Origin of the sequence: Streptomyces sp. NPDC002888, from assembly GCF_042888465.1 — a bacterium.
Lineage (GTDB): Bacteria > Actinomycetota > Actinomycetes > Streptomycetales > Streptomycetaceae > Streptomyces.
The window spans coordinates 1-57,671 of the sequence record NZ_JBIAPU010000043.1 but is presented as its reverse complement, the minus strand read 5'-3'; the positions used below and the strand labels follow the sequence as shown (position 1 = coordinate 57,671).

The 57,671-nt window shown below is 69.5% G+C and carries 43 protein-coding genes and 3 pseudogenes (1 of these 46 running past the window's edge); 34 read left to right on the top strand and 12 right to left on the bottom strand.

The window, feature by feature from the left end:
* Nucleotides 1-648 carry the 5' end (the start) of a Helicase associated domain protein gene (locus ACFYWX_RS44225; RefSeq protein ID WP_389431041.1) on the bottom strand. Its footprint begins 1,791 nt before the window's first position, so only the first 648 of its 2,439 coding nucleotides appear in the window; its start codon is at nucleotides 646-648; its stop codon lies off the left edge, out of view.
* Between the two features lie 163 nt (nucleotides 649-811).
* On the opposite strand from ACFYWX_RS44225, the gene tap reads away from it, so the two are divergent.
* Nucleotides 812-3,037 carry a telomere-associated protein Tap gene (gene tap / locus ACFYWX_RS44220; RefSeq protein ID WP_389431040.1) on the top strand — a complete coding sequence of 742 codons (2,226 nt, stop codon included), beginning with the start codon at nucleotides 812-814 and terminating at the stop codon, nucleotides 3,035-3,037.
* Between the two features lie 15 nt (nucleotides 3,038-3,052).
* Entirely contained in the window at nucleotides 3,053-3,610 is a 558-nt protein-coding gene (gene tpg, locus ACFYWX_RS44215; protein ID WP_389431039.1) for a telomere-protecting terminal protein Tpg, read from the top strand.
* A 118-nt stretch (nucleotides 3,611-3,728) separates the two neighbouring features.
* Here tpg and ACFYWX_RS44210 read toward each other — a convergent pair whose 3' ends face one another.
* Together ACFYWX_RS44210 and ACFYWX_RS44205 are read right to left on the bottom strand one after the other, a co-directional pair.
* Nucleotides 3,729-6,905: an AAA family ATPase gene (locus ACFYWX_RS44210; RefSeq protein ID WP_389431038.1), complete on the bottom strand. Its 3,177-nt coding sequence runs from the start codon at nucleotides 6,903-6,905 to the stop codon at nucleotides 3,729-3,731.
* Nucleotides 6,902-8,224, bottom strand: coding sequence for an exonuclease SbcCD subunit D (locus ACFYWX_RS44205; protein WP_389431036.1), 1,323 nt, complete (start codon nucleotides 8,222-8,224; stop codon nucleotides 6,902-6,904). The genes ACFYWX_RS44210 and ACFYWX_RS44205 overlap by 4 nt, the downstream gene beginning before the upstream one ends.
* A gap of 133 nt (nucleotides 8,225-8,357) precedes the next feature.
* Between ACFYWX_RS44205 and ACFYWX_RS44200 the strand changes: the two genes are divergently transcribed.
* From ACFYWX_RS44200 to ACFYWX_RS44165, 8 genes are all read left to right on the top strand, one after another.
* On the top strand, nucleotides 8,358-9,200 hold the full coding sequence (locus ACFYWX_RS44200) for a hypothetical protein (protein ID WP_389431035.1): 843 nt from the start codon (nucleotides 8,358-8,360) through the stop codon (nucleotides 9,198-9,200).
* Between the two features lie 46 nt (nucleotides 9,201-9,246).
* The gene (locus ACFYWX_RS44195) at nucleotides 9,247-10,389 is read left to right on the top strand and encodes a hypothetical protein (protein ID WP_389431034.1); all 1,143 of its coding nucleotides are present in this window, start codon (nucleotides 9,247-9,249) and stop codon (nucleotides 10,387-10,389) included.
* A 2-nt stretch (nucleotides 10,390-10,391) separates the two neighbouring features.
* Nucleotides 10,392-11,897: a hypothetical protein gene (locus ACFYWX_RS44190; RefSeq protein ID WP_389431062.1), complete on the top strand. Its 1,506-nt coding sequence runs from the start codon at nucleotides 10,392-10,394 to the stop codon at nucleotides 11,895-11,897.
* A complete protein-coding gene (locus ACFYWX_RS44185; protein WP_389431033.1) occupies nucleotides 11,887-13,233 on the top strand; it encodes an AAA domain-containing protein in 1,347 nt (448 codons plus the stop codon). The genes ACFYWX_RS44190 and ACFYWX_RS44185 overlap by 11 nt, the downstream gene beginning before the upstream one ends.
* 148 nt (nucleotides 13,234-13,381) lie before the next feature.
* Nucleotides 13,382-14,851, top strand: a complete 1,470-nt coding sequence (locus ACFYWX_RS44180; RefSeq protein ID WP_389431031.1) for a DUF3375 domain-containing protein — start codon at nucleotides 13,382-13,384, stop codon at nucleotides 14,849-14,851.
* On the top strand, nucleotides 14,848-15,435 hold the full coding sequence (locus tag ACFYWX_RS44175; protein ID WP_389431030.1) for a DUF4194 domain-containing protein: 588 nt from the start codon (nucleotides 14,848-14,850) through the stop codon (nucleotides 15,433-15,435). The genes ACFYWX_RS44180 and ACFYWX_RS44175 overlap by 4 nt, the downstream gene beginning before the upstream one ends.
* Entirely contained in the window at nucleotides 15,432-18,875 is a 3,444-nt protein-coding gene (locus ACFYWX_RS44170; protein ID WP_389431029.1) for an ATP-binding protein, read from the top strand. The genes ACFYWX_RS44175 and ACFYWX_RS44170 overlap by 4 nt, the downstream gene beginning before the upstream one ends.
* Nucleotides 18,872-20,056 (top strand): Wadjet anti-phage system protein JetD domain-containing protein, encoded by a 1,185-nt coding sequence (locus ACFYWX_RS44165; RefSeq protein WP_389431028.1) that lies wholly within the window; start codon nucleotides 18,872-18,874, stop codon nucleotides 20,054-20,056. Before ACFYWX_RS44170 ends, ACFYWX_RS44165 begins: the two co-directional genes overlap by 4 nt.
* A 264-nt stretch (nucleotides 20,057-20,320) precedes the next feature.
* On the opposite strand, the pseudogene ACFYWX_RS44160 reads toward ACFYWX_RS44165, so the two are convergent.
* Nucleotides 20,321-20,433: pseudogene (locus ACFYWX_RS44160) on the bottom strand (IS5/IS1182 family transposase); the annotation flags it as partial.
* A gap of 1,249 nt (nucleotides 20,434-21,682) precedes the next feature.
* Here ACFYWX_RS44160 and ACFYWX_RS44155 point away from each other — a divergent pair.
* From ACFYWX_RS44155 to ACFYWX_RS44120, 8 genes are all read left to right on the top strand, one after another.
* On the top strand, nucleotides 21,683-21,946 hold the full coding sequence (locus tag ACFYWX_RS44155; protein WP_389431027.1) for a helix-turn-helix transcriptional regulator: 264 nt from the start codon (nucleotides 21,683-21,685) through the stop codon (nucleotides 21,944-21,946).
* A gap of 158 nt (nucleotides 21,947-22,104) precedes the next feature.
* Entirely contained in the window at nucleotides 22,105-22,992 is an 888-nt protein-coding gene (locus tag ACFYWX_RS44150) for a DUF6083 domain-containing protein (RefSeq protein ID WP_389431026.1), read from the top strand.
* The gene (locus ACFYWX_RS44145) at nucleotides 22,989-23,567 is read left to right on the top strand and encodes a hypothetical protein (protein ID WP_389431024.1); all 579 of its coding nucleotides are present in this window, start codon (nucleotides 22,989-22,991) and stop codon (nucleotides 23,565-23,567) included. Before ACFYWX_RS44150 ends, ACFYWX_RS44145 begins: the two co-directional genes overlap by 4 nt.
* Nucleotides 23,551-25,020 (top strand): UvrD-helicase domain-containing protein, encoded by a 1,470-nt coding sequence (locus ACFYWX_RS44140; RefSeq protein ID WP_389431022.1) that lies wholly within the window; start codon nucleotides 23,551-23,553, stop codon nucleotides 25,018-25,020. Before ACFYWX_RS44145 ends, ACFYWX_RS44140 begins: the two co-directional genes overlap by 17 nt.
* A 27-nt stretch (nucleotides 25,021-25,047) precedes the next feature.
* On the top strand, nucleotides 25,048-25,365 hold the full coding sequence (locus tag ACFYWX_RS44135; protein ID WP_389431021.1) for a hypothetical protein: 318 nt from the start codon (nucleotides 25,048-25,050) through the stop codon (nucleotides 25,363-25,365).
* Nucleotides 25,366-25,517: 152 nt separating this feature from the next.
* Complete coding sequence (locus ACFYWX_RS44130; protein WP_389431019.1) at nucleotides 25,518-26,297, top strand: TnsA-like heteromeric transposase endonuclease subunit; 780 nt, start codon at nucleotides 25,518-25,520, stop codon at nucleotides 26,295-26,297.
* Nucleotides 26,294-28,816: an integrase gene (locus ACFYWX_RS44125; RefSeq protein WP_389431018.1), complete on the top strand. Its 2,523-nt coding sequence runs from the start codon at nucleotides 26,294-26,296 to the stop codon at nucleotides 28,814-28,816. The genes ACFYWX_RS44130 and ACFYWX_RS44125 overlap by 4 nt, the downstream gene beginning before the upstream one ends.
* A gap of 77 nt (nucleotides 28,817-28,893) precedes the next feature.
* Nucleotides 28,894-29,952: a hypothetical protein gene (locus tag ACFYWX_RS44120; protein WP_389431017.1), complete on the top strand. Its 1,059-nt coding sequence runs from the start codon at nucleotides 28,894-28,896 to the stop codon at nucleotides 29,950-29,952.
* 108 nt (nucleotides 29,953-30,060) lie between these two features.
* Here ACFYWX_RS44120 and ACFYWX_RS44115 read toward each other — a convergent pair whose 3' ends face one another.
* Nucleotides 30,061-32,385, bottom strand: coding sequence for a Helicase associated domain protein (locus ACFYWX_RS44115; RefSeq protein WP_389431016.1), 2,325 nt, complete (start codon nucleotides 32,383-32,385; stop codon nucleotides 30,061-30,063).
* 214 nt (nucleotides 32,386-32,599) lie between these two features.
* Between ACFYWX_RS44115 and ACFYWX_RS44110 the strand changes: the two genes are divergently transcribed.
* The gene (locus ACFYWX_RS44110; RefSeq protein WP_389431015.1) at nucleotides 32,600-33,739 is read left to right on the top strand and encodes a hypothetical protein; all 1,140 of its coding nucleotides are present in this window, start codon (nucleotides 32,600-32,602) and stop codon (nucleotides 33,737-33,739) included.
* 82 nt (nucleotides 33,740-33,821) lie between these two features.
* Here the strand turns inward: ACFYWX_RS44110 and ACFYWX_RS44105 are convergent, their stop codons facing one another.
* Nucleotides 33,822-36,587, bottom strand: a complete 2,766-nt coding sequence (locus tag ACFYWX_RS44105; protein ID WP_389431013.1) for a Helicase associated domain protein — start codon at nucleotides 36,585-36,587, stop codon at nucleotides 33,822-33,824.
* A 179-nt stretch (nucleotides 36,588-36,766) separates the two neighbouring features.
* Between ACFYWX_RS44105 and ACFYWX_RS44100 the strand changes: the two genes are divergently transcribed.
* The gene (locus ACFYWX_RS44100) at nucleotides 36,767-36,928 is read left to right on the top strand and encodes a nucleotidyl transferase AbiEii/AbiGii toxin family protein (RefSeq protein ID WP_389431011.1); all 162 of its coding nucleotides are present in this window, start codon (nucleotides 36,767-36,769) and stop codon (nucleotides 36,926-36,928) included.
* 486 nt (nucleotides 36,929-37,414) lie between these two features.
* Here ACFYWX_RS44100 and ACFYWX_RS44095 read toward each other — a convergent pair whose 3' ends face one another.
* Nucleotides 37,415-38,134, bottom strand: coding sequence for an IS6 family transposase (locus ACFYWX_RS44095; protein ID WP_389431009.1), 720 nt, complete (start codon nucleotides 38,132-38,134; stop codon nucleotides 37,415-37,417).
* Between the two features lie 143 nt (nucleotides 38,135-38,277).
* Between ACFYWX_RS44095 and ACFYWX_RS44090 the strand changes: the two genes are divergently transcribed.
* Nucleotides 38,278-39,657, top strand: coding sequence for an IS1380 family transposase (locus ACFYWX_RS44090; RefSeq protein WP_389431007.1), 1,380 nt, complete (start codon nucleotides 38,278-38,280; stop codon nucleotides 39,655-39,657).
* A gap of 792 nt (nucleotides 39,658-40,449) precedes the next feature.
* Nucleotides 40,450-41,655: a choice-of-anchor C family protein gene (locus ACFYWX_RS44085; RefSeq protein WP_389431006.1), complete on the top strand. Its 1,206-nt coding sequence runs from the start codon at nucleotides 40,450-40,452 to the stop codon at nucleotides 41,653-41,655.
* A 208-nt stretch (nucleotides 41,656-41,863) separates the two neighbouring features.
* On the opposite strand, the gene ACFYWX_RS44080 is transcribed toward ACFYWX_RS44085, so the two are convergent.
* A complete protein-coding gene (locus ACFYWX_RS44080) occupies nucleotides 41,864-42,427 on the bottom strand; it encodes an SMI1/KNR4 family protein (protein WP_389431005.1) in 564 nt (187 codons plus the stop codon).
* Between the two features lie 749 nt (nucleotides 42,428-43,176).
* Between ACFYWX_RS44080 and ACFYWX_RS44075 the strand changes: the two genes are divergently transcribed.
* A complete protein-coding gene (locus ACFYWX_RS44075; protein WP_389431004.1) occupies nucleotides 43,177-44,013 on the top strand; it encodes a hypothetical protein in 837 nt (278 codons plus the stop codon).
* A gap of 239 nt (nucleotides 44,014-44,252) precedes the next feature.
* Here the strand turns inward: ACFYWX_RS44075 and ACFYWX_RS44070 are convergent.
* Nucleotides 44,253-44,342 (bottom strand): annotated as a pseudogene (locus tag ACFYWX_RS44070) (FAD-binding protein); the annotation flags it as partial.
* A 39-nt stretch (nucleotides 44,343-44,381) separates the two neighbouring features.
* Entirely contained in the window at nucleotides 44,382-45,005 is a 624-nt protein-coding gene (locus tag ACFYWX_RS44065; protein WP_389431002.1) for a TetR/AcrR family transcriptional regulator, read from the bottom strand.
* Nucleotides 45,006-45,153: 148 nt separating this feature from the next.
* On the opposite strand from ACFYWX_RS44065, the gene ACFYWX_RS44060 reads away from it, so the two are divergent.
* From ACFYWX_RS44060 to ACFYWX_RS44045, 4 genes are all read left to right on the top strand, one after another.
* Nucleotides 45,154-46,149 (top strand): NADP-dependent oxidoreductase, encoded by a 996-nt coding sequence (locus ACFYWX_RS44060; RefSeq protein ID WP_389431001.1) that lies wholly within the window; start codon nucleotides 45,154-45,156, stop codon nucleotides 46,147-46,149.
* Nucleotides 46,150-46,205: 56 nt separating this feature from the next.
* Entirely contained in the window at nucleotides 46,206-47,072 is an 867-nt protein-coding gene (locus ACFYWX_RS44055; RefSeq protein WP_389430999.1) for an alpha/beta fold hydrolase, read from the top strand.
* 33 nt (nucleotides 47,073-47,105) lie between these two features.
* On the top strand, nucleotides 47,106-47,912 hold the full coding sequence (locus ACFYWX_RS44050) for a strictosidine synthase (protein WP_389430998.1): 807 nt from the start codon (nucleotides 47,106-47,108) through the stop codon (nucleotides 47,910-47,912).
* A 120-nt stretch (nucleotides 47,913-48,032) separates the two neighbouring features.
* The gene (locus tag ACFYWX_RS44045) at nucleotides 48,033-48,866 is read left to right on the top strand and encodes an enoyl-CoA hydratase/isomerase family protein (RefSeq protein ID WP_389430997.1); all 834 of its coding nucleotides are present in this window, start codon (nucleotides 48,033-48,035) and stop codon (nucleotides 48,864-48,866) included.
* A 543-nt stretch (nucleotides 48,867-49,409) separates the two neighbouring features.
* On the opposite strand, the gene ACFYWX_RS44040 is transcribed toward ACFYWX_RS44045, so the two are convergent.
* A complete protein-coding gene (locus ACFYWX_RS44040) occupies nucleotides 49,410-50,123 on the bottom strand; it encodes an SDR family oxidoreductase (protein ID WP_389430995.1) in 714 nt (237 codons plus the stop codon).
* 168 nt (nucleotides 50,124-50,291) lie between these two features.
* On the opposite strand from ACFYWX_RS44040, the gene ACFYWX_RS44035 reads away from it, so the two are divergent.
* Complete coding sequence (locus tag ACFYWX_RS44035; protein ID WP_389430994.1) at nucleotides 50,292-50,894, top strand: TetR/AcrR family transcriptional regulator; 603 nt, start codon at nucleotides 50,292-50,294, stop codon at nucleotides 50,892-50,894.
* A 189-nt stretch (nucleotides 50,895-51,083) separates the two neighbouring features.
* On the opposite strand, the gene ACFYWX_RS44030 is transcribed toward ACFYWX_RS44035, so the two are convergent.
* Nucleotides 51,084-51,680, bottom strand: coding sequence for a TetR/AcrR family transcriptional regulator (locus ACFYWX_RS44030; protein WP_389430992.1), 597 nt, complete (start codon nucleotides 51,678-51,680; stop codon nucleotides 51,084-51,086).
* 259 nt (nucleotides 51,681-51,939) lie between these two features.
* On the opposite strand from ACFYWX_RS44030, the gene ACFYWX_RS44025 reads away from it, so the two are divergent.
* The 6 genes and pseudogenes from ACFYWX_RS44025 to ACFYWX_RS44000 all read left to right on the top strand — a co-directional run bounded on the left by ACFYWX_RS44025 (nucleotide 51,940) and on the right by ACFYWX_RS44000 (nucleotide 57,419).
* Nucleotides 51,940-52,731, top strand: coding sequence for an SDR family NAD(P)-dependent oxidoreductase (locus ACFYWX_RS44025; protein WP_389430991.1), 792 nt, complete (start codon nucleotides 51,940-51,942; stop codon nucleotides 52,729-52,731).
* 318 nt (nucleotides 52,732-53,049) lie between these two features.
* Nucleotides 53,050-54,114 (top strand): alkene reductase, encoded by a 1,065-nt coding sequence (locus tag ACFYWX_RS44020; RefSeq protein ID WP_389430989.1) that lies wholly within the window; start codon nucleotides 53,050-53,052, stop codon nucleotides 54,112-54,114.
* Between the two features lie 153 nt (nucleotides 54,115-54,267).
* The gene (locus tag ACFYWX_RS44015) at nucleotides 54,268-54,687 is read left to right on the top strand and encodes an ester cyclase (RefSeq protein ID WP_389430987.1); all 420 of its coding nucleotides are present in this window, start codon (nucleotides 54,268-54,270) and stop codon (nucleotides 54,685-54,687) included.
* Nucleotides 54,688-55,195: 508 nt separating this feature from the next.
* Nucleotides 55,196-55,406 (top strand): annotated as a pseudogene (locus ACFYWX_RS44010) (SDR family NAD(P)-dependent oxidoreductase); the annotation flags it as partial.
* A 184-nt stretch (nucleotides 55,407-55,590) separates the two neighbouring features.
* Nucleotides 55,591-56,406: an oxidoreductase gene (locus ACFYWX_RS44005; protein WP_389430986.1), complete on the top strand. Its 816-nt coding sequence runs from the start codon at nucleotides 55,591-55,593 to the stop codon at nucleotides 56,404-56,406.
* A gap of 422 nt (nucleotides 56,407-56,828) precedes the next feature.
* Nucleotides 56,829-57,419 (top strand): TetR/AcrR family transcriptional regulator, encoded by a 591-nt coding sequence (locus ACFYWX_RS44000; protein ID WP_389431060.1) that lies wholly within the window; start codon nucleotides 56,829-56,831, stop codon nucleotides 57,417-57,419.
* The last annotated feature ends 252 nt before the right edge of the window (nucleotides 57,420-57,671 follow it).

The window sequence follows — 57,671 nt, the reverse complement described above, 5'->3', positions numbered from 1 at the left end:
GGTGGTGTCGGCGGACTCCGCCAGTTCAGGGGCGGCGAAGATGCGGGGGGTTGCGGTCATGTAGAGGCGGCGGTCCGTGCGGATGCGCTGCGCGTCGTTGACGATCGCCCACTTCTTGTCGGCCCGTCCGGCGATGCGGTGTGCCTCGTCCATGACCGCGAGGTCGAACGGCGGGACCGCATACCCCGTGCACTGGGTCTGTTCGATCTTGTCCAGGGAGTCGTAGGTACAGATCACCGTCAACGCCGGGATCTGGTCCTCGTCCTCGCCCACCACCGACATCAGCCCGCCCAGCGCGTACGGGTCGGTGCTCGACATGACGCGGGCGGCGACCAGGTCGTCGCGGCCGCTGGTGTCCAGGGAGGAGACGATCACCATGTGCTCGCTGTGTCCGTCCCGCCGCCAGGCCAGCGCCGTCTGGGCCGCCAGGTCCAGGGTGGGGACCACGAACAGCACCAGCCGCGCGCCGAGTTCGTCCGCCGTACGGATCGACACCAGGGTCTTGCCGGTCCCCGTCGCCGACACGAACAGCCCCCGTGTCCCCACGCGCCGCAGATGCCGTGCCAGCCGCATGACGGCCTCGGTCTGGTCGGGAAAGAGCCGCGCGCGCCCGGGGCAGCCGGGGCGCGACAGTTCCACCACAGTCATGACAGCTCTTCTCCGAGTCACTGATTCCGGGAGGAACAGTCCAGGTTGGGTGACGGGACTTTATCACCCCTACCACCGTCCGTACGTTAAATGTACTCGATCCATACGCCATTAGTACGCCATAAGGTCGTTTCAGTGTAGGGTGAGGGGCGGAGGTCCCTTCATGTCCGAGTTGTTCGACGCGGTTGACGCGCTGGTCGCGTCCCGCTCCCCGCTGCCGCCGCCGGCCGAGCGCAGGCGGCTGCGCCAAGCACACGCGCTCACCCTGGACGAGGTGGCCTCTGCCCTGGGCGTGCGGCGGGCGACCGTGGGCGGCTGGGAGTCGGGCAAGGCCGAGCCCCGGCCCCCGGAGCGGGAGGCGTACGCGCGCCTGCTCCAGCAGCTCGCCAAGCTCTACCCCGCCCCCGGGAGCGCTGGCGCCCCGCAGGAGGACACGGACACCGCAACGCCCGCAGCACCGGCTCGGCCCCCGGGCGGGGCACCGGAAGCTGCTGCCGCGCCTGTGGCCGAGGAGCCCCCGGCCGCTCCCCCGGCGCCGGGCCAGCACGCGGCACCGGCCCCTGTGTCGCTGCCGCGGGCCGGAGCCCCGGATCCGCGGCGTCCCGCTGCAAAGAAGGCCGCCCCGGCGAACACCCGCGCGCCCGGCGGGGCGTACGCACACGGTCCGCTGCTCGTCCTCGACTCCGACACGGATCGGAATGTCACCGGCTACGGCGTCGGCGGGCTGATCGTGGACGTACCCGCCAAGTCGCTGCCCGCGCTGGTGGAGTGGACGCTCACCGAGGCGCGGCTGGGGTCGGAGAAGCTGCACGGCTCGGGCAAGGACAGCGACCCGCTGGTGGTGCTCACCGAAGCGGCGTGCGAGCGCTACGGCCTGCCCCGGGAGCTGTCCGAGAGCGAGCGGCTTGCTGGGCGGCTGCCGGAAGGGCACAAGGTCATCAAGCAGCTGGAGCGCGCGGAGTGGCAGCTGACCAAGCGCGGGCTGGGGCCGTGGGCACGGATCTACCGCCCCGCCCAGGGCAGCCACCGCCAGTGCGTGCAGCTGTGCATCCCCTCCTGGCGGGCCCTGGACGACCGCTCCTGGGGCCATGCCGCGCAGCTTCAGCCGGCCGAAATCGCCCGCGTGCTGGGCGTGTACGCGACCCGGGTGATGACGCCGGTCGGCTCCACCGCCGTGACGGGGCTGCAGCTGATGAACGCGCTCAACCCGCCGACCCGCGCCAGCGAGCCCGACGCCGACGGCAAGCGGCACCGCGAGCACCGTCCCGGCTCACTGGGCACCGAGCCGATGGACCCCGCCCCGTGCGAGGCGACCGACGGACACCCCGTCCTGGCCCATCTGCCCCGCTTCCACGTCCGCGGCCCCGGCGAGCGGCTGTTCGAGGAAGCCTACGACTGGGCACGGGACCTGACGGACGCCGAGTGCATGCAGCGACACCTCGTCGGCATCGACGTCAACCTCGCCTTCGGCGCGGCCGCCAACGGCGCCGTCGTCGGCCTGGCATCGCCGCCCGTGCACGTCACCCGCCCGGTCTTCGATGCGGCGGTGCCCGGTTCCTGGCTGGTCGACCTCTCCCACGTCGACCTGTCCCGGGTGAAGGTCGCCAAGCAGTGGCGCGACCTCGAAGCCGGCCTGCTGCCCAGCCCGTTCACGCCCACAGGCGAACACCCGACCGGTCCGGCCTGGTACGCCACGCCCACCGTGGCGTACGCCGTGGAGCTCGGCTACAGCGTCGCACCCGTGGAGGCGTGGGTGCGCCGGGAGAGCGGCCGGTTCCTGGACGGCTGGTACAAGCGGCTGCGCGACGCCTACGTCGTCACCATGGCCGACCTCGGCGTCCCGGAGAAGCTGTCCCCGGCCGACTTCCTGAAGGCGATGGACGGCTACAAGAGCCGTGACCCGGAACTCGGGATCGTGGTGGACGCGGTCAAGATGACCGTGAAGGGCGGGATCGGCAAGCTGCAGGAGAAGGCGCGCGGCGGCGGCTGGAAGCCGGGGCAGGCCTGGCCCGCCCTCGCCCGACCGACATGGCGCCCCGACATCCGTGCGACCGTCATCTCCCGGGCCCGGATCAACATGCACCGCAAGATGCTCAACCTGGCAGCCGCCACCGGGCAGTATCCGGTCGCGGTCCTGTCCGACTGCGCGGTGTATGCCGCCGACGGCCCCAGTCCGCTGGACGTCCTGCCCCACGATGCCGACGGCAAGACCGTGCCGGGCTCGTTCCGGCTGGGAGTGTCGCCCGGCATGGTCAAGCACGAAGGCACCCAGAGCGTGCTGTGGGGTGCGGACGTGCTCGAACAGCTCGGCGCCGCCGACGGACGTGTCGCCAACCTCGCCCGCTACATCAAGACCGGCGAGGTCACCACCAAGGACACCGGAGAATAGGGAGCGTCACAGGCGATGGTCACGGTCGGGGAAGAACTCGACAAGGCGGTGCAGGGAGCGTTCACACGTCCCGTCCCCAAGTCCGCCGGGGCGCAGATGCGTTACCTGGTCCGACAGCACCAGCGCAGCACCCGGAGCGTGGCCGAGCTGCTCGGCATCAGCCAGCGCACCGTCGAACGCTATGTGAAGAACCAGATCAAAAAGCCCCGGCCTGAGCTCGCCGACCGGCTGGAGCGTGAGGTCCGCACGCGCTGGCAGCCGCAGGTCCGGGCGAAGGCGAAGGAGGCCGCGGCCACCACGAGCGGCATCATGGTCGATGTCCAGGCCCGGTTCGGCTACACCGCCGCCCCTGGCACCACCGACCAGGCCCGCGTACGCCACCTCACCCTCGCCCTGCCACCCCACCACGCCGCCCGCCTCCTTCAAGCCCAGGAAGCAGGCGTCGACGAGGACGAACTCCGCCAGGTCGCGGCCGAGGCCCTGGGCGAGATCTACTTCCGCGACAACGGCCGCCGCGCCCACGGCCTCGAAGTGAAACTCACCGACGTCCTCGACCTCCAGTTCGAGCTATAGACCGGTACGGCGCGAGCCCGCCTTGAGGGAACCGATCGCGCGCTCGGTGTGCGAGCGGGCGCTCACCACCAAGCGATCAGGGGTCTTCGGAGTCGGAAGCCCTCTGGGCTGAAGTTGACTACCGGGCCAGTGACTGCAGTCCGCTGACCAGATCGGACTGGGCCATGTCGTCACGATCGGCCGGTGTAAGCCAGCGCGTGGACGACCCGGCGTTGGTCCTCTGCACCCACAGCACATCGTCGACAGCCTCGGCGACGGCGTGCAAGTGGCTGATCACCATCACCAGACGTTCGCCACCAGTCTGTGCACGCAGTACGTCCAGCGCCAGGTCCAGGGCGGTGGTGTCGAGGGCGGCGAAGCCCTCGTCGAGGAAGAGGGAGCCGAGGGCCGGCCCGCTACGAGAGTGCAGTTCGGCAAGTGCCAGGGCGAGGGCGAGGGACGCCATGAACTTCTCCCCTCCCGACAGGCGGTTGGGGTGGTGGGCGACTCCGGAGCCGCGGCTGATGATGTCGAAGTCGTCCGCGAAACCGAACCGGCCGTCGGACATCTGCCCGAGCAGGTCGCTGGCGACGCCAAGCAGGGCGCGGGTCCGCAGTGTGGTGAGGTGGCCCAGGAACTTGGCGTCGACCAGTTCACGGCGTAGTACCTCGAGGGCTTCGTAGCGGGCTTCGCCCGAGGTGATGGCGAAGTCCAGGTCGGCGGCCGACTTGATCAGATCCTGTGCTTCGCGCTGTTTGCGGCGCTGGTCTTCGGCTTCCTTGGTTGCCTGCGCGGCTGCGGCGACGAGGGGGTGAAGTGATGTGGGTGTGGTCAGGCTGGCCGAGGCGTCGAAGTCGTCGACGTCGGCGAGTGCGGCTGCATGCTCGCCGAGTCGGCTTTCGGCGGCGGATGCCTGCTCTGTCGCCGTTGCGGCTCGCTCGGCGAGTTTGTCGATGAGTGCCAGGGTCGTCGTCGAGAGGGCGGCGGCGTAGTGGCGGATCTCGGCGATCGTCGGCTGGGGAGGAGTTGCCGGCAGTGTCGGCCGGTCGGCCTCATCGAGATGTGCGCCGGCTTGAACGGCAGCCTGGGCCCACGCGTCCAGGCTGTCGCGCAGTTTCTCCAGGGGACGTTCGAGGCGGATTCGGGCGTCGTGGTCGAGGGTGCGCTGGTCGGCGAGTATCGCGTTCATCTCAGCGCGGGTTTCTTCCCTCTGGCCGAGCAGCCCTTGGAGTTCGGTCTGCCGGGCGGTGACGGCTGTAGTGGCGGCGTCCGTCTGCGCGGTGGCGATGTCGATCGGGTGCTGCGGCAGCATCGCCCGGATGCGCGCGGGAAGCATGTCGATGTCGGCGGCGGTCCTTGCCATGGCCCGGATGTGACGCTCGTGAGCCGCGGATGCCTCTTTGGCGTCTCGGTGGTGCGCTCTCGTGCGTTCTGCCAGTGCTCGGCGGTCTGCTTCGATCCCGAGCGTGTGACGGCGCTCTTCGTCCTTCAGGTTTTCGGCGTGTGTGGTGGCCGTGTGCTCGCAGGCGGAGATGGCGTCGGTGATCGCCGCTGTGTCCTGCTCGGGATGTGCGGCGCCGGGGGTGGCCAGGGCCGTAGTGGCTGCGGTCAGCCTTGCCGAGGCTGATGTGTCGTCGAAGTCCGTGCCTGCTCCGGCGGCCTGGGCGGCGAGGCTCCGGAAGGCTTGTACCGCCTTCTCGATCTTCTCCTGTGTCATCTGCTGTGCGCTTCGGTGCTCGTTGGCGCGTTCGAGTGCCGCTGCGTCGGCGACGGCTACTGCGGTGCGGGCGGCGGCGCGCAGGTCGACGGCCGTGTCGTGTGCGCTCTTCGCCTGCTCCCGTTGCCGGTTCGCCTCGGCCAGTTCATGCGCGTCGGTCTGCTCGGGGCCGAAGTCGGCCGGGAGCTGTCGGTGGCATACGGGACAGTCGTCGCCGGGGTGCAGTTCTGAGGCGATCGCGGCGGCCTTCTTCCGCAGCCGGAGTGCCTCCACGTGTGTCTCGGCCGCGGTGAGGTCCTTGTAGGCCGCGGTTGCTCTGGACTCCGCCGGAACGAGGTCATCGTGGGCGGATTTCTGTCGGCTCAACGCGGTGGCGTGGGTGCGCGCGGTGTCGGCGATGTGGCGGGCCGCCGAGAGGGCCTCGTCGCGCGCGGTACGGGCTGCGGTGGCGCACTCACGAATCTGCTTGCTGTTCTCGGCTGCGGTACGGGCTGCGTCCGCTGTCGCTTGGGTGCGTGCGGCGCGTTCGGCCAGTTCTCCTTCGGCCGTGGCGATGTCGTCGCGCTCGTCGTCGAGCTGTGTGGTGAGGGAGGCCAGCCGGTCGCGTTCGCTGCGGTGTTCCTCGGCGGTTTCCGCGAGGGTCTTCAGGACCATCGCGGCCTGGGCCAGGGTGTCGCGGCCCTCTCCTTGCATCTCTGCCGCGGTGATCGCTCCGGTCAGTTCCTCTTCCCTGGATGCGGCCTTCTCGGCTCGCCGGTCGAGGGTGGCGCGCCGTGCGGTGAGGTCGGTTGCCTCGGAGTCGAGCGTGTCCAGGGTCGTGGCGGCGTCGGTCACCTTGCGTGTGGCCAGGGTCTCGGAGGCGCTGGTGGCAGCCGTCGCGGCGTGGCGGGCTTGCGAGGCTTCTTCCTGCAGTGCGGTGATGCGGACGACGGCGGTGTCCAGGCGTTCGGCCTGGGCCGTGGCCGTGTCGGCGGCCGCACCCGCTGCTGCGGCCGTCTCTTCGGGGTTGTCCGGCATGGGGGCCCGTTTGGCCCGGGCGTCGCCCAGCAGTTGCTGGAGTGTGCGGCTGTGGCGGGCCGCCAGGTTCCGGACTGTTTCCAGTGATTCGGCGCCGAACAGTTCTCGGAGCCGTTCGCTGCGTTCCTTGGGGGCTGCGGTGAGGAGTTGGTCGAACTTGCCCTGCGGGAGCAGCCCGACGCGCAGGAAGGTGTCGTAGCTCATCTGCAGCACCGTTTTGATGCGGTTGTCGACGGCTGTGGCGCCGTCGGTCTCTTCGCCGGTGTCCAGGTTTTTCAGGTGGTGTCGGCCCGCGTTCGGGTTGGTGGCGTGCATGGTGCGGTGGACACGCCAGTTCTGCCCGTCGTGCAGGAAGCTGAGTTCGACGCTCATGGCCTGCGCGCCGTCGGCGATGAGCTGCCGGGGTTCCTTGGCGTCCCAGGAGCTTTTGCGGAACAGGGCGAAGGCGATGGCGTCGAGCAGGGTGCTCTTGCCGGCGCCGGTGTCGCCGAGGACCGCGACCAGGCTCTTGCCGGTGAAGTCGACGGTTGCCTGGGCGGGGTAGCTGCGGAATCCGGTGAGGGCGAGGGTCATCGGTTTCATCGCGTGGTCTCCGCGTCGGTGGTGCCGATGCCGGTCAGCAGGCTGGAGCGGTCAAGGGTGTCGAGGGGCCGGCCAGCGATGGCCGCGCTCAGCAGCGTCTCCTCGCAGCACGGTGCGGGGTCCTCGGGGTCGGGTTCGGCTCGCAGGTGGGCGAAGGCGGCCATGGCGCGGTCCAGGGCCAGGCCGCCTGTGCCGCGGTCGGCGAGGTAGTCGTGCAGCAGGTCGTCGATGTCGGGCAGTTCGGTGGCGGAGGTCTGCCGGTTCAGCACGCGGTGTGCTGAACCGGTGCGGCGCTGGTCGGTGTCGACGAGCGTCGCCTGCGGCAGCAGCCTGGCGAGGGTGTCCGGCAGGGACGGGTCGAAGGTATCTACGTTCACCACTGCCTTCACCCAAGCGTCCCCCACGCGGGCGGCGCGGTGGGCGATCTGTTCCAGGGTTCCGTCGAGGCGGACCAGGCGGCGGCCTGCGGTCAGCGGCTCGAGTTCGATGCGGGGGTTGGTGTCCGGGCCGATCTCGGCGAGTACGACGCTCTTGGTGTCGCCGGTCTCGCCGAAGTCCATCTGCAGCGGGCTGCCGGCGTAGTAGGCGGGGAATCCGGAACGGCCGACGGGCTGGGGTTTGTGGATGTGGCCGAGGGCGCCGTAGGCGACGTCGGGCAGGTCCGTGGCCGCGGCCGCGTACTCAGTGTTCAGGGATATGCGCCGCTCCGAGTAGGACGGGAGGGCTCCTTCGACGAACAGGTGGGCGGCGTAGACCAGGACGTCCCGGGGGCCGCGGCCAGCACTCAGGCGGCGGTAGACCTCGGCTTGGACGGTGCGCATCCGCTCGGCGTAGGTCGCGGTGGTCAGGGCGGGGTCGGCGAAGTCGTAGGTGAAGCGGTTGGGGTGCAGGTAGGGCAGTGCGCCGATGCGCAGGGTGAGTTCCCCGTTCCTGGTGGGGTATTCGGCGAGGAGCAGTCTGTCGGGGCGGGCGTCGGTGGCGAAGCGGACCCGGGTCTGGTCTCCTTCGCGGGCGCCTGTGTCGTTGAGGACGTATTCCAGGAACGTCAGGACGTGAGTGGTGTCGTGGTTGCCGGCGACGACGACCACGGGCGCGATCGTGCCGAGGCGGCGTAGTGCCTGGGCCGCGCGGCGCATGTCGTCCAGGCCGGGGCGGGGGCTGTCGAAGAGGTCGCCGCTGTGCACGATCAGGTCGGGGGCGTAGTCCTCGGCGATGGCGATGATTTCGTCCAGGACGGCGTCGACCTCGCTGTCACGTCGGTGGCGGCCGATCTGGCGGCCCAGGTGCCAGTCGGAGGTGTGGAATACGCGTCCCGTCACGGGTTCCTCCAGAGGGACGGCCTGCGGGCGGCGCGGGCTGCGCCGCCGCGGCCGGAGGTTCGGTGGCGTCGACTGTACACCGACTCTCAGGAAAAAATCTGGAAAGCCCTGGAACTCTGGTAGCGTCTGGGGCATGAGTGATCCGCTGGACGCCCTGGAGAAGAGCATCAGCACGCTGCGCCGCGCGATCCGCGACGCTTCCGCCGCCGGTGACACCGAGCGGGCCGGCGAGTTGCGGGCGCAGCTGCGCCGCGCCGAGCGGGCCTGGGACGCCCTCGTCGACACGGGGGAACCGGCCCCCGTTCCGCCCCGCCCTGTACCGGAGGCGGCCCCGGCCGCCCGGGGATCGCAGCTACCGGCGCGCGAGCACGTCCACCGCGCTCTGATGCTGCTCGGGACCCCGGCCGCGCCCAAGCTGATCGTCGGGGTGCACGAGGCGTTCTTCCCGGGCGAGCTCTCCGCCTCCAAACTCTCCAGCCTGCGCCGGGACGAGGAGCGCTCCTACCGGTCCAGCCCGGGGGCCCGGCCGTACTACCTGTGCCCGGCGCTGGCGCACGACCTGCTGACACCGGTGCGCGCCCTGGTGACCATCAGCACCTGGGCGCTGGAACAACGCATCATCGGGCCGCTGTCGCCGCGCGTCGACTTCCTCACCGGTGCGATCCGCATCGCGGAGACGGTGCACGCCTCGGCGATGTCGACAGGAAGCGAGGCGGGCCCAGCGGCACTGCGGCTGCTGTGGCGCTTCGCCGTCAACATCCCCGACGCCATGCCGAGGAACGCCTCCGGTCACGAGGGGGCACTGGACCCCCAGCAGGTGATCAACGCAGCCCAGGCCGAGCTTGATGTCCACGCCGACGCCGACCGCGCCGCCCGGGCCGAGGCCTCACGGCGGGCCCGCAAGTCGCTCCGCGACGACCAGCAGATGTTCGGTGCACCCCCGCAGGGCGTCACACGCCTGCGGGCCCGGGCCTGACACCCCGCCCTCAGAAGTTCCCCTCCCCCGCAAGGATCCCGACACCGTGAAAGCCCCCGTCGACACCCGCCTGGCCGCTCTGCGCGGATCCGCGAAACGCCTGGACTACAACGCCCGTTCGCTGGCCGCCCTGGAGAACAACCCGCGCTGCACGCTGCGGGCACTGCTGGACGCCTCCGGATCCAACAAAGCCGCGATCGCCGAGCACGCCGGCTACCCCTCTCCCTTCGGCCAGTCCGCCTTCGCCTTCGCCCGCGGCAACACCTTCGAGGCGATGGTGAAGGACAACGGCTGCGCGGAACTCCTGCGCGTCCTGCGCGAGACGCTGAAGCTGACGCTGCCCGAGGTGGCGTACCTGGACCTGAACGACGTCGGCGGCGACGGCCGTAACGAGACCCGCCACGACCGCACGGCCCGGGTGCTGCTGCAGGCAGCCCAGGGCACCGGCGACGGCACCCTGTTCGACCACCCCATGCTGTACCTCCAGGTCGGCGGGCAGGAGGCGTTCCTGGAGCCGGACCTGGTGGCTTTCCGTGTCGACGGTCGCTTCTACATCGTGGAGATCAAGAGTTTCCCGATCATCGACGGGCAGGCCGACCCAGCGCAGGTACGGTCGGCGACCACGCAGGCCTGCGCGTACGTCATCGCGCTGCGCGCCCTCCTTGATGAGGCGGGGATCGGCCGGGAGGCCGTGTCCGACACCATCGTGCTGGTCGCACCGAAGGACTTCACCAACCGCCCGACCGCGGCCTTCGTCGACGCCCGCAAGCAGGTGGCCGCCCTGACCCGTCAGCTGGCCCGCATCGAGCGCATCAGCGACCTCGTGGACCTGCTGCCCGAAGGGCTCACCTTCGACCTCGATCTCGGCAAGGACAAGCGGCCCCGCCGACCGGCCGAAGAACTGGCCGAGGCGCTGAATGAGGTGCCCGCGACGTATCGCCCGGACTGTCTGAACCACTGCGAGATGGCGTTCTACTGCCGCGCCCGTGCCCGTGCGGAAGCCTCACTGGACGTGCTCGGCCCTGTGGTGCGCGAACAGTTCGGCGGGATCGACACCACGACCATGGCCCTCGGGCTGGCCCGCGGGCAGCTGACACCGTCCGAAGACCAGAGGGACATGGCCGCCGCTCTGCGGCACGCCGCGCGGCTGCGTGCCGAGTTGGCCGGAGCATCCGGAGGTGCCGCGTGAGCATGCTGTCGGCGCTGGCGCAGGTAGAGGCCATGGAAACCATGACGGCGGTACGCCGGACCGAGTTCCGGCACCGGCGCCTGTCGGGCAGGCCACTGGTGATCATCCCGCTGATGATGGCCGGAGAGGCCGGGGCGCCGCTGGCGGCCATGGTCGGCACCGCCAAGAGGGACATGACGCTGCTGGTCGTGCCGCAGCCCCGTAACCGGGACCAGAGGTTCGCGTTCGCCGCCGACCTGGGCCGGATCGTGATGGGGTACATCGACTCCTGCCGCCAGGACCGCCGCGGCAACAGCGACCGTTCCCACTACAGCGACGCGCCGCAGATCCTCGTCCCCAACCACGGCGGCGTCAAAGCCCTGGCCGACCTCGGACGCATGTGCCGCTTCCGCTCGACGTCCGGCCCCTACGCAGTCCCGGACGTCGTCCCCGAGTTCGGCATGTGGCTGACCTTCCTCGTCGACACCGCCGAACAGGCTGGCACCTCCCTGCTGCTGCCCGTCACCTTGATGCTCACCGAGCACTGGGCCACCGGCCAAAGCACACTGGAGGACCAGAACCTGGCCTCCCTCATGGCCTGGATCGCTCCCCCGCCCGGACTGAGCGTCGAGCAGGCCATGGTCGATGCCGAGAACCCGGACGTCTGCCCGCCAGCAGGACCGGCGACATCCCCGGAGTTCGACAACCGTGACCTGGCACCGGCGATCAGTCGGTTCGACACAGCCCACGCCCTCGGCGACCCGCACGCGCTGGCAGCCGCCCAGAGCGAGCTGAGCGACCTGATCGCAGAACAGGTCAAGCCCACATGGCGCATGACGTGGGAGGCCATATCGCTGCTGCGCTCCGTCCCCGAGGCCCCGCAGACCGCCACGCGGTTCAGGAGCGACTGCGTGTCCTTCACCAAGTACTCCGACTACCGGGACTCCGGCGGCCTTCCCCAACGCAAGCGTGACACCGCCATCGGCGCGGCGCAGCGCCTGAGCCGGCTGGAACGCGCCCTGGTCGAGTTCGAATCGGCCATGGCGTTCGACGACCGGTTCGTGCGGGCCGACCGGCGCAGCTCCGGGGAGGCGTTCGCCGGAACAGTCGTGGAGAGCGAGCCCGGCCGGCTGTTCACCACGCCCAAGAACACGCAGGTGCCGCGTCCGCACGTCATAGTCCGCACCGACGACCCCGTGCGACTGGCCGTCGGCACCAAGCTGATCAGCCCCTCCATGCCGGCGAGCCACAAGGCCGTCATCGTCTCCCTCCTCCGCGACGGCGACAGCACGCTGGTCACGGTGGAGGTCACCCGCGGCATGGGGCGCGCCCGTGTCCCGAAGCCGGGCACCGTGCCGATGCCCGACCAGGACATCGCCTACCTGCCCGACCCTGGCTGGCGCCCGAGACCGGAGTTCCCGGCATCCGAGCACACCCCGTGGACCCACATCGCCGGCCACGACGAGCCTGACACCGACTCCGCCGTACCCGAGGACGCCGCCGCAGAGGAGTGGGGCCATGAGGACTGACAACGACACCGCACCCGACCCCGCCTCGGCCGCGAACGCCGCCGCTGCGGCGATTCTCGCCGACCTGGCCGACACCCGGCACCGGGCCGTCGTCGTCGACTCTCCGCCGGGCGCCGGCAAGAGCACCCTGGTGGTCCGCGCCGCTCAGGAGCTCGCCGTCGGCGGCGAACGCCCGATCGTCGTCGCCCAGACCAACAACCAGGTCGACGACCTGATCAAGAGTCTCGCCGAGAAGCATCCCGACATCGCCGTCGGCCGCTTGAGCGCCGGGGACTACAGCGCGCCGCAAGCCCTGAGCGGGCTGGCGAACACGAGCATCGGCCCTACCCTGGCCGACCTGGCCGGCTGCCAGATCATCGTCGGGACCGCCGCCAAGTGGGCCACCGTCCGCGACGCCACGTTCGGCTGGGCGATCCTGGACGAGGCCTACCAGATGCGCTCCGACATGCTCCTGCAGATCGTCGAGCGTTTCGACCGCGGCCTGTTCGTCGGCGACCCGGGCCAGTTGGACCCGTTCACGATCGTCGGGACCGAGCGCTGGATCGGGCTGCCGCACGACCCGACGCAGAACGGCGTCAGTGTGATGCTGGAGCACAACCCGGGCATCCCCGTGCACCGCCTGCCGGTGTCCTGGCGCCTCCCGTCCTCCGCCGCCCCCACCGTCAACGAAGCCTTCTACCCGTTCACCGACTTCACCGCCGGAACCGAACAAGGCACCCGTGCCCTGGAGTTCGCCACCGCCGGATTCGGCCGCACCGACCTGGACGAGACCCTCACGATGGCCTTCACCACCGGCTGGGCCCTGCACGAGCTCAAGCGCCGCCATGTCCCGCGCACCGACACCGAAACCCTCCAGACCGCCGCCGATCTCGCCGCCCGGCTGCTGATCCGCGGAGCGATCGCCACCTGCGAACTCAGCCGCGACGGCCGCCCCCTGACCGCCGGCGACATCGCCATCGGCGTCGCCCACCGCGACCAGGCCGACCTGGTGCGCACCGCACTCGCCCGGACGGGTAACCCGGACGCTCCCGGCGTGGCGGTCGACACCGCGAACCGGCTGCAGGGCCGCGAGTTCGAAGTCGTCATCGTCGTGCACCCGCTGTCCGGCCGCCGGGACGCCACGGCCTTCCACCTCGAGGCCGGACGACTATGCGTCCTCGCCTCCCGCCACCGGCAGGCATGCATCGTCGTCGCCCGCGAAGGCATCGCCGACCTGCTGGACAGCCACCCCTCGACCGACCCGGTCCATCTGTCCGTGCCCGCCAAGTTCCCGGACGGCTGGGAGGCCAACCAGGTCATGCTGGACAAACTCGCCCAGCACCGCGTCGCCGCATGACACCTGCGCGGGCGTCGGCGCCTCGGGAAACCCAGCCGGATTCGCAAATTCATTCGCTTTCCGGGGTTTTGTCAGTGGTGGTTTCTACAGTGAATTCATCTGCTGTGCCAAGAGCGGGACAGATGTTGCGTGCGATCGGGGGGGTTGCGTGGATTTCGACCAGGTCACGGCGCTTGTCCGCCATCCGGCGTGGATGCTGCTGCGTGCGGACAACGCCGCTCTGGTGTTGTCGTTCTGCGGCACGGTGTTCGTCGACGAGAACGCGCGCGGTGTGCCGGAGACCGTGCTGGAGTCCCGGCTGGACGACCGGCTCTACCTCCTCAACGGGGAAGATCCCGGCTCGTTTCCCCGGTCCGCCGACGCCTATCTGGCGGAGTGGACGAAGAACGGCTGGCTGCGCAAGTACTACCCGCCCGGGGAGGACGATGCGCATTTCGACGCGACCGCGGCTCTCGAGAAGGCCGTGGCCTGGGTGCGGGACCTGCCCGCGCGTTCGTTCATCGGAACCGAGTCCCGTCTGAACACCATCGTCGCGCTCCTGCGGCAGATGGCGTTCGGAACGGAGACCGATCCGCAGACACGCATCGACGAACTGCGCCGGGAGCGTGACGCGATCGACGCCCAGATCGCCCGGCTGCGCGCCGGTGAGGTCGACATGCTGTCCCCGCTCGCACTGCTGGACCGCTATCAGCAGGTGGAGAGCACCGCGGTCGAACTCCTGCGGGACTTCCGCGAAGTGGAGGCCAATCTTCGGGAACTGGACGTGCGTCTGCGCCACCAGGTCGCCACCGCCGAGGGAGGGAAGGGGGAGCAGCTGGCCGCGTTGCTGCTGGACCGCGACGAGATCGCCCGGTCCGATCAGGGACAGAGTTTCCAGGCGTTCTTCGACTACCTCCTCTCCCCCCGCCGCCAGCAGGAACTGCGGGAACTGCTGCAGCAGGTCAACCATCTTCCTCAGTTGGAAGGCCGGGCCAACCGGAGCCTGCTGAAGATCCCCTTCGCCTGGCTGGAGGCGGCCGAGAACACCCAGGACACGGTCCGGCAGCTGACCGAGCAGCTGCGCCGCTTCCTGGTCGACCGCAGCCGCACGGAGGACCGCCGCGTACTGGCACTGGTGCGCTCCGTCCAGCGTCACGTCACCGCTCTGGAAGGCCGGACCGACCTGCCCGGCATGACGCTGGACGTCCCGCAGGCACATCTGACGCTGCCGATGGAACGGCGGCTGTACATGCCGGTCGAGCGCATCGAGCTGGACACCGCGGCGGGGGAGGAAACCGACGACGCGGAGGTGGACATCTCCGAGCTTTTCTCCGGCGTCCACGTCGACACCGAGGCGCTGACCGGTCATGTCCTGGAGGCGGTCGCCGCGAGCCCGAGCGGCCAGGCGAACCTGGCCGCCATCGTCGACGACCACCCGCTGACCCTGGGGCTCGCGGAACTGCTCGCCTACTTCCAGGTGGAGCACCCCGGCCTGGGCATGATCGTGGACCCGGACCGCACCGACGTCCTTGTCTACCCGCGCGTCCACGTGCCCGGGCACACACAGGCGAGAGTGCCGCACGTGACGTTCGTACGCGACGAAGGCGGCACCGCCGCCGGAAAGGCGGAACAGGAGTGAACGCCCTGACCGTCCCCGTGGTCCACCTGCTGAAAGCAGGCGTGCTCTATCAGAGCGACGCCCCTGCAGTCTGGGAGCAGATCGTCAGCCAGCAGGCGGCGATCGGCGACTACCTCGGCGTGATCGGCCTCGACGTCGTCATCGACCGCGCCGAGGGCTACGCCTACGTCCGGCAGCAGGATCTCGACTCCCGTGACGACGGCGTCACGGTGCCGCGGCTGGTCACCCGCCACCGGCTCTCGTTCCCCGTCAGCCTGATGCTCGTCCTGCTGCGCGGACGGCTCGCGGACAGCGACGCCGACTCCGCCGACCCGCGCCTGGTACTCACCCGCGACGACCTGGTCGAGATGATCCGCGGCTTTCTCCCACCACGCAGCAACGAAGCCCAGCTCGTCGACCAGATCGACGCCCACATCAAGAAGCTCGTGGACCTCAAGGCACTGCGCCAGACGAAACAGACCGGCGCCTACGAGGTCCGCCGCCACCTCAAGGCCCTGGTCGACGCCCAGGCCCTCAACGACTTCAACGGCCTCCTCGCCACCTACCGCGACGCTGCCTCCACCACGGCCAAGGACGACACATGACCCTCACCACCGACCCGGCAGCGCTCATCCCCCGGCAGGCAACGACCACAGAGCCCACCGGCACGTCCGGCGTCGGCCCCGGTTACCGGCTCGCCCGCCTGGAGGTGCTGAACTGGGGCACCTTCCACCGCACCGCCTGCACCTTCACCGTCGACGGGCACTGCGCCCTGCTCACCGGGGGCGTGGGATCGGGCAAGTCCACCCTGGTGGACGCGCTCACCACGCTGCTTCTGCCCGCCCACAAGATCGCCTACAACAAGGCGGCGGGCGCCGACGCCAAGGAGCGCGACCTGCGGTCCTACGTCCTCGGCCATCACAAGAACGAGCGCGTCGAAGCCTCCGACACCACACGCCCCGTGGGACTGCGCGACCACACCTCCTACAGCGTGATCCTGGGCGTCTTCACCAACTACGCCCTCGGCACCCATCTCACGCTCGCCCAGGTCTTCTACTGGACCTCCCCGACCAGCACCGGGCAGCCCGAGCGGTTCTACCTCACCGCCGAGACACCGCTGTCCATCGACACCGACTTCACCGGCTTCGGCACCGACATCACCGACCTGCGCCGACAGCTGAAACAGCGCGGGGCCACCATCCACGGCACCACGTACACCCAGTACGGCAAGGCACTGCTCAGAGGCCTGGGCATCCCCAGCCTGCAAGCCCTGGACCTGTTCCACCAGACGGTGTCGATGAAGGCTGTGGGCAGCCTGGACGAGTTCGTCCGCGAGCGGATGCTGGAGCCGTTCGACGCGAAGACGGCCGTCGACAAGATCGTCGCCCACTTCGACGCCCTCACCGCCAGCCACAACGAAGTCGTCCGGGCCCGTCGGATGATCGAAGACCTGACACCGATCGTGGGGGCATGCGACCGGTACGACACCGTCCAGAGGGAGATCACCGCCCTGGACAGGCGCCGCAGTGCCGTCCCCGCGTTCTTCGCCCAGCACCGCCACCGGCTCCTCACAACACGTCACACCACACTGGTGTCCGGTGCGGCGGAACTGGAGGAACTGCAGTTTGCTCGCGAGCGGCAGCTGGAACAGCTGCGCGGGACGGCCGACGGTCTGCGGCGCCGTATCGACGGCGTCGGCGGGGAGAAGCTCATCTTCCTGACCGGCCGGATCGAAGAGCTCGGCCGCGAACGCGAACGGCGCCGCAAACGCGCCACCGAGTACGGCACCTGGCTCGCGCAGGCCGGCATGGATCCCGTCACCGACGCTGCCTCCTTCCGCGAGCGGACCGGTCACGTCTCCACCGCCCGCTCCCGGGCCGAGGAACAAGAGCAGCAGTCCCGCGGGAAACTCGACGATCTCGCCATCGCGCGCCACGACAACACCACCGCGACCGACACGCTGCGGCGCGAGATCACCAGCCTGCAACAGCAACGCTCCAACATCCCCGCCCAGTTGCTGGCCCTACGCCGCGAACTCGCCACCGCCACAGGCGTCTTGGACGAAGTCCTGCCATTCGCCGGCGAGCTGATCCAGGTCCGCGACGACGAAGCCGAGTGGGCCGGCGCCGCCGAGCGCGTACTGCACGGGTTCGCCTTGTCCCTGCTGGTCCCCCACGCCCACTACGACACCGTCTCGGCCTGGGTCAACGGCCGTCACCTGGGCCTCAGACTGGTCTACTACCAGGTCCCCGCCCACACACCCCTCACCACGCTGCCGGACGACCCCACCCTGCTGACCGGCAAACTCCAGCTCAAGTCCGACAGCTGGGCCCGCGACTGGCTCGCCGCGCGGCTGCGCTCGCGCGCCGACTACCTGTGCGCCGAAGATCTGGACGTGTTCACCCGCGCCGCCCGGCCCGCCGTCACCCGGCAGGGCCTTGTCAAGGGCGGCGGCGGCCGCCACGAGAAGAACGACGCCCACCGCATCGACGACCGGCGCAACTGGGTGCTGGGCTGGAGCAATCAGGCCAAGCTCGACGCACTCCTCGCCGAGGCCGCCCGCCTCACCCGCGAAAGCGCCGGCATCACCACGGCCACCCGGGAACTGGAGAACCAGCAGCGGGACCGCGCCGGAACCAGTGCCGCTCTCACCCTGCTGGCCAGCGTCGGCACCTACGCGGAACTCGACTGGCCAAGTACCGTCGCGGACATCGAGCAGTTCGAGCAGCAGAAGAGCGCTCTGGAAGCAGAAGCCGGTCTGGACAAGCTCACCACGCAGTTGCAGAGCACCGAGAACGAGATCGTACAGAGCAGCAAGACGTTCACCACAGGACAGGAGGAACTGGGCGGCCTGCGCCGAGATGTCCAGCACATCGCCGACCTGCTGGACAGGACCACCACGTTCCTCGCGCAGTGCGACCTCGACGGCATGGCGGAGCACGAGGAAGCCCTGGGGAAGTTCCTGCCCGCAGCCGACAGCGACGAGCACAAGCTCCTGGAGATGCTGGACGACGCCGAGCGCCATGCCTCAGCACGTCTGCTGCGCAGCAGCAGCAGCCGTCACGACGCCCTGCGCCACGCGAGCAGCCAGGCAGCGGGCCTGATGGCCGCCTTCCGCGGCAGGTACCCGGTGCACACCACCGAGCTGGACAACACCATCGAATCCGCCGACGGCTACCGCGCGTTGCACAGCCGTCTCACCGACGAGGACCTGCCCCGGTTCGAGGAGCAGTTCCTCCAATACCTGCGCACCAACGTCATTCACGACATCGCTTCCTTTCAGGCCCGTCTCGGCGCCCAGGAGCTGCAGATCCGCGAGCGCATCGACGTGATCAACGCCTCGCTGGCCGGCATCGACTACAACCCGGGCCGCTACATCCGGCTCAACGCCGCCCCCACGCCGAACAAGGAGATCCGCGAGTTCCAGCACGACCTGCGCGCCTGCACCAGCGAAACGCTCTCGAACGACACCGACGACGCGTACACCGAGGAGAAGTTCCTCCAGGTCAAGGCGCTCCTCGACCGCTTCAAGGGCCGCCCGGAGTACACCCGTCCCGACAAAGACTGGACCGCCCGGGTCACCGACGTGCGGCGCTGGTTCGTCTTCTCCGCCAGCGAACTCAACCGCGAGGACGACACCGAGTACGAGGTCCACTCCGACTCCGGCGGCAAGTCCGGCGGCCAGAAGGAGAAACTCGCCTACACCATCCTCGCGGCTTCCCTCGCCTACCAGTTCCGCATCGACCCCACCGCCGCCAAACCCAAGACCTTCCACTTCGTCACCATCGACGAAGCCTTCGGACGCGGTGACGACCCCTCCGCCCACTTCGCCCTCGACCTGTTCCGGAGCCTGGGCCTGCAACTCCTCGTCGTCACCCCGCTCCAGAAACTCCATGTCATCGAGCCCCACGTCACCCGCGTCGGCTACGTCGACCGCCCCGACAAGACCCGCTCCCGCCTGAACAACCTCACCATCGAGGAGTTCCGCGCCCACAAGCAGGCAGCGGCCCGGCAGGCGAACCGGCACCCGAAGGAGCAGTCGTGACCCCGGCAGAATGGACCCGCCCCGAGCAGGTGGTGGAAACCCTGCGCCGCAAGTGGACCAGCGGCCGCTACCTCACCGCCGTCGCGGACGGTCATCCCTTCGAACCCATCGGAGTGCCGCTGAAGGGCCCGACCGCGGCCGACGCCCTGCAGCACTACGAGCAGGCGCTCGCCTGGGCCCAGTGCTGGGCCCCCGACCGGAACCCTCATCTGCGCATCCAGACCAAATCCATCGGAGGCCGCAACGGCACTCCGTCGAACACCGTCCCGGCCAGAGCCTGGGTCGACACCCGCGACGGCCTCTGGACGCTGCTCCGCGTCACCCACCAGGTCGACCACTTCCACACCCTGCACGAGCAGACGGCGCGCCAGGATCCCGGCATCGCACAATGGATGGCCGACCACCCCATGAAGGTCCTCACCCACGCCGCAGACTGGCAACGGCTCGTGCGCACCGCGTGCTGGATCCGAGACCACGACACCGAGGCGGTCTACCTGCGCGAGATAGACACCCCGGGCGTGGACACCAAGTTCATCGAGACCAGCAAAGGAATCCTCGCCGAACTCCTCGACTGTGTGCTCCCTGAAAGCCGCATCGACACCAGCGCGCCGAAGAGCGATCTTGTCGCACGCTACGGCTTCCGGGCCAAGCCCATGTACATCCGCTTCCGGTACCTCGGGGCCTCTCCCCTGCCTTTCAGTGAACTCACCGTTCGCGCCGAAGAACTCAACGCGCACCCGCCCAGCGCACGCACCGTCTTCGTCCTCGAGAACGAGACCACCTACCTCTCGCTCCCGCCGGTCCCCGACGCCATCGCCGTCCTCGGCTCCGGATACGCCGCTACCCTGCTGCGCCACCTGGCCTGGCTCAAAGACGTCGACCTCTACTACTGGGGCGACATCGACACACACGGCTTCGCCATCCTCAACCAGGTCCGAGGACTGTTCCCCCACACAAAGTCACTGCTCATGGACCGCGCCACCCTCCTCAGCCACGAGCCCCACTGGGGCGAGGAAAAGACCCAAGCCCCCGACAGCCTGTCTCATCTCACCCCCGAAGAGGCCCAGCTCGCACAGGACCTCCGCAACGGCACCTACCGGCCACACCTACGCCTGGAACAAGAACGCATCAGCATCGCTGCCATCCGAGTCGCCCTGACACAGAGTCAGCGTGAGGCATGACGAGCCCGATTATCCGCCCAGCCAAGCCATGCGACGCGCCCTCTGCGAGGAAATGGTTGTGCCAGCCGAGAGACGACCGCCGAAGACATGCCGAGGGCGGGTGCCGATCAGATCCGCCAGCCGCCTACCCGCCAGATCGCCGGGAACCCACGGGCAGGAGCCGTGAACACGGCGTGACCACGAACCGCCACAGCCAGGGCACGCGGCGCCGTCGGTGCTTCGGGCCTCGACAAGTAGCATCTCGTCGGCGAGTGACTTGATCGGGAGCCGGTTGAAGCAGCGTTCGACGGCATCGCGGCGCCGGTAGACCGCCCCGCCGAGTCGGCAGCAGTTTCCGCCTCGCCGGATACAGCCGTTGCCCGGTCGATCCGTTCCGGATCGCTGCTTGATGCCACAAGCACAGCAAGGCCCATCGCCTGTCTCACCGCAACCCTCGGCTCGCCCTCGCTGCGGAACCCAAGGATCCAGTGGAAATCTTCCGTATCGGAGGCGATTTGCCATGAGTCCAACAGTCCTGCCATGGTCAACTGCTCAAGCATGTGGGGCAGTTCGGCTGGTTGGATACCGCACTCGTGCGCTGTCCGATCGGCCTCATTGAGTCCCTGGCCGGTTTCGGATTGGCTGTGTGCCGCGAGGTAGACACTCATCAGCTGCGGAAGCGGACCGAGCACCCCAGCCCGGCTCGGGCGACTGCCGCGCAGCGCCCAGTCCGCCGCGCGGCGCCGGTCGGTACGGGCGGGTGCCTGGCCGAGCAGCGCGGCGTCCAGCAGTACGGCGGCCACCTCGTCAGCCGCACGGCCAGGAATCCTGCGCAGCCACCGCGCTTGCTCCAGTTCCCGCCACGGGCTCAGGGTGGCGCCCAGGCGGAGGCCGCGCAGCAGGCCCAGGGGAAGCCTGACCTGCATGCTGGCGTTCATACGCAAAGCGCACTGCAGGGCGATCAGCCGGGCGGCGGCCGAGGCTCCGGCTGGGAGCGCAGCGGCCAGATAGCTGAGCATTTCCCGGACCCTGGCCCGCCCGTCGGGCTCGCTGAGCCGCCGTCGGCGGCGGGAGGTTGTCGGCGGGGACGGCCGGGGGGTGAGAAGGGCGGTGTCGGGTACGACGGCGGCGTGGGCTGTCGCTGCGGCGCAGGCGGTGCACGTGTCGGCGAGTCGCCAGACCCGGCCGCCATGTTCACCGGCGAGGAGCAGGCGGACAGGGCCGGCGCAGCCGCGGTGGCGGCCGTGCCAGCGGCAGCCGCGCTCGCGGCACTGACAGATCCTCAGGTGGAGCGGGAGGGTGTCGCTGCGGGCGTGCCGGGCGAGATGGGTGAGGGCGGCCGCGCGGGCGGATGACGCTGTGACCGGGCCGCCGCCGTGGGGGCATCGCTGGCAGACGAGAACGAGTCCGCCGGTCTGTGAACGCAGTTCCACGGTCCAGGCACGCGGCGGTGTCGCGGGCCATGGTGCGCGCAGCCTCATGGGCGGGTGGCCCTCCTCTCGATGCCTCTGCCGGTGTCCGTCCGGGAAAGAGTGGCGGCGGACCACCGTAGTGCAGACGTCTGCCCTACAACCGTTGCCTCCACCTGGGCAAATAGGGCAGAGGTCTGCACTGACAGGGCAGGGGTCTGCACCGTCGGATGGACAGGTGACGATCTTGCCGCCCGATCCGGACCTCAACGCGCTGCGGCTGGAACTCGCGCGTCTGCGGGCCGTGCGCGGGTGGACGTACGACGAGCTCGCCGCCCGCAGTGGCCTGGCCAGGCGCACGGTCATCGAGATCGAGCAGGGTCGCACCATCGGCACCCTGAAGACCTGGCACGCTCTCGCGCACGCCCTGGGAACCCCGTTCGAGCAGCTCTTCGGCACGCTGTGCCACGGCCACGACCTGCCCGGCACCGCCGATCGCTGACGGCCGGAGCAGGGCTTCCACAGATCACCTGAAGCGGCGACGCCACATCGAACATCCAGACGCCCCTTCGCACGCCCGTCGCACTGCACGGGACCAACCGGATGACGTGACGGTGCCGCTCCCGCAGATGCGGCGTGTCGGCTGGCAGGTTCGCTCGCATGCGCTCCACGCCTTCATCTTCTGCGCGGCACTGGGACAGCAGCCCTGCCGCCACCCCGGTGCGTCGCTCCCTGCGGATCAGGCATGGTGGTACCAGCCTGCTGACGCGCTGCGGCGAGCACAGCCGTTGCCGTGAGTGCGGCAACCGAATCGAGTGGTATCACCGCAGCGACCCGCAGATGGCCATGGTCCCTCTCCATCCGCATGAACTCCCGGCCGCCCGGGTTCCTGCCGACTGCCGCTGGCACGTCAGTTCCGGCATCGCCCACCCGGCCGGGGACGGCAGCGGCTGGTGCCGCATCCCGCACGCCCTGCTGTGCCCCATACGGAACGCCCCCACAGCAGCCGGGCTGGGCACACTGCGCAGGGCGCTCGCTGTGCACACCCGCCGCCTGATCGACGCCGGGGCCTTCATTGCGCCGACCGCCCGGCCGGACGGGGCAGCAGCAGAGTCAGCCGTGTGCCGCCCGGCCCGCCCCGTCGTGCAACTGCTGTACGTCCGCTACCTCGCCGCCTGCCCGGTCGAGGACATCCGGTGTGTTGCCCAGACCCGGCGCCGCGACCGCTGTGCTCGCCCGCTACTCGCTCCCGATACCCCCGTGGGCACCTGGACCTTGATGCCCGCCACCGCCACCACCGGCCAACTGGCACTGCCCGCGAACATCATGGCCGTCTACGACCTCAGTGCCCTCCCCTACGCGGTGCAGCTGCGCTGGCGTGCCCAGCGCTGCCCCCAGCACGCGGCCACACCCACCACCCCCGACCTGACAGTGCCGGGCTGGGAACCCTTCAATCCCCTCCTGCACCGTGAGCACATCCACACCCGGCTGCCCACCCGCAGACGGCCCGGACCCTCGGGCCACTCGCGCAAGGCGGTCGGGCCGTGACGCGACACCATGCCGTCGAGATCCTCCTGACCCGGCCCCTGTCCCCCGGTGAACTCAAGCGCGCCCGGCGCGGCGTGCCACTGGCCGTGAACGCCGACCGCACCCGAATGATGGCCGTGCAGTACGCCCGCAGCCCGGGCCACGCCCTGCACAAGCTGCGGCGCCGCCTGGGCAAACGGCTGCCCATCGACGTCCTGAGTACGCACTACCCGGACCGCAAGGGGCAGGTACGGCTCAATGTCGCCTTCAGCCGGAGTGACGAGGCTGCCGTCCGCCGGGCTGCGGCTTCCCGGGGCCAGCGGCCGGCGGAATTCCTCAGCCGGCGCGTGACCGCGGCCCTCGCCGAGCGGGAACGGGAGCGCCTTCGCACACTGGAGGACCGGCTCCGGGACCTCCTCGCCGACCACACCCTCGAAGAAGTGCTGATCTGCGCAGCCCGAACGCGCGCAGCCGGCACCGCCGCTCACCAACGGCACCCTGATCCTCAAGCCCGTGAGACGTCCCGCGCCCGAAGGCAGCGGACGTTCTCTTCGTCTTCTGCCCTTCGCGGAGCCTTTGTTGCCCACGCCCACTGATGAACAAGTGCACGCCGCCGACGCCTTCCGCGCCGGTCACCACCTCGTCCTGCAAGCCGGCGCCGGCACAGGCAAGACCACCACCCTTGCCCTGCTCGCCGCCGCCACCCAGCGCCGCGGCCGCTACCTCGCCTTCAACAAAAGCATCGCCCTCGACGCCGCGGCGCGTTTCCCCCGTACCGTGCAATGCAAGACCGCCCATGCCACCGCCTACGCGGCCCTCGGCCACCGCTACACCCACCGCCTCAACAGCCCCCGCCAGAGCGCCTGGAAGACCGGCCGGGCACTCGGCATCACCCGCCCCGTCCGCATCGGCGAACACGAGATCACCGCCAAGTCGCTGTCCAACACCGTGCTGCGCACGGTCACCCGCTTCTGCTACTCCGCCGACCACTCCCTCGACCGCCACCACGTCCCGCCGCTGCGCCGCCTGGGGACACCCGCCGAACAGGCACAGTTCACCGAAGCGGTCCTTCCGTTCGCCCACCGTGCCTGGGCGGACCTGCACAACCCCGACCACGGGGTGGTGCGCTTCGAGCACGACCACTACCTGAAAATGTGGGCCCTCACCGAACCACGGATCGACGCGGACTTCCTGCTTCTCGACGAGGCCCAGGACACCAACCCCGTCCTGGAACAAGTCTTCTCCGCCCAGCGCGACCACGCGCAGCTCGTCATGGTCGGCGACTCCGCCCAGGCCATCTACGGCTGGCGCGGTGCCCGCGACGTGATGACTGGCTTCGACGCCGCGCACCTGACCCTCACACGCTCCTTCCGCTTCGGTCCCCTGATCGCGGAGCAGGCCAACCGGTGGCTGGAGCTCGCGGACGCTCCCATCCGCCTGACCGGCACCGACACCATCCCCACCACGGTCGGGGACCTCGACTGTCCGGACGCGGTGCTGTGCCGCACCAACATCGGCGCCATGACCGAAGTCATGCGCCTGCTCACCGACGGCCGGCGCGTCGCCCTGGCCCGCGGCGCACAGGCGCTGGCCGCGCTGGCACTCGCCGCCCGCGACCTCAAAGAGGGCCGCGCCACCGGCCATCGCGAGCTCGTTCTCTTCCGCTCCTGGGGCGAGCTGCAGGAGTACGCCGAACACGACCCCGCCGGACGTGACCTGCAGCCCTTCGTCAATCTCGTCGACACGCACGGGCCCGACGCCATCCTCGCCGCGATCAACCAGCTCACCGACGAGACAGACGCCGACGTCACCGTCTCCACCGCGCACACCGCCAAAGGCCGCGAATGGCCCACCGTGCGCATCGCCGACGACTTCCCCCCGCCCAAAGACACCGACCAGCACGACGCCCAGGGCCGCCCCATCCCCGAACCCGTCAACGACACCGACGCCCGCCTCGCCTACGTCGCCGTCACCCGCAGCCGCCACCACCTCGACCTCGGCGGCCTCTCATGGATCAACACCCACCTCCCCCCATCTCCTGCCGCCTGAAACAACACCTGCGCCACGGATCTGGCGGTGGAGTTCGAGGCGGTGATCAGTCCCGGCCGGCATGTGACGCTGCCGCAGGGACAGAGCCTGAAGTTCAGTCCGACCCTGGTCGGCCGGACCGTCACGGTCTGGGCCAGCCAGCGCACCGTCCACGTCCTGCTCGACGGACAGCTCATCCGGACCCGCTCGATGACCTTCCAACCACGGCGGGCCATCCGACGCGTCGGAGCCGACGGCACCTTCGTCGTCGCACGGCAGAAACTCCGTCCCGGCGTCGCACACGCCGGCAAGACCGTCACCGTGGCCACGGTCGGCGACTGCCAGCCCGGACCCCGCCGTCGTTGATCCTTCGCAGGTGCTGCCGGTGTGGTGGAGTTGTCCAGAAACCGACTGCCGTTGTGGCCAGTTGGGCCCGGCGGTGCACCTGTCGTGCTATGAGGTTGCGGGGGTTCCCTGCCCGGTGAGCCGGGCAGGTCGGGTCAATGCGAGGGGCGTGGATGGTACGGGAGCTGCAGGTCCTGCATCTGGACCACAACGAGCGGCGGCGCCTGCTGCCGGCGGCCCAGATGGGGCAGGTGCCGTTGGCGCAGCGAGGTGCGGTGTGGCAGCCGTCGCGGCATCCGTCCCAGCGCAGCATCGCCACATGGTGGTGGTCGGCGACGAGCGGACGGCATGTGGGCTGCCGGTCCCTGGAACGGATGTCGGTGGCGATGCTGCTGGACTTCCACCCCGCCGTGGTGGATTTCAGCGCCTGGTCGGCGCAGTTGGTGTGGCGTGAGCGGGGCCGCGAGCGGCGCCTTGTACCGGACTTCGTCGTGCGCACCGCGTCCGGGGACACGCTGGTGGTGGCGTGTCCTCCGGCCGCGGGTCCGGCCCACCGATTCCGGCGGGAGGTGGAGGTGCTGCGTGAGGCGTGCGGGCAAGCGGGCTGGCTGTTGGCTGCGCCACGGCTGCCGTCGGGGGCCGCGCTGGCGAACCTGCGCTGGATCTCCAGACGGCGCCACCCGCGCTACGGCGACTCTCAGGTCGAACAGGCGCTGACGGAGGCGTTCGCCCAGCCCCGTCCGCTGGCCGAGGGGGTGGAGGACTGCGGCGTGCCGCGGGCGCTGGCCCTTCCGAGGCTGTACCACATGCTGTGGCATCGGCGGTTGGGCGTGCGGTGGCGCGAGCCGCTGGGGCCCGGGGCGCTGGTGGGGCCGCTGCACGCGATCAGTACGCGGGCGTCGGCGGAGGGTGCGTTGGAGGGCGGCGGCCCGCTGGCAGTGGAGCGGTCATGAGCGTCCTGGCGGCGCAGGAGCCACGAGATCTGGTGGTGGTGCGGCACGCGCCGCGCGGAGCGCTGGTGCGCGGAGATCGAGTGCGCTGGCGCGGCCGCGGCTACCAGGTGGCGGGGCTGGACGGGATGAACGTGCTGCTGGCGGAGGGCACCGACGGCGGCCGCGTGTCGTCGGTGCTGTTGCCGGTGCTGGCAGCGGCGTCGGACTTCGCGGTGCTGGACGGGGCGGGCGTGGCGGTGGCGCGGGCGGAGCTGCCCGACTTCGCGCTGCTGGACGGCGTCCCGGAGTGGGCCGCGCAGGCGGCGCGGCGGTGGGAGCTGGCAGTGATCGAGGTGGACACCGGGTTGCCGCCCGGCGCGCCGCCGGGGGCGGTGCCCCGGCCAGCGTTCGACCCGGCGCGCACCACGCTGATCGACCGGTACCAGACCAAGGCCGCGGAGATGAGCGCGGTGCTGGGCGTGACGGTGTCTTGGCAGACGGTGCAGGCCAAGCGGCTGCGGTACCGCAAGCACCGCAGTGTGATGGCGCTGGTGGACGGGCGCAGCACCAAGGCAAGGCGGCTGCACGGGGCGACCGATCCGCTGGTGGTGGACCAGTTGATGGCGCTGGTGGAGCGTCAGCGGCGGCGGCTGGACACGCCCAGCAACGCGAGGAAGCTGTTCAAGCAGTTGCAGCGCCTGGTGCACGCCGCGTACGGGCCGCAGGTGAAGGTCCCGGCGGAGCAGACGCTGTACAAGCTGCTGGAGCGGTTGGGCATCAAGGCACGCGACCTTGGGGCGCCGGGCGCGCGGACGGCCGGGCGGACGGGCGCGCCCCCGTTTTCGGTGACGACGGCGACGATGCCCGGTGAGCTGGTCCAGATCGACTCGACCGACCTGGACGTGTGGGTGCTGGGCGACGACGGCCGGCCGGCACGCGCGGAGCTGACCATCGCGGTGGACGTGGCGACGCGTACGATCATCGCCGCGGTACTGCGGCCCAAGCAGCCGCGTCAGCGCCGCCGGGACCGCGGGCGCCCTCGGCAGGCCGCGCCGCCGCGCCCGAACGGGCGCGCCACCAAAGCCGTCGACGCCTGTGAGCTGCTAGCTCAGGCCATGGTGCCGGCCCCGATGCGCCCCGGGTTCGACGCGGCCGTGCACGCCAGCGTGTCCGCGCTGCCGTACTCGGAACTGGTGGAGATCGACCCGCGGTTCGCGCACGCCGCGGCCCGGCCGGTGATCGTGCCAGATCTGATCGTGATCGACCACGGCACGGTGTTCGCGGGGCGCACCTTCTTCGACGCGTGTGCCTACCTGGGCATCTCGATCCGCACGGCACGCAAGCGGACCGGGCAGGACAAGGCCGTGGTGGAGCGCACGTTCGGTGCGATCAAGTCGATGTTCAGCCAGTACGTGAACACCTACACCGGCAACGACCCGGTGCGGGTTCGGCGTACCGTGGACGGCGAACGGCTCTGGACGCTGCCGGAGTTGGACGACCTGCTGCAGCAGTGGATCGCGCTGGAGTGGCAGAACAAACCGCATCCGGAGCTGGCGGACCCCTTCGAGGTGTACCTGCCGCACCGGACCCCGAACGAGATGTACGCCGCGTGCGTACGGGTTGACGGCTACCTGCCGCTCCCGCTGACGCGGGAGGACTATCTGCGACTGCTGCCCACGGCCTGGGTGGGGGTCAGCGACCAGGGCATCCATTTCCAGGGGCGCACCTACGACCGGCCCGAGCGCGACCCGGAGGAGGGTCTGAACCCCTACCGGCGCACCCGGTCGGATCTGCGCGGGAAATGCGCGGGACGCTGGGAGATGCGGTACACCCCGAACGATCCGTCGCGGGTGTGGCTGCGGGACCACCGTTTCGCCAACCGGTGGGTGGAGGCGGTGTGGGTGCACCAGCACCGGGTGAACCAGCCCTGGACGCAGTTCCTGTGGGACATCGCGGCCGCCCAGTACCTGGAGCGCGGCGGGTCACTCAAGGACGAGTTCGCGCAGCAGGCGATCGCAGAGGCGCTGGCGGAACTGCTGGAACGGGCCTCGCGCGGTCCGGAGCGCGGCGGGGTGCCGTTCGTTCCGGACGGGTACGCCCCCGCGCCGCCGTCCGGCCCCTCCGAGGTGTTCGACCCCTACGGGCGCCGCCGGGCCGCTGAGCAGTCAACCGCCGCACCTGGTCCGGACACGGCTGAGGCTTCCCGCGAGGATGCGGACGCGGCTGCGGAAACGGACGCGACCGCGCCGCCGTCCCGGGTCTCGGACCCAGGTGTCGACGGACTGGGCCTGGACCTGTTCGCGTGGGACGAACTGGGCCCGCTCGCGCTCGACGATCCCCCGGCGGGGGTGGACGGGGTGGACTGGGGATTCGCGGCCGTCGCGCCCGATCCGGCACTCCTGGCATGGGAGCGCGGCCCGCAGACCTGGGCCGAGGAGCCCGCAACCGCAGGTGGGGAGAGCCTGTCGCAGCGGTACCGGCGGATCGAGGCCGAGCCGGACCCCTATGCGGAGCAGGACGAGTTCGACGTGGATCTGTAGCGGGGACAGATGGATGTGGGACCGTGCCGTTCTCGGCAGGGTGCAGGGTTGTTCACGGTGACGTTGGAAGGGGTGCGGTGACGGGCCGCAAGACGGAGTTGGAACGCCAGGAGGAGCGGCTGCTCCTCACGGCGAAGGTACCCGAGCAGTTGTTCCTGGCGCCGCCGGGCCCGCTGTGGCCGGACGACTGCCACGCCTGGCGGTTCATGTCCAAGCAGCAGGTAAGACCGCCGGACTTGGCGGACTGCGCCCCGCAGGGCACCAAAGTCACCGATCTGGATCCGCGCCTGCGCTGGCACGGACACATGCGCACGGTGTCCTCCCCCGCGGTCAACACCGCGCTGCGCCTGGTGGCCGAGCAGTTGCGGGCCAACCGCGAGCGCCGGCTCGGCAAGCCCCCGATACTACTGGAAGGCCCGCGCGGCACGGGGAAGAGCGCCGTGCTGCAGGCGATCGGCGTGCACTGGGAACGTCAATTCGAGCGACTGTACGCGCGGGACGAGAACCGGATCCCGGTGATCCTGCTGAGCGTCCCCGCGCCGGTGCGCGGCACCGTCCGCAACTGGCCGCAGGTGTTCGCCCGCTTCCTGGGGCAGGGCCGCGACAGCGGGGACCCGACCGAGTCGGTCATCATCGCGATGCGCAACGCGCGCACGCTGCTGGTCCTGATCGACGGGGTGGAACAGCTGCGCACCGCGGTGGAGGCGGAGCAGACGTTCGCGTACCTGGATCACATCAACGCCAGCACCGGGGCGACGTTCATCTACTGCGGGCGTCAGGCGCAGGCCATCGTCGACCCGTTGCTTCGTGACGAGGAAGCGGTGCTGGAGAAGGGCGAGGCCCGGCGCGGCGCCCACACGGTGATGCGGACCGGCCGACTGGGCTTCGACGACGAGGGGGTCCGCAGATTCCGGCGCGTGGTGACGCTGTTCGACCGGGATCTGCGCCTGCACGAGCACCAAAGTGGCGACCTGGTCGCGTTGAGCGAGTACCTGCACACGCGCAGCCGCGGCTATATGACGCATCTGTCGCAGCTGGTCTGCCAGGGGGCGCAGAAAGCGATCCGGGAGGGGACGGAGCGCCTCACCGTGGAACTGCTGGAGGAGTTGCCCTACGGGCGGACCGTGGAACTGTGAACCGCCGCGCCTGACGGTGACGTGTCGCAGTAGCCCGTGCCGGGCCGCTGGCGTCGTTTCCCTTCCCGCTGCCAGCCCGGGGCCCCGGCCTCAGCGGTTGTCAGGGCATCACGGTGGTGGGGGCTGTGGGTTGTCCCGCAGAACGGCGTGGAGGGCTTCGAGCTCTTCGGGTGTCAGGGCCCCAGGGTGTTCGCGGCATCGGCGCAGCCAGCGGCCGAGCACGAACGGGGGCCGGTCCGGGGTGCTGTGGTCCCACCAGGAGGGCTCGAGGTGGTCGTCGGGCACATCGCGGTGGCCCTCGCGGGCGGCGAACGCGGACAGGTGGCCGAGGGCCCGGTAGAAGTCGTGGCGCTGGGCGTCGCCGGCGCTTTGGTAGTACAGGCCTCCGGGCAATGGTGGGACGGGCAGAGCCAGCAGGAGTTCTTGCTGGCCCTGGTGCAGGTCGAAGAAGCGGGTCTGTTGGGTGTGCAGCCACTGCATGCCCGGCTGGTGCCACTGACCGGCGGCGGGCGGGAGGCAGGTGGCCTGGCGGGCGTCGGCGAGGGCTTGGACGGCGAGGCGGTAGCGGCGTTGCCAGTCGCGGGGCCAGGCGGGGTTCCAGTGCGGGTCGATGGCGTCCAGGGCGTGCCGGTGCTGGGCGGGCAGCTGCCCGGTGGCGGCCAGGCGGCGCTGGCGGGCCAGCCAGGTGCCCAGCGGGTGGCCGCCGAAGATCTCCCTGACCGGGACGGTCAGGTGACCTGTCTCGTCGGCCCAGGCACGGGCGTGGGCGAGCATGGACGCGAACGTGGGCGCCTGCCGGGTCCAGCAGAAGCCGAGCAGGTCCAGAACCTTGATGCGGCCGGGGGCCAGCCGGCGCCCCGCCAGACGGCGCAGGCGGAGTCGGTCCAGGGCCTCGCCCAGGGCGAAGCCGCCGACGGTGACGTAGCCGGTCGGCGGGTCCAGCGCTCCGTGGCGGGCGTGGTAGTGGGCGGCGGCGGCCAGCACGGTGTCCCAGGAGCCGATCGCGGGCAGGGCGATGGTCAGGCCCAGGGCACGGGCGAGAGCGGCGGTGCGTTCGGGGTGGGCGTAGAAGGAGCTGCGGGACGCGGCGAGGCCGCTGCCGGCTCCCGTGGCGCGCGTGGGCAGGGCGACGCGGTCCATGAACGACTCGTCGTGGGAGCGCAGCGCCTGCAGGAGGGTGATCAGGTTCGCGAAGGCCGGGTCGCGCGTCCAGTCGTCGTCGCTGCCCGAGCGCAGGTAGACGGGGATGATCAGGGTGGTCTTCTTGCCCGCCCCGGGGGGCTGGCGAAGGCCCCTGCCGATCGCCTGGATGGCGTCGATGACGCTGTATCGCGGGTCGGCGAAGACGACGGTCTCCACGTCGGGGATGTCGACGCCCTCGTTCAGGACCCGCACGTTGGACAGGATTTTCACCAGCGTATCGGTGCGGGCGAAGTCGTCGAGCAGGTCCCGGCGCCATTCGGCGCTTTGCCGGCTGTGGATGGCCTGGGCCCACAGGTCCTTGATCCGCAGGGGTTCGTCGAGTTGGGCGGCGGTGTCGGGAAGGGTGGCGGCGAAGGCCTCGGCGGCGGCGACGCGGTTGTGGAAGACCAGGACGCGGCGCAGACCGTGTTCGGCAATCGCGCGCAGGACGGCGACCTGGATGGCGCCGTTGCGCAGTCCGTCCAGGTGGGCGGTCGTGCCGGGCCGCGGGGTGGTGAGGATGCCGAACAGGTCGGCGTCCGCCACCACGGGCAGCAGGACTTGGTAGTCGGCCAGGATGCTCATCTCGATAGCGGCGGCCATGCCCAGCTCGTAGACGGTCGGACCGAAGATCTCCCGGCGGTCCATGGTGGCCAGCGGCGGGCGCTGCACGAACGGGATGTCCTCGTCCTCGGCGGGGGCACCCCACACGCGGGGCGTCGCGGTCATGTACAGGCGCAGCTTGGCGGGCAGGGCGGCGTCGTCGTGGACGGTGCCCCAGCCGTCGCCAAACGCCGTGCAGGTGCGGTGGGCCTCGTCCGCGATGACCAGGTCCCAGGCGGGCAGCTGGAACCCCTCGTGGGCGCGGCGGATGTGGTGCAGGGAGCTGTAGGTGGCGAACACGGTCACCGGCCCGCCGGTGCGCATGGCGCGGGCAATGGCCCGCGGGTAGCACACCATCAGGGCCACGCCCGGGTCCAAGCCGCTGGCCCGCTGGCTGAGGGAGCACACGCCCAGGGCCATGCCTGGTTGGCCGCTCTGGCGCCAGCGGAGGGCGGTCTGCACGAGCAGGGCCTTGGTGGGTACCAGCACCAGGACAGTGCCGTTGGGGGCCAGGCGTCGGGCGGCGCGCTGCGCGGTCAGGGTCTTCCCGCTGCCGCACGCGGACGCGACGGTCATCCGCCGCTCCCCGGCCGCCACGGCGGCGAGGATCCGGGCCAGTGCTTCGCGCTGGTGCGCGCGCAGTTCCACCCCCTGGCTCTCCTTCCCATCCCTCCGGTCCCGGGCGAAGATCGCCGGATGTCGGCGGAAGTTACCTTCCGATAGAGGGAGTTCGGAGGCGGGGCGAGTATTTTCGGCCAACGGCACCTGGCCGGGGCGCGGTAGATCGGGCATCGGCAGAGGAGTGTCCGCGAGGCGGAACGGTGGCCGCAGGGCGGGAAGAAGAGGGCGGATCGTGGGGAACATGACCGGACGCAGCACGGTGAGGCAGGGACGGGCCGGGCGGCCGCGTCCTGCCGAGCGGCTGGGACTGTGGAAAGTCCCTTTGATCGCCGGGGAGTCGACCGGTTCCTTCGCCCGGCGCTTGGCGGCCCTCAACGGCATCCCTGACCGTGACTTCTGGCTCATGTTCGGCCGCTCTGTGCGCTCGGGGCGCGAGCCGAGCGAGCCGCGCTACGGCGACGGTTACCTGAACACGGCCGCGCTCGAGCGCCTGTCGGTGATGTGCGGGCGCAGCGTTGGGGAGTTGCAGTTCGCGCTGCCCAACACCCGCCCGCACCGGCTGCTGAAGGGGGCGGGGCCGCCGGTGTGGGACTGGCCGTGGGACACGCCCGGGTGCTTCCTGGTGCGCGGATGCGAGCTGTGTGCCCGGGTGCAGGGCACCACGGATCAGGTGTACCTGGCCGTGGATGCCTCGTGGCAGGTGTGTGCGCGGCACGGCCGCTGGCTGGACAACCGCCGTGAACCCGGTGCCGGTGCGATCCGACTGGCGGGGCTGCCGGAGGTCGTGCACGCGGAGAGGAAGCGCAGGGTGCTGGAGCGGCGGCTGGGGCCGGGCGGGCGCGCGATGTTCGCCGACGCCTACGCGATCACCTCGTGCTGGTGGAACGTCCCCGTCTTCAACCCAGCCGTCTGGCAGGCCCGCCGGCGCCTGCTGGGGGCGGCGGGGCGCGACGAACTGCGGGTCGCTCCCCTGCTGTCCTACCCGGAGGCGGTGACTCTGGCCTACGAACTCGCCTCCCGCGAGCGGCGGCGCCAGCGGCGGACCCTGTCACCCGGGCAGGACTCGGCCTGGCTCGCGGGGCTGGCCACGCTGATGGATGCCTGGGGTATGCCCGCCCCGGCGTTGGACGTGGTCGGGGCCTGGCTCGAGCGTCACACTCTGCTCCCGCAGCCCCGCTCGCGAGCCGCACGCGAGCAGGCGGGGCGGGAGCGGCCGGCCCGGGGCCGGTACCGGCGGCTGCCACTGCCCGCCCCGCACAAGGTGACGTCGCAGGACGCTGTTCTGGCCGAGCGCAGCTGCCTGCCGTGGAAGCTCGGCGAGCTGATCACCAACCGGCTGCAGCCCGCGCCACGGGGCTGGTACCTGGGCGGCCGCGCCTGAGGCGGAACTCAGCAGACCCCGTCCCGGTCGGCGGCGGTGACGATGTGGGCAGAGGGAAGAGGTGACGTCCGTCCCTTGTCCGTCACCTCGACGAAAATCCGTAGTAGCCGATCAGGTCGCGCAGGTGGTCGCGGGTCTGCTGGTACAGGCGTGCAGCCCATCGGCGTGCGGTGTCCTCGTCCGGCAGTCCGCCCAGGCCGAAGTGGACGGGCCCGAAGCTCCCCCAGGCCCCCTCGCCTGCGCCGATGGCGTCCTCGATCGCGTACTGCAGGGGGTTGGCGACCTCCGGCCTGACGAGGACGAGTTTGGTGGTGCTGGTGTCGACCCGGGCGCTCCAACCGTCGGGCAACCGCTCGATGCACACGAACGGGTTCTTGGAGATGCGGGCCTTCCGGTACAGGGCCGGAAGGGCGTGGGGGCGGCCGGTGAGGTCCGCGATGGCGTCCTGCGGTTCACAATCGGTCGCGGCGGCTGCGCGCCGGGCGCGCAGCTGAGAGACGGCGGGGGTCGCTAGCGCCTGGTCATGGCCGGGCTGGGCCGCCCGGCGGGCCAGTTCCACGAGCGCGTTCAGGGCGCGGCGCTCGTCGGCGGGCAGCGCGGCGAAGCCGGCTCTCTGCTCCTGGAACCAAGTCCCCAGGGGGAAGGACCCGGCCGGACCGCGGTTGCTCCCCTTCCACGTGACCATGTGCTCCACGGGGATGTCCACGTGGCCGTGCTCGGCCAGGAAGCGGGCGGCGTACGCCAGACCGTCGCCGCGGCGGTCGGGAGTCTGACGGCTCGATGCGCGCACGGGGGACAGCAGTGCTTCGGTACACGGCGAGGCTCCGATCTGCACCAGCAGATCCTGCTGCTCCGGGGTCAGCGCTTTGAAGAAGTCCCGCTCCTGCTTCTCGATCCAGTGCAGCGCCTGCCGGTCCTGCGGGGACGGGGGCCGGGATGCCAGATGCCAGAGCTGGCCCGGCCCCGGGTAGAGGGCTTTCGCGTGGGCGTACGCGCGCTGCCATGCCGGTGGCCACGCCGGATTCCACCACCGGTCGATACGGTCCAGGGCGCCTTGCACGTCGGCGTCCAAGGTTCCGGCACCTGCCCGGCTACGGCAGTTGGCCAGCCACCTGCCCAGGGCGTATCCGCCGACGACCGTGTCAGGGGCTGCCAGCAGGTGGCCGTGGGTGCGGGTGTACAGGCGGGCGTGGTCGAGCATGGCCTGCGTGGGGCTAGGCAACTGCCATGACATGCCCAGGTCTTCGAGGGCGGCCTGACAGTCGGCTGGCAGGGTTCCCAGCAAGTGGTGCAGGCGCTGGTTCGCGATCCACTGTCCCAGGCCGAAGCCCTGCTCGTCGGTGTAGTCCAGGGTGATGGTCAGATGCCCGTGCACGCGGTGGTGCGCGGTGGCGGCACGCAGTCCGTCCCTCCAGGTTCCGGCGGCGGGGAGCAAAATCTTCAGGCCCAGAACGCGGGCCAGTTGCGCTGCGCGTTCGGGCTCCGCGTAGAGCAGTTCGCGGGTGATCACGGTGCTGGTGCGGGTCGGTTCGGGCAGCGTGACGCGGTCCATGAACGATTCGTCGTGGGAGCGCAGCGCCTCCAGGATCGCGATCAGGGCGGCGAAGTCGGAGTTCTCCAGGATGTCGGCGCCCTCCCCGGTGCGGGGCAGGTAGACGGGAACGACCAAGGTGGTGCGTTTGCCTGCGCCCGGCGGCTGGCGAAGGCCCCGGGAGACGCCTTGGACGGCGTCGATGGTGCTGTAGCGGGGAGCGGCGAAGACGACGCCGTCCAGGTCGGGAAGGTCGACGCCCTCGTTCAGGAGGCGGGCGTTGGACAGGACGGCGACGTCGTGGGCCGGGTCGTCGAAGGCGGCCAGCAGGGACTGGTTGAGGGTGTCGTCCTGCTCGCCGGTGACGGCGTGGGACCACAGCTGCGTGCGGCGCAGCGGTTCGTGGACCTTGGCGGCGGTGGTGGGCAGGGTGCGGGCGAAGCCGTCGGCGGCTTCGACACGGTTGTGGAACGCGAGGATGCGCCGGAGCCTGTGTTCGGCGACGGCACGCAGGAGGGCGACTTGGACGGCGGCGTTGCGCAGTCCGTCCAGGTGGGCGCTGCCGGCGGGGTGGGGGTCGTTGAGGATGGCGAGCAGGTCGCGGTCGGTGTCGTCGACGGTGACGACCAGAACCTGGTAGTCGGCGACGATGCCACGCGCGATGGCGTCGGCCAGGCCCAGGCGGTAGACGATCGGGCCGAACACCTCCTGGTGCTCCATGGTGGCCAGCGGGACGCGACCGGTGTCCTGGGCAGTGCCGGTGCGGGCGGCCCAGATCCTGGGGGTCGCGGTCATGTACAGGCGGGTGGTGGCACGGATCAGAGTGTCGTCGTGAACGGCTCCCCAGCCGTCCACGAAGCCGGCGCACGTGCGGTGCGCCTCGTCGGCTATCAGCAGGTCCCAGCGGATGGCGCCGAGCGCGCGGGCGTCGGTCAGGTGGCGCAGGGAGGCATAGGTCATAATCACGGTCGCGGCGCCGCGCCGCTGTTGGACGGCGGGCAGGATCGTGCCGGGATCGCTGGTCATGCGTACGGTCTGCCAGGGGATGCCGCTGTCGTGCTGGGACAGGGAGCACAGGCCGAACAGCAGGCCGCGGTAGCCGGCTTCGCGCCATTTCAAGGCGGTCTGCACGACCAGCGCCTTGGTGGGCACCAGCACCACGGTCGCGCCGGTCGGCGCGACCGATTCGGCGGCACGCTGGGCGATCAAAGTCTTGCCGCTGCCGCTCGCGGAGACCACCGTCATCCTCCGCAGGCCCTCGCAGGCACCGGCCTCGATCGCGTCCAGGGCCTCGCGCTGATGGGGGCGTAACTGCATCTCGCTCCTCGGCGTTCGCGGCGCACCGCCCGGTTCGGCGGCCCGCGGATACGGATCGGCTTTGGCCGCCGCCCGCGGACCGGGCGGCGACCGAAGCTACCGAATGAACCGGCCCGCGTGCACACCGCTGCCTGCCGGCCGCCCGCCGCACCTGGGTGTCGGGTGCCCGGGCGGATCAGGTGCCCTCGTGGGCCTACAGCGACCGCTCCGACGACTGCGCCGCGGACCTGACGGTGATGCACCAGGAGGAGATCCTCGCCGACAAGCTCAAGTGCCTCCTGCAACGGCAGTCGATCCGCGACCTGTTCGACCTCACCCACTCCACCCGTGTTCAACGATGAGATCCCGGTCGACCGGAACAGTGTGGTCTCCGCCTTCCTCAACAAGACCATCTTCTCCACCCGCACCGCCCGACCCCGACACCGCCGCCGACCACCCACCCCGAGCAGCAGCGCACCTACGTCCGGACACGGGGGCAGCAGCCCCATGCCAACAGGGGATTCAACATACCAGAAAGATCGGAGTAATCACCCAAAAGGTACATCCTGACATGGCGTCAGTCGACGCGCCCCCAAGGAAATCCTCTCTCCATCTCCAACATCCTCGGGCTAACCACAGCACAGCAGTTCAGAGAACCTAAGCGAGACCAGAGGCCGAGCAACTTAGCCATACCATCCCAGGTCAAACACCGAACCAAAGTGTCCTCCATGAACTCTAAGCAGTGCACTTCAAGGCCATGTTCATGTCGTAACTAGAGAGAGGACTGACAGGTGGGTAGGTGTCTGATGGCACGTCGTGGCGTGATGGAGCCCGGTTCCGGGCTGTGGTCAGGCCGTGGCGGCTGGGCTGGCGACGCCGGCGATTTGGTCCCAAATTGCGAAGCGGACGGTCATCTCGGCGCGGTAGTGGTGTGCGGGCATCAGATGGCGGCGGGGCCGGAAGTGGGGCGAGATCCCGCTGAACGCGGACAGGAACCGCTGGGCTCCGCCCACGGAGCGGAAGTTTTTCATCGCCCCTTCGCGTTGCCTGGTGGGCTGGTGGCTGTTCTCCGCCCGGTTGTTCAGATACTTCGACTGCCGGTGCTCGACGGAGGGCATGACCTCGCGATGAGCCGCGCCGTAGGAGCGGAGCTTGTCGGTGACGACCACCCGCGGCACCGCACCGGTCCTCTTCAGCAGTCTGCGGAAGAAACGCCTGGCCGCAGCCTTGTCCCGCCGGTTCTGCACCAGGATGTCCAGGACATTGCCGTCCTGGTCGACGGCCCGCCACAGGTACTTCTGTTCCCCGTTGATCTTGATGAAGACTTCGTCCAGGTGCCACTTGTCCCCGGGCTGGGGCTGTCGGCGGCGCAGCGCGTTGGCATAGGTCTGCCCGAACTTGGCGCACCAACGGCGCACCGTCTCGTAGGAGACGACGATCCCGCGCTCGAGCATGAGCTCCTCGATCTCGCGGAACGACAGCGGGAAGCGGAAGTACAGCCACACACAATGGGAGATGACCTCGACCGGATACCGATGCCCCTTGTACGACGGCGACACGGCCCCCACAGACAGTCCCCTCCAGCACAATCAACCAGAAGATCATCCCACCCGGCCAACCAACGTGACAGCGCCGTGGAGAGTGCTGCTGACCTGCAACGATGGGACTTGTCGAGGGTCCTGTCAGCTGCAAGGAAAGAAGCACTCTCCAGGTGAAGAAGCGTAACGGGTCGTACCCGCGCGTCCGTGTCGAGGGCGGCGGGCGAGGGGTGGTCTCGCAGGCCGGGTCGGTGCTGCTGGTCGAGACGGTCCGCAAGTCCGGCCTGGACACCGCGATATCCGCGGCGCTGGCGCCGTGGCGCAAGCCGCGGGCCGTGCACCATCCGGGCAAGATCCTGCTGGACTTGGCCCTGGCCGTCGCACTCGGCGGGGACTGCCTGGCCGACGTCGGAATGCTGCGGGCCGAGCCAGACGTGTTCGGCCCGGTGGCCTCCGATCCGACCGTCTCCCGTCTCGTCGACACACTCGCCGCCTCCGGTCCGAAGGCCCTCGCGGCGATCCGGGACGCACGTTCCCAAGTACGCGGGCGGGTCTGGGACTTGGCGGGTGCGAGCAGTCCGGCCGCCGACGGCCAGGTGATCGTGGACATCGACGGCGTGCTGGTGCTCGCCCACTCCGAGAAGCAGGACGCCACCGCGACCTGGAAGAAGACCTTCGGCCACCATCCGCTCGTCGCGTTCGTCGACCACGGCCAGGCCGGGTCCGGGGAGCCGGTGGCCGCCCTGCTGCGGCCCGGCAACGCCGGCTCCAACGCTGCCGCCGACCACATCGAAACCGCCCAACTCGCCCTGGCCCAACTGCCCAAACGCCTGCGGCGGGGACGGCAGACACTGATCCGGACCGACTCCGGCGGCGGCACCCACGCCTTCCTCGACTGGCTCTCCAAACCGGGCCGGTGGCTGTCGTATTCCGTCGGAATGACCATCACCCACGCCCTCCACCAGGCCGTGGTGAAGATCCCGAAGAAAGCATGGACGCCGGCCTACGACTCCGGCGGCACCGAGCGGCCCGGGGCCTGGGTCACGGAGATCACCGACATGCCCGACCTCTCCTCCGGGCCCAAGGGAATGCGGCTGATCGTCCGCAAGGAACGCCCGCACCCCGGCGCCCAGCTGCGCTTCACCGACTTCGACGGACTGCGGCTGACCTGCTTCGCCACCAACACGAAAGGCGGCCAGCTCGCCGACCTGGAACTGCGCCACCGTAGAAGGGCCCGCTGCGAGGACCGCATCCGAAACGCCCGCGACACCGGCCTGCGCAACCTGCCCCTGCACGACACAGCCCAGAACCAGATCTGGCTGGAGATCGTCTCCCTCGCGCTCGACCTCCTCGCCTGGATGCCGATGCTCGCCCTGACCGGCAAGACCCGCCGCTGGGAGCCCAAGAAGCTTCGCCTGCGCTTGTTCTCCGCCGCCGCCCAGCTCGTGAACACCGGACGCCGCCACTGGCTCCGCTTCACCGCCCGATGGCCCTGGACCGACGTCATCACCCACGCGATCGACAGGCTCCACACCCTCCCGAACCCCGGCTGACCAGCAACTTCGACAGTCCCGGCAACCCGCGCCACCGCACCACCGCACCACCGCACCACCGCACCGGCGAAGTGGAACCCGGCGCCCACCCGACGCGACAGCCGGGCCCTCACCCTGCCCCAGCCCCGAAAAGACCCCACCACACAGACACAGAGTCCCCGTCAGCAAGCTGACGGGGACTCATGAACGATCGAGGCTAATAGGTGGCCGCAGGATTCGCGTCAGCTCCTGGCTGGTCTTGACCCTGTGTGGGAGTTGGCGGTGTTGCACAATGTTCGTGTGATTGCGGTCGGGCTCTCGCTTGGGCTGTCGGTATTCTGCAATCATGGGTGCGGCGAATGCCGCACATTTCATGGGGGGTGCATTTGCGGGGGCGTACTTGGGTTTTCAATAGCTGTACCTTCGGCCTTGACTGCTATCGGCTCGGTCTGCCCCGAACCGTGATTTCTCTGTGTGGCCGCGCAGAGCGAACCATGTACTCACTTGGGCCAGGTCCGTGAGTTTCCGCTGGTAGACGGCCATCGTGGTGCTGCTCGGCGGCGTATCCGCCGGACCGATCCTGCGGTCCTGCGTCGTCCCAGTCCGGATCGATGCGCACCGGGTACTCATGCCGCTCCGCCGCCAGGAGCCGTTCCCAAATCTCGATTCCGGTCATAGCGATGCCCCGGCCGGGCATTACCTCATTTCCTGCCACCCTCGGCTACCTATAGGGCTGCCGCCCGGCTCGCGAACTCAAGCCCAAATCCCTGACCAACTCGGAAGTCACATACGCCCCTTCCATTAGGAGGAACAGTGTCGACTCCAACTCCGGATCACTTCGAAAACGGCGGATTCGAATCCCCGAAACTGATGCAACCGGTCAAGACAGTCCCGACCGGAGACTCCATCGGGCCTTGGAAGGTCGTCACCGGCGACGTGGATCTGGTCAGTTCCGGCTACTGGTCGGTGGCCGAGGGCAGCCAGTCGCTGGACCTCAACGGCTACGGGCCTGGCGAGGTGTCCCAGACCTTCGCCACCACCCCTGGGACCACCTACACGGTCACCTACTCCCTCGCCGGGAATCCTGACCAGCAACCGACAGTGAAGACCGGCAAGGTCCTCGTCGACGGACAGGACGTCCAGGACTTCTCCTGCGACACCACCGGCAGAAGCCACCAGGACATGGGGTGGGTCACCCGGCAGGTGACCTTCGTGGCCACCAGCTCGTCCACCACCCTGAGCTTCCGCAGCACGACCGCCAACAGCCTCTCCGGACCCGTCATCGACAACGTCACCGTGTCCTCCGCGGAGCGGGCGTGCATCTCCAGCGATTCCGGCAACGCCCTTACCCGGGGCACCGACGGGTGTCTGTACGTTCCCCAGCCACCGGCCCAGCCCACCCTGGACCCCGCGTCATGCAACGCCGCGGAGGTCACCGAAAACGGACTGCGCGTGCCGCGCACCACCGTGGACGGCATCGCCCCAGGCACCAGCGTCGGCACGGAGCGGTCCGTGGACATCGACGTCACCGAAACACCCGGTTGCCCGGAGATCTGGACGGTCGGCGCACGCCTGACCCCGGTCAGCGGCATAGCGGTAAGCCGCTCGTCGTCCTACTTCACACCGGGCGCAGAAAACACTTTCAGCATCATGGACGTCTCGGAGCTGACGGTCACCCTCCCGGAAGCCGGCATCTACGATCTCGACGTCAACCTCCGGTACGAACTGAACAACAACGACGGCCCGGCCAGCACCCACATGAGCGCAAGGCTGACGAACACCACCACCGGCGTCGATGTGCCCGACAGCGAGACCCTGGTGTGCCACCTCAACAACACCAATCCGCAGTACGCGCACAGCACTGTGCCGATCAACGTCCGCTACGAGGTGTCGGAACCGTCCACCATCACCGTACGCGGCTACCTAACCTGGCAGACGTATCCTCTGAAGACCGCAATGCTCGGCGGCGGAGACGGCAACGGCTACTCACGCTTCCGCTGGACGAAGATCTCAGACTGACCTCCTGCTGTCGGCGCAGGCGGTCAGTGCCCTGATGTCCGCGCGCCCGGCAGCCGGGAACATCGGACACGCAGCCCGCAGCACCACATGCCGCCATGGAGCACAGCGGTCGCGCTATCGGGCTGAGTGCTGGCGACGATGGAGCGCCCGCCCCGGGCAGAGGGCGGGAGCTCGGCCATTAACAGATAGTCGGGAGCGGCCGACGGGGTCACTGCCCGGTCGTTCCAAGGGCCTGGTCGGCCGTTGCGAAGCGGTGCTCCGTCGGCTTCAGCACTTCGTAGAGGTAGCCGAAGTACTCCGTTTCCGCCGTTCCAGTGAGCACCGACAGCAGGAAGGCGACGCACCCCATGTCGTGGTACTCCCATAGAGGGCCGCGCCCCTCGTTGTAGAGCACGATCCAGTCGTCGGGGTGCTGACCGGGCCGCGCGAGCCAGTACAGGAACGCTCCCGTGCCCTCCTCGAATGCCCACGGCAGGACCCTCGCCCCCGCCTCCTGCAGGCCAGTGGGCTTGTCCTCGAACTGCCACAGATCGGCCAGGATCTCGTGCCGTTCCGTCGTCTGCGCGTGCAGGTCACAGTCGTCGTAGGCGGAGTCGGGGACGAGCAGCCAGATCGTCTCGTCGAAGATGCCGTCGCCGTACGTCTCGACGAGCTGCTTGTAGTCGGCGGGCAGAGCCAGACCGAGGGTGCGCTCGGCTTGAACCCAGTCCACCGCGGGTGGCGGATTGGCGGGCGGCGGGCAGAGGCGGACGAGCGCATCGAGGGCGACCATGGAACGGACGCTACCGGGACACCAGCCGGTACCCGTGGGAGGGTCGACAGGCAGGGCGAAGATCGGCAGCGGAACCCGGCCCAGGTACCGCTCGCCGGGGTGAAGACCTCGGCACGCCGGGAACTGCCTCCGTCGGGTGGTCGGTGAGCGCGCACTTGGGCGTACGAGTAACGGGTCCGTGGTCGGGCTGCGCGCTCATCGGCTGCTCCTCCCGCCGGGTAGTACCGCCACGGTACGCGCGTCGGATAGCTGTGGACCCGGGCGTGGACGGACCCGTCCTACCGGGTGCGCAGCGAGCGGGCGACGGCCTGGGCGTGCTGACGGGTCTGGGCGTCCTGCTTGTCCCAGGTGCCGGCGATGTGGTCGAGGAGTTCGGCCGTATCTTGCTGGCCGTTGCCGTCTGCGTGTGCGGGGATGGTCCCGATGCGAGTCCACGCTCGTCGGGGAACTGGTACTGCTCCCCGCGGGCGCGGGGACGACGGTCAGGCGGTGGGGCGGGGCAGGGCACGGCACGAGCTACCCCCGCGGGCGCGGGGACGACGGGCCCGGACACCGTCATGAGGATGTCGCGCAGGAGCTACCCCCGCGGGCGCGGGGACGACTAGGTTCTGTCTCTTTGGTCAGCATCGTGCCCAGATGCGGTCGCGGTGGCCGCGGATTGGGCGGGATGAGTAGGCGCGGTCAGCCAGGACCATGGTGGGGCGGGTCCGGGGCCGCCAGGGCCGCTTCTCGGCACCCGGATGCGGGCCATGGCCGACCAGCTGATCGCCTGGGTGCGGGTCCTGCGAGGCTGCGGCCGCTACCGGCATCCTCCGGCAGACTGGAAACGCATCCGCCGCTACCTGCGCATCGCCTGGCCCGCCCTGACCTCCTGGACGACGGCCGGACTGGACCTGCGGCAGGTCACCACCGATCACATCACGAGCGAGCTCGCCCGCCACCAGGGCAACGTGGCCCGAGGTCTGCTCACCGTGCTGCGCAGCATCTTTCGGGCCCTGAAACAGGAGCGGATGATCTTCCGCAACCCCACGGCCGGGCTGCACCAGCCTGCCGGAGTACACCTGCCACGGCCACTGTCCAGCGACCGACTGGCCGGCATCCTGGACCAGCTCGATGGCCCCGCCGCGCGGCTCATCGTCGGCCTGGTCGCCATCCACGCCGTGCGCGCCGTGGAGGTCGCCCGGCTCGGCCTGGCCGACCCTGACCTCGCCCGCCGGACCCTGACAGTGCGGCGGGGCAAGCACACCCACCTGGTCTACTTCGACGACCTGAGCACCGACCTGGTGACCGGCTGGCTGCGCGAGCGCCGCCGCCGCTGGCCCTACGCCACCAACCCACACCTGCTCATTACCGCCCAGACCTACCGGCACCCCGCCTCCCCGCAGATCAGCTACTGCGCGATGCGGGCCGCGTTCGACCAGATCGGGCTGCTGCCACGGCAGGTATGGGCGGACCGCATCCTGGACGAGGCCCGGGAGACCGCCGACCCGGTCCACCTCGTCCGCCTCTTCGGCATCCACCCCAGCATCGCCGTGAAGTACGTACACGCCGCGCACCCGGACAAGGCCCTGCCCCGGATCCGCTGACCGGGCGACACCGACCCGCAGACCCGACGCATGGTGGAAGACGTCAACCATGTCTTCGACCTGGTCTCCGCCGGATCCGATGCTTGCCAAGCCCACCGCCGATCCCGCACTCGCACTCGCACTCGCACTCGCACTGGATCATGCGGCAGAGCCGAAGTGGGATGGCTACCGGGCACTCGTGGGCCGGTGGTCCGGCGAGCGTGGCCTTATCTGGTCCCGCTCCGGCGGCGACCGGGCTGGATGTTCTTGCCGAGTTGCGCGGCGCGGATCGCGGCGACGTACCCGCTCGAGCCGGCGCCGAGGACGACGACGTCGTAGTGCGCGCTCATGACGTGCCCCCTTTCCGGAGTGTCTCGTGGAGCGAGTAGTCATGCCGCGCGGTGGTGGGGCGCCAGGGTGGCCTGGATCTGGTCGCGGATGTCGGCGAGGACGGCTTCGTCGCTGCGGTGCAGGTACACGGTGGCGGTGGTGCTGATGTGGATGATCGCGGTGATCACCCGCGCCAGCGTTGCCGCGTCGGCGGCGTCGATGTGCTCGTCGCGGGTGAGCAGGCCGGTGATGCCGTCCTCGAGGCGGCCGGCAAGGGCCAGGCCCGCTTGCCGGTAGGGCTCGACCGGGTCGCCGAAGACGAGTTCGTGCAGGTATGTGCGGCCGTTCTCGGTGTGCTCCCTCAGGCACTCCACGACGGGACGGATGAGAGCGGCGACCGGCTCCAGTGCGCCCTGTCCGACGGTGGCGTTCGCGGCGGCGAGGCCGTCGTCGATGGCGGTGGCGAACTTCTCGTTCTGCACCATGATCAGCAGCTCGGCCTTCGTGGACGCGTACAGGTAGAGGGTGCCGATCGCGACGTCGGCCCGGTGGGCGATCTGCTGCGTCGTGACCCTGCTGACGCCGTGTTCGGCGAACAGTTCGCGGGCCGCGGTCATGATGCGCTCGCGCTTGGCCTGTTTGGCCCGCTCGCGGCGCCCGATCGGCAGGTGACCGCGCCCCATGGGACCTCCCTTGACAATAATTCTGAGTGCACTCATAGTTGAGTGTACTCGGGTTGGCCGAGTGGGGCGAGACTCCGGAAGTCGCGCTGAATTGGCCCACCTGGTCTCAGACCTGGATAAATAGGATGAAGGCAAGGAGAGACGCCCCATGAGAGCGTTCGTCGTCACCAAGTACAAGGAGCCGCTGCAGGAGGTGGAGGTCCCCGAGCCCACCGTGGGGGAGCACGACGTGCTGGTGCGGGTGGAGGCTGCCGGGCTGAACCCGCTGGATGAGAAGATCCGCGCCGGTGAGTTCAAGCAGATCCTGCCGTACAAGCTGCCGCTGATCCTGGGCAACGACGTCGCGGGCACCGTCATCAGCGTCGGGACGGCGGTTCGCGGCTTCAAGCCCGGAGACGAGGTCTACGGCCGGCCCGACCAGGACCGCATCGGCACGTTCGCCGAGCGCATCGCCGTAGCGGAGGGCGACCTGGCGCTCAAGCCCGCCTCGATCAGCATGGAAGAGGCGGGCTCGCTGCCGCTGGTGGCGCTCACGGCGTGGCAGGCGCTGGTGGAGCGCGGGAGGGTGCGGCCCGGGCAGAAGGTTCTCATCCACGCCGGCGCCGGCGGGGTCGGTTCGATCGCGATCCAGCTCGCCGCGCACCTCGGTGCGAGCGTCGCCACGACCGCCAGCGGTTCCAATGCGCACTTCGTGCGCGCGCTCGGCGCGGACACGGTGATCGATTACCGCACCCAGGACTTCGAGCAGCTCCTGACCGGCTACGACCTGGTGTTGGACGGCATCGGTGGGGAGACCCTCGAGAAGTCCCTGCGGGTGCTCAAGCCCGGCGGTAAGGCCATCGGGATCGCTGGTCCCCCGGACCCCGCGTTCGCCCGCGAGGCCGGCCTGAACCCGCTGTTGCGCCTGGCGGTCGCAGGCCTGAGCGGCAAGATCCGCAGGCAGGCGAAGAAGCTCGGCGTGACGTACGAGTTCCTGCTCATGCGCGCCAGCGGCGACCAGCTCCGCCAGATCACCACCCTCATCGACGAGGGCGTGGTGCGTCCGGTCGTGGGAAAGGTGGTCGCCTTCGACCAGACCCCCCAGGCGCTGCAGTCCCTGTCTCAGGGTGGCATCCGCGGCAAGGCCGTCATCGGCAACAGCTGACCCGCCGCAACCGCGACGGGCGACACGAAACACACAGCACGCAAGGAGAATTCGTCATGAGCAGCACCGACACCCCTGACGAAGCCGTCATCACTTCCTATGCGAAGGCCCCGGCCCGCACCGTCAGTGCCGGTGGCGTCACCTACGCCTACCGCGAGCTGGGCCCGAAGGGCGGTATCCCCGTCGTCTTCTTCGTCCACCTCGCCGCGACCCTGGACAACTGGGACCCCCGCATCGTTGACCCCGTCGCGAAGGGCCGTCACGTCATCGCCTTCGACAACCGCGGTGTCGGAGCGTCCACCGGCCAGGTGCCGGACAGCGTCGAGGCGATGGCCGACGACGCCTACACCTTCATCAAGGCGCTCGGGTACGACAAGATCGACGTCTTCTCCTTCTCCCTCGGCGGCATGGTCGCCCAGGCCCTGGTGGTGAAGCACCCCGAGCTCATCCGCAAGCTTGTCCTCACCGGCACCGGCCCCAAGGGCGGCAAGGACATCGACAAGGTCGCCGGAACCACCTACTGGGACATCCTGCGCGCCACCTTGACCCGCTCGGACCCCAAGGAGTTCCTGTTCTTCAACCGCAACGCCACGGGGAAGCCCGCCGCGCGCGCGTTCGTCAACCGGCTCAAGGAGCGCACCGCCGACCGCGACGCGGACATCAAGGTCAAGGCGTTCCAGACGCAGCTGAAGGCGATCAAGAAGTGGGGACGCTCCACCCCCGACGACCTGTCGACGATCACGCAGCCCACCCTGATCGCCAACGGCGACAACGACCGCATGGTGCCCTCGGTCCTGTCGGAGGACCTGCACCGGCGCATCAAGGGCAGCGAGGTGATCATCTACCCCGACTCCGGGCACGGCGGCATCTTCCAGTACCACCAGGAGTTCGCCCCCGTGGCGGTCGAGTTCCTGGCCCGATGACCACCGCCTGACCAGGAAGACAAGGGAAACATCATGAGCACGTCACCGGGCGCCGCGCCCCTGGAAGCGAAGAAGCCTCTCACCTCCTCGATCCTGCTGTGGGTGCGGACCGATCAGCCCCGCCAGACCGGCATGGACCACTGGAAGGGCCCGCACTCCGGGATCATCTCCGCCACCCCGGGCCTGGAGGAGTACCGGCAGATCCACCTCGCCGAGCACAACACGGGCCTGTGGCCGGCCATCGACGGGGTCCAGACCGCGATCCCCACCGACCGGAAGATCGACGGCGTCGCGGAAGTCACCTTCCAATCGGCGCTCGCACCCCTGAAAGGGCGCAAGCAGACGAAGCTGGCTTACGCCGACGAGATCAACGTGTTCCGCCGCACCCTGCTCTACGCCGGCCCGCCGAACTCCTCTCGGTGGTACGACGTCGCAGGCCCGGGCGAGAAGGTCGGCGCCCGCGCGCTGATCTACCTGCGCCGCAGAGACGGGGTCGGCGCCGGCGCCTTCCGGAAGTTCGTCAACGAGCAGCTCGCACCCGCGCTCGCCGGCACCGGAATGCTGAAGGAGCTGCGCACGCAGACTTTCCTCCCCTGGAGCAAAAAGCTCTGGGACACCCCGCACGTCGCCCACGACAACCCCCACGACCAGCACTTCCACGCCTCGCTCAGCCTCGGGTTCACCGACACCGCGGCACGGGACGCCTTCTTCACCGGCAACGTGATCGACGACCTGTCCAACCGGCTGGCACCGCAAGTCTCCGCGATCCACGCCTACAACGTCACCGCCACCCTCACCTACGTCAAGAACGGCGCCATCCTCCCGCGCTACCAGGAGTGAGCGGCGCGCAGACGGGAAGCGGGACCGCCGGATCTACTCAGGAATCCATCCGCCCCAGGCTTCCTGGCCCTCCTCGCGCCCCGCCGCCGTCTGATACCCCTCACGCATCTGGAGCCAGCCATGAGCGAGCAGCAGAGCACCATCCACTACGAGCGCACCTCACCGCAGATCGCGAAGATCACCTTCGCCAACCCGCCCGTCAACCTCATCGCCGGCGAGACAGTCCTGCGCCTCATCGAGATCGTCGCTGAACTGGCCACCGACCCGGACATCCAGGTCGTGCTGTTCGACAGCGCCACCCCCGACTTCTTCTACAACCACTTCGACCTGGCCGCCGCCGCCGACTTCCCCGCCCCCGAGGGCCCGGACGCGGCGCCGGCATGGACGAATCTGGTCCTGGAACTCTCCAGAGCGCCGTACATCACCATCGCGGCCATCCGTGGACGCACCCGTGGCGGCGGGAACGAGCTCGCCCTCGCCCGCGATCTGCGCTACGCCAGCCGCGAGAAGGCGATCTTCGGGCAGCCCGAGGTCGGCAGCGGACTGCTGCCCGGCGGTGGCGGCACCGAACGCCTGCCCCGCGCCATCGGGCGCGACCGAGCCCTGGAAGCCATCCGCACCAGCGACGACTACGACGCCGACACCGCCGAACGCTGGGGCTGGATCACCCGCGCCCTCCCCGACAGCGAACTCGACTCCTTCGTCGGCACAGTCGTCGCCCGGCTCGCCTCCTTCGACCGCACCTCACTCGCCTCAGCCAAAGCCCAGATCAACCGGGCATCCTTGCCCCCGGACGCGGACCTGGTCGCCGCGTACGGCGAGTTCACCCGATCCCTCACCCTCCCCGGGTTCCTCACCCGCGCCGCCGGCACGCAGGCCGTCGTCGAACAGGCCGGCATCGACTTCGAGTACCGGCTCGGGCACTACATCGGCATCGCCAACCGGCAACGCTGACACCCATCAAAATGCGAGCACGGACGCAGCAGATGCCGCGGCTGTCCTCGCTTGTCGCGGGGCCCGCGGCACCGTGGTCGACCGGCGTACCAGCATCGCGGGCGAATTCGAACGCGTCGGCGCCCTCTCCGAGCCACGGGCCGATTGGCCAGGACTCACCACCCAGTGGCACAGCCGTACCCGCCGACACTGCTGCGAGTGGTGTCGGGGGAAGTGCCCTGGCGGTCGCTGGACGAACTACACCGGATGATGCGAGGACGAGTGCGCGCCGAGCATGGCCTGACCGAGCTTCACCGACACCAACCGGGCCGAACTCACGATGCATGGCACCACTGAGCCCGTGGCCCGACAGCCGCGATGGCCTGTCACCACGGCGGTGCCCCGCTGCTGATCGGGCTGCTGCCGGATCGACCGCCGATGTCATCCACGGCTCGACGGCCTCGACGGTGCACCCCTTCTCGACACCGGCCGGCCAACTGTTCGAACGCCATGGATCACGGGGTCCCGACGTGAAGAGGTCACGTCGGGACCGAGGAAAAAATGTCAGGCGTTCGTGCTGTGCAGGTCCGGGTAAAGCGCCTCGACCGGGCCGCTCAGAGCCGCCTTGACCCCCTTGGTCAACTCGTCGGCCAGGACCTCGTATTCGCCGGCCTCGACGGCGTCGTAGACCGTCGTCACCAGCTGCGTCGGCGGCATCTTGGGTCCGTCGGCGTGCGCGGCCATACCGGTGTCGACGTAGCCCATGTGCACACCCGTCACGTGGACGCCCATGGGTGCGAACTCGATGCGCAGCGAGTTGGTGGCCGACCACAGTGCGGCCTTGGACGCGCTGTAGACGCCGCCGAAGGCATACCAGCTGGCAACGGAGTGCACGTCGATGAGGGTCGACCTCTGCTTGGCGGCGAGGACCGGTGCGAAGGCGCGGGCGAGGAAGACTGGTCCGAAGAAGTTCGTCTCCATGTTCGCCCGGATGTCCGCCTCGGTGACGTCCAGCAGGCTCGCGCTCGGCGGGATGGCGCCCGCGTTGTTGACGAGCACGGTGACGTCCGCCGCAGCGGCGACGGCCGCGTCGATCGACGCGCGGTCGGTGACGTCAAGAGTCAGGGGGACGATGCGGTCATCGTCCCAGGCGCGAGGGGAACGGGCGGTGGCGTAGACCTTGGCGGCGCCGCGAGCCAGGGCCTCGTGGACGAAGTGGGTGCCGATACCGCCATTGGCGCCTGTGACGAGGACGACTGCTCCATCGAGAGAGGGCATTGGTGTTCCTTCTTTCCAAGGGGATGTGACGTGCGTGGCAGTGCACGGATGGAGCAATGACTCCTCGCCCCGCCGTGGAAGAATGAGCGGAGCCACATTCGAGCCCACGCGGTAATGACTGCCATCATAACTGAGTACAGTCAGAATCTATTCCTGGAGGACACCGCCATGCCTGTCGCCCCCCAGTCGGTCGGACGGCGCGAGCGGAACAAGCAGGAAAAACTCGACCGCATCGTCGCTGCCGCCAGTGAACTGTTCGCCGAACACGGCGTCGACGAGGTCACGACCCAGCAGATCGCCGACAAGGCCGACATCGGCACCGGGACCCTGTTCCTCTATGCCAAGACCAAGGGCGAACTCCTCCTGCTCGTGCAGAACGCCAAGTACGCCGAAGCACTCGAGCAGGGCCGGGCGGACGCCGAGACCGTCCCAGGCGTGCTGGACGCGGTGCTGGCGATCGTCCGGCCGATCGTCGAGTGCAACCGCACCCAGATCGACAACGGACGCACCTACCTGCGAGAGATGGTCTTCGGCGACCCCGAGGAGCCCCGGCACAGCGCGGCACTCGCCATCGTCGCGCAGACCGAGGAGGCCATCGCCGCCGTGCTGCGCCGAGACGAGCGGGTCACAGAAGGCGACGCCGCGACGCTGGCACACATCGTGTCCGCCGTGATGTTCCTCAGCACGGCGGCGAGCGTGAACATCGCCTTGAGCGTCGAGGAGATCGTGCAAGACATCCGGGGGCAGGTTGACGTCCTGCTGCCTCGCTGAAGCGCGGCCGGCCTCAGGCCCAGGCGACCATCCGGGTGGTCCTCGGCTGCGTCATGGCCCGAATCCCTAAATGGCAGGTCATCCGGCCGTTGCTGCCCATTCCGACATGGCCGGAGGGGTGGGGCGGGCGGCCCGAGGGCTACCGCCACCGCGTGCTGCTGGAATTTCGGACATGGCGTCGAGTCCCCGTCACACAGTCCCTGTCCCCAGGATTCCGGGTCGAGGCCCGTGTGGTGCGGTCAGGGCTTTGTGGTTCGATTCCAGGATCTTCTCCGACAGTTCTGTGCCCGCTGTGGCGCGGGCGAGCAGGATCGCACCGACCAGGGTGGCCACCATGGGGAGGCCGTCGTTGGCGTCGGTGGACATCCACGCGGCGAATTCCTGGACTCCGGCCGCGTACGTTTCGCGTACCTCTCCGGCTGTGGGCTCGCGAGCCATGTCCCCTGCGAATCCTGCGGTGGGGCAACCGGTGCCGGGCTGGTCACGGTGCTCGGGTGACAGGTAGAAGTCGATGAGGGCGCCGCGCGCGGTGTCGTGATCGCCGTGCGCCGTGTCGAACGACGCCAGGAGTAGGTCGAGGTCCCCGAAAGCGGCTTGAGCCGACTCGGCCACCAGGGCCTCCTTGGAGGGGAACTGCTTGTAGAAGCCGCCCGTGGTCAGCCCGATGGACTTCATCAGATCGGCGACGCTGATGCCGTTCACGCCGCGTTCCCGGAAGAGCTGGGAGGCCGCGGCAACCGCGCGCCTTCGGTTTTCGATCGCTTGTGCCTGCGAAACGCGGCTCATCAGTCACCTGCTCACGTTAGATAGTTAAGTGCATCTATCGTACGCGAAGCGCCGGGCGGTCGGCCGCAGAGCCTCCTCCCGTACGACTCTTTCTCGCTGCCGCAAGGTGAGGGGCTTGTGGGCCCGCTTCGGTCTCCGGTCGCGGGCGGGTGGCGATCGAAGCCATTGACTGGCCGGGCTTTAGATACTTATCGTAATCTAAGACGGGGCGACGTTCTGGCCCCCACTCATCCGCCGGACCAGAAATGAGATCCACCCCATGACCACGCAGAACAAGACCGCCGTCGTCACCGGCGCGTCCGCCGGCCTGGGTGCCGCCTACGCGCAGCGGCTTGCCGACCGGGGTTACGACCTGATCCTGGTGGCCCGGAACGCCGCGCGGCTGGAATCGCTGGCGTCGGACATCCGCAGCCGCACCGGCCGCGCGGTGGACGTCGTCACCGCCGACCTCACCGATGCGGCGCAGATCTCCGTGGTCGAGGAGCGTCTGCGGACCGACGAGAGCATCGAGCTGCTGGTCAACAACGCCGGCGGTGCGCTGCTCACACCGATGACAGGTTCCGACGCGGCGGCCTACGAGGCGCTGATCAACCTCAATGTGACCTCGCTGACCAGGCTGACCATCGCGGTCCTGCCGGGCCTGACGGCCCGCGGACGCGGCACCGTCGTGAACATCTCCTCTGCCATGGCTCTCAACATCCTGCCCGTCAGCGCCGTCTACAGCGGCACCAAGAGCTACGTGCTGACATTCACCCAGGCCCTGCAGCAGGAACTCGCCGAGAGCCCCGTCACGGTGCAGGCCGTCCTGCCGGGCGCCGTCCGCACGGAGCTCTGGGACGGCTCCGGCGTCGACCTCGAGACGTTTCCCGACGAGATCGTCATGAACGTGGACGACGCCGTCGACGCGGCGCTCGCCGGCCTCGACGCCGGGGAGCCCGTCACCATCTTGTCGCTGCCGGACATCAGCGACTGGGAGTCGTTCGAGAAGGCACGTCAGACGCTCATCCCGAACCTGTCGCTGCGGGTCCCGGCCGATCGCTACCGCGGCTGACCACCGCTCCGACTCCGGTGCGGGAGTCCCTCTGTGACAACGGCACGACCGCTGCCGCACAAGGCCGATGCGTCATGCGGCGTGGGGGAAGACCGACACGCGATCTTCCCCTCGCCCACCCAAACAGCCGGGGCCTGGCACCGCAGTGGCGGCGGTCATGCGTGCGGCAAGCCCGTCCGCCCCGTCGACTGCCCCTCCGCGCAGCTGCCTTCCATGGTGGAAGGCCCCGGCCCCATCAGGCCACTCACCGCGTACACGCTACTTCCGGCAACCCGCCACCCCGCCACTCTCTCTCACCCTTCATTTGAGGAAACATCCATGTCGAACGCCCTGTGGAACCCCACGACCGTCGGGGAGATCTCCCTGCCGCACCGGCTTGCGATGGCCCCCATGACGCGCAACCGGTCCACCCCCAACGGCGTACCGACCGAGCTGAACGCCGAGTACTACGCCCAGCGCGCCTCGCAGGCCCTCATCATCACCGAGGGCACCCAGCCCAACGCCGACGGACAGGGCTACCTGCTCACCCCCGGCATCTACTCCGAGGAGCACATCGCCGGCTGGCGCAAGGTCACCGATGCCGTACACAAGGCCGACGGACGCATCGTCATCCAGCTCATGCACGCCGGACGGATGTCCCACCCCGACAACACTCCCCACCACCGGCAGCCGGTCGCCCCCTCCCCGGTCCAGCCTGCGGGCGAGATGTTCACTCTGTCCGGCCCACAGGAGATGTTGGTACCGCGCGAGCTGTCCACCGAGGAGGTCGCCACCACGGTCGACGACTTCCGGCGCGCCGCGGCGGCCGCCATCGCGGCCGGCGCCGACGGCGTCGAGATCCACGGCGCCAACGGCTACCTCGTGCACCAGTTCCTCGCCACCAACACCAACCAGCGCACCGACCGCTACGGCGGCTCCGTCGACAACCGCATCCGCTTCGTCGTCGAGATCGCCACCGCCGTGGCCGACGAGATCGGCGCCAGCCGCACCGGCCTGCGCATCTCCCCCGGCAACCCGTTCAACGACATCGCGGAGAGCGACACCCACGACCTGTACCCGGCACTGGTACGCGCTCTCGCCCCCCTCGACCTCGCCTACCTGCACATCGGAAACCACAGCGGCGACGACGAACTCCTGCACACCCTCCGCAAGCTGTGGCCGAACACGCTGGTCCTCAACCGGGCCGGCACCGACATCGCCACCCGCGCCAAGGACATCGAAGACGGCATCGCCGACGTCGTCACCGTCGGCACGATGGCCCTCGCCAACCCCGACCTGGTCGAGCGCATACGCACCGGCGCGCCGCTGAACACCCCCGACCCCGCCACCGTCTACGGCGGCGGGGAGGCCGGCTACACCGACTACCCCACCCACATCGCCTGACAAACGCCGGCCGGGCGCCTCGCCTTCGCGAGAAGAAGCAGCTGCTGCCCGGCGCCATCGCCAGACCCTGCTCGTCCAACCCGCCAGTTCGACCCGATTCCACAGTCCATCACCGGGGCGGAGCCGCTCCGTCCATCCACATTGGAGAAGCACATGTCTTCCTCGAACGTCGAATCCACCGCCGAATTGCACCGGCTCGCCGATGAGTACGTCAAGCTCGTCAACCTGCGTGACCTCGACGCCCTGTTCGCCCTGTACGCGCCGGACTTCCGCAACCACGGCGCCGACGGCACCGCCACCGGCCTCGAGGAGACCCGCGCGGTGCTGGCGTCGTTCCTCGACGCGGTCCCCGACTTCGCCGCCACGCCGGTCCGTGTCGTCGCCGAGGAAGATTGGTTCGCGATCAGCTTCATCCTCACCGGCACGAACACCGGGCCCTTCAACGGCACTCCCGCCACCGGCCGATCGATCAAGGTGCTGGAGCTCCGCATGTTCAAGGTGGCAGACGGGAAGCTCGCCGAGCACTGGGGCCTCATCGACCTGGCGACGCTCTTCGCCCAATTGCAGTCCTGAGCTGAGTCCAGACCCTCCCACGCAGCCACAGGAAGTTGAGGAACAGGCAGACGTCCGTGATGTAGTTCCGCTTCGTCTCCCTCGTGTAGCCCCGGAACGGACTACTGCGCGTGTGCAGGCTGAGGAGCTCGTCGACCCGGTAGTCCGGCGAAAGCAGAATCGGATCATCGGGTCGGATACCGGTCGCCTCTTCGCGCTCCGCCAGACCTGCCCACCTCTCCAACACGGGCCCTTGTGGCGACACGCTCGGCACCGTCTTGGGAACCCAGAACACACGCCACTTACTCATCAGGCGACCCTGCCAGATCGGCTTCAACACGCCGATTCCATAGGGAATTCGCAACGACACCTTCGATCCCGACTCCGCCCCAGGCGGGGTCCAACCAGTCCTGTGCCGTGGCGCGGTCGGTCGTGTTCGGGCACAGCGTGAACGGGGCACCGAGCCCTTCGCGGGCGAAGAGATCCTCCAGGACAGCACGCCGCTCGCGAAAGGGCCGGACCATCTGACGTGGGCAGCGACGATTCGGTCGCTGCCGCGGTCGAGCGGTTCGGGCGGATCAACGTCCTGGTCAACAACGCGGACATCGGCTCCTCGGGCGCCGACGAGGAAAACTCTCTCGCGCAGGCCCAGCGCCTCTTCAACATCGACGTCTTAGGTGTGACTGACCAAGGCCGTTCTCCCGCACATGCGCGCCCAGGGAAGCGGGCGCATCATCAACCGCCGACATCGACTCGCCGCCCGCTCGCGATCTTTCCCATACCGCACCCCACGCTTCCCGGCTCCTTCTCGAATCACCGGACGCGACCACTTGCCATCGACCGGCGACCACTCTATTGTCGTACGAACGTAAGACATACGAACGTACGACATACGGACGTACTCCAAAATCAAGGGAGACCGCGATGGCGACAACCCAACCGGTGGCGCTCGTGACGGGTGCCTCATCGGGCATCGGCAAGGAGACGGCCCGTGCCTTCGCCGCGGCGGGCTTCGAGGTGATCGGAACCGCTCGCAACACCGCGCGGGTCACCGCGCCCGCCGGGGTGACCTACCTCGACCTCGACGTGACCAGCGACGATTCGGTCGCCTCCCTGGTCAAGCAGGTGATCGACCGGTTCGGGCGCATCGACGTCCTGGTCAACAACGCCGGCGTCGGCGCCAACGGCGCTGCCGAGGAGTTCTCCGTCGCCCGGACGCAGGACGTCTTCGACATCAACGTCTACGGCATCATGCGGATGACCAAGGCGGTTCTGCCGCACATGCGCGCTCAACGGCGCGGACGCGTCATCAACGTCTCCTCCCTCAGCGGGTTCGTCCCCAGCCCGTTCATGGCCATCTACACCTCGACCAAGCACGCGATCGAGGGCTACTCCGGATCGCTGGACCACGAGGTCCGCGAGCACGGCGTCCGGATCCTGCTCGTCGAGCCCGGCCCGATCAACACCCCGTTCGGGGACCACAGCGTGCAGGGCGACACCCCATTGCCGCTCTACGCGTCGGGACGGCGCACCTTCGACGAGGTGCTGGCGAAAAACACCAGCGGCGGCGACGATCCCGCCACCGTGGCCAAGGTGATCGTCGCGGCAGCCACCGACCGGAACCCGAAACTGCGGCGCACCGCCGGCTCGACGGCCGCAAGCATCAGCGTGCTCCACCGCATCCTTCCGGCCCGGATCTTCGACCGCATCGTCCGCAGATTCAACCGGATGCCGAACTGACGCTCACCTTTCGCATACCCGAACCCGTCCGAAAGCGGCGGCGTGTCTTCGACGAGGTGATGGCGCCGGTGAAGGACGGCGATGACCCCGCCGTCGTCACCAGAACGATCGTCACCGCGACCACCGATAAGAAGCCGAAGCCGCGCTACACCGCCGGCCTGCTGGCCTCACGCGTCACCACGGCCCGCCGCCTCGTCCCCGCCGGAACGTTCGACAAGCAGATCTGCAAGAAACACCGCCGCCTCCCGCCCTGCCCTCCCGGTCCGGCCTCAAGGGCGTCGTTTCCTACGGCGGCGTCCCCGAGCCCCACGACCCGAAACTGCAGACCGCCAGGATCAACTTCCCCGCTCTCCTCGCCGGCGCGGCACACTGACCCGACCAGCAGCAGCCGGGGCATAAGCCCCGGTTCCCAGGAGGAACACATCGTGCGGTACACGAAAGAACACAAGCAGGAGACACGGCAGCGGATCATCGAAACGGCCGGTCGCCGGCTCAAGCAAGACGGCATCGACGGCTCCGGCGTCGCCACGCTCATGAAGGACGCGGGCCTGACCAACGGCACCTTCTACGCCTACTTCGCCTCCAAGGACCACCTCGTGGCCACCGCGGTCGCCGACCAGATGCGCGCCCAGCACGAGAACATCGTCGCGCAGGCGGCGCCCGGCCGTGCCGGACTCGAACAGATCGTCCGCTGGTACTTCTCCCCCGAGCAGCGCGACAATATTGAGGACGGTTGCCCCAACGCCGCCCTGCTCGACGAGATCGCACGCTCCACGGATCTCACCCGGCAGGCCTACACCGACGGCGCGCTGGTCCTCATTGACGGCTTCGCCGCCCGCCTGGCACCCCACGATCCACCTTCGGCACGTCTGCGGGCACTTGGCCTCCTCGGCATGATGGCCGGGACACTGCAGCTCTCCCGTGCCCTGACCGACCGGCAGCTCGCCGACCAACTCCTCGAACAGGGCATGCGCAGCGCCCTCGCACTGCTGGATGCCGAGCAGCACAACTGAGACGCCATCCGCGTACTGATCAGAAGCTGGTCCGGTCGAACAAGGGCGGCGGCGCCCTCGACATCCGCGGTAGACCTTCGAGCCGACTCGAAGGTCAACATCAGTACGCAACCCGTATCGGGATGGCCACCAGTCCCTCACCGGCGCACGGGTTCGCTTAAGAGGTCGTCTCATTTGGTCCGGTAGATAGTGTGTCTTCGTGGGGATCGTTGAGCGCCTGGTGCCGGATGAGATGTGGGAGCTGTTCGAGCG

Excerpts from the sequence above, each read along its gene's own strand:
- ACFYWX_RS44125 (WP_389431018.1), top strand. The coding sequence starts at position 26,294 with ATGAGCGTCCTGGCGGCGCAGGAGCCACGAGATCTGGTGGTGGTGCGG.
- ACFYWX_RS44055 (WP_389430999.1), top strand. The coding sequence starts at position 46,206 with ATGAGCAGCACCGACACCCCTGACGAAGCCGTCATCACTTCCTATGCG.
- ACFYWX_RS44110 (WP_389431015.1), top strand. The coding sequence starts at position 32,600 with ATGACCGGACGCAGCACGGTGAGGCAGGGACGGGCCGGGCGGCCGCGT.
- ACFYWX_RS44210 (WP_389431038.1), bottom strand. The coding sequence starts at position 6,905 with ATGAAACCGATGACCCTCGCCCTCACCGGATTCCGCAGCTACCCCGCC.
- ACFYWX_RS44065 (WP_389431002.1), bottom strand. The coding sequence starts at position 45,005 with ATGGGGCGCGGTCACCTGCCGATCGGGCGCCGCGAGCGGGCCAAACAG.
- ACFYWX_RS44200 (WP_389431035.1), top strand. The coding sequence starts at position 8,358 with ATGAGTGATCCGCTGGACGCCCTGGAGAAGAGCATCAGCACGCTGCGC.
- ACFYWX_RS44005 (WP_389430986.1), top strand. The coding sequence starts at position 55,591 with ATGGCGACAACCCAACCGGTGGCGCTCGTGACGGGTGCCTCATCGGGC.
- ACFYWX_RS44190 (WP_389431062.1), top strand. The coding sequence starts at position 10,392 with ATGCTGTCGGCGCTGGCGCAGGTAGAGGCCATGGAAACCATGACGGCG.
- ACFYWX_RS44080 (WP_389431005.1), bottom strand. The coding sequence starts at position 42,427 with ATGGTCGCCCTCGATGCGCTCGTCCGCCTCTGCCCGCCGCCCGCCAAT.
- ACFYWX_RS44150 (WP_389431026.1), top strand. The coding sequence starts at position 22,105 with ATGCGCTCCACGCCTTCATCTTCTGCGCGGCACTGGGACAGCAGCCCT.
- tpg (WP_389431039.1), top strand. The coding sequence starts at position 3,053 with ATGGTCACGGTCGGGGAAGAACTCGACAAGGCGGTGCAGGGAGCGTTC.
- ACFYWX_RS44170 (WP_389431029.1), top strand. The coding sequence starts at position 15,432 with ATGACCCTCACCACCGACCCGGCAGCGCTCATCCCCCGGCAGGCAACG.
- ACFYWX_RS44030 (WP_389430992.1), bottom strand. The coding sequence starts at position 51,680 with ATGAGCCGCGTTTCGCAGGCACAAGCGATCGAAAACCGAAGGCGCGCG.
- ACFYWX_RS44130 (WP_389431019.1), top strand. The coding sequence starts at position 25,518 with ATGGTACGGGAGCTGCAGGTCCTGCATCTGGACCACAACGAGCGGCGG.
- ACFYWX_RS44185 (WP_389431033.1), top strand. The coding sequence starts at position 11,887 with ATGAGGACTGACAACGACACCGCACCCGACCCCGCCTCGGCCGCGAAC.
- ACFYWX_RS44045 (WP_389430997.1), top strand. The coding sequence starts at position 48,033 with ATGAGCGAGCAGCAGAGCACCATCCACTACGAGCGCACCTCACCGCAG.
- ACFYWX_RS44020 (WP_389430989.1), top strand. The coding sequence starts at position 53,050 with ATGTCGAACGCCCTGTGGAACCCCACGACCGTCGGGGAGATCTCCCTG.
- ACFYWX_RS44060 (WP_389431001.1), top strand. The coding sequence starts at position 45,154 with ATGAGAGCGTTCGTCGTCACCAAGTACAAGGAGCCGCTGCAGGAGGTG.
- ACFYWX_RS44035 (WP_389430994.1), top strand. The coding sequence starts at position 50,292 with ATGCCTGTCGCCCCCCAGTCGGTCGGACGGCGCGAGCGGAACAAGCAG.
- ACFYWX_RS44105 (WP_389431013.1), bottom strand. The coding sequence starts at position 36,587 with ATGCAGTTACGCCCCCATCAGCGCGAGGCCCTGGACGCGATCGAGGCC.
- ACFYWX_RS44075 (WP_389431004.1), top strand. The coding sequence starts at position 43,177 with ATGGCCGACCAGCTGATCGCCTGGGTGCGGGTCCTGCGAGGCTGCGGC.
- ACFYWX_RS44050 (WP_389430998.1), top strand. The coding sequence starts at position 47,106 with ATGAGCACGTCACCGGGCGCCGCGCCCCTGGAAGCGAAGAAGCCTCTC.
- tap (WP_389431040.1), top strand. The coding sequence starts at position 812 with ATGTCCGAGTTGTTCGACGCGGTTGACGCGCTGGTCGCGTCCCGCTCC.
- ACFYWX_RS44025 (WP_389430991.1), top strand. The coding sequence starts at position 51,940 with ATGACCACGCAGAACAAGACCGCCGTCGTCACCGGCGCGTCCGCCGGC.
- ACFYWX_RS44040 (WP_389430995.1), bottom strand. The coding sequence starts at position 50,123 with ATGCCCTCTCTCGATGGAGCAGTCGTCCTCGTCACAGGCGCCAATGGC.
- ACFYWX_RS44015 (WP_389430987.1), top strand. The coding sequence starts at position 54,268 with ATGTCTTCCTCGAACGTCGAATCCACCGCCGAATTGCACCGGCTCGCC.